Consider the following 57,076-nt stretch of genomic DNA (forward strand, 5'->3'; position numbering starts at 1 on the left):
GCAGACCGATTTCACCGGCGCGTCGCAGGCCGCGAAGACCGCGCAGGCCGAGACGGTCAAGCCCGATCCCGATCAGGTCAAGCAGGCGATCAAGGACGCCGACGCCGCCCAGCAACGGCTCAGCGCGGCGCAGGGGCAGGTCAACGGCGCGCAGCAGGAGCTCGACCTGGCCAAGCAGCTGGCCGAGCAGGCCAAGCAGATGCGCGACGGCGCGGCCCGGACCTGCGTACGGCAGATCGAGGACGCCTCCGACGCGGGCATCCAGCCCCGTAACTTCTGGCAGAAGCTCGGTGACGCCCTCAAGGAACTGTGGAACATCATCTGCGAGGTCGCCAAGTGGGTCGCCCTCGTGGCCGGCATCCTGGCGATGATCTTCGGTGGCCCGCTGGCGTGGATCGCGCTCGCCGCCGGGGCGGTGCTGCTCATCAAGGCGATAGTCGACTTCTCCCAGGGCAAGGGATCCGTCATGGACCTGGTCTTCGGGATCCTGGGCATCATCCCGGGCGTCAAGGGGCTGACCTCGCTCTCCAAGCTGTCGCAGCTCTACAAGGCGGGCGGGCTCAAGGAGATCGGCAAGGCCGCGCTCAACGGCATGAAGGAGATGGCCAAGGGCATGGTCGGCGCCCTCAAGGGCCTCGGCGCCGGGCTGACCACGATCACCAAGAACCTCGGCGGGAACCTGAAGGGCGGCATCGGCAAGATCGGTGACCTGCTCCGCAACCTGGGCAACCGGCCGGTCGACGTCAAGTTCACCGCGACCGAGCTGAAGATCCGCGACTGCGTCACCGACCCGGTGGACGTGGCGACGGGCGAGGTCGTGTCCACCGCTCGCGACCTGGGACTGCTCCAGCGTACGCACGTGTCGTCCTACCGCGCGGGCCGCTGGTTCGGGCCGCTGTGGACGTCGGTGCTGGACCAGCGGCTCGAGCTGGACGACGAGGGCAGCTGCTACTTCGCCCCGGACGGCATGATCCTCGCCTATCCGCACGCCGAGCCGGGCGAGCCCGTGCTCCCGCTGGAGGGGCCGCGCCGCCCGCTGACCTGGTACTCCGACGGCAGCGCCGAGATGCACGACCCGGAGACCGGGGCGACGCTGCAGTTCCGCCCGGCCGGCCCGGTGTCGGCGCTGACGTCGATCATCGACGCGTCCGGGCGCACGGAGATCAGCTGGGCCGGCGACACCCCGGTCAGCATCACCTTCCCGGGCGGGGAGGCGCTGGCCGTCACGGTCACCGACGGCCTGGTCACGGCCGCGGGTGACATTACTTATACGTACGATGACCAGCGTCAGCTCGTCGAGGTGGTGACCGGCGGCGGCACCGAGCGCCTGGAGTACACCGACGGCCGGATGACCGCCTGGCACGACTGGAGCGGTTCGTACTCCTACGTGTACGACGAGCGCGGCCGGTGCGTGCAGACGATCAGCAGCAACGGCTACCTGGACGGGCACATCGCGTACGACGACGAGCAGCGGACGACGACGTTCACCGATGCGCTGGGCAATGCGACCGTGTATCGGATCGGGGCGGGGCTGCGGACGCAGAGCCGGATCGATCCGCTCGGGCGGGTGACGTCGTACGACTGGGATCGGTGGGGGCGGATGCTCTCCGCCACGGATGAGCTGGGTAACGATGCGAACCCCGCGCGCGGCGCGGGCAGCGCGGACAGCGGTCCGGATGCGGACGGGCGCGTCTTCGGCTGGATCGACGGCGAGAGCGGGACGATCGAGCCCGGGCCCTTCGGCACGGTCGCGGCGTGGACCGATGCGACTGGCGCAAGGACGACCTTTGCGTACGATGCCGAGCTGCGCCTGGTCGCGGTGACCGACCCGCGCGGGCTCGTGTGGCGTTATGAGTACGACGCGGCCGGGCAGCTGATCGCCGAGACCGACTTCGACGGGCGGCGACGTACTTACGAATACGACACCGCCGGTCGCGTGGTGCGGCAGGTGAACGGCACGGCGACCGACTACGCGTACGACGTCCACGGCCGGATCATCGAGCGGCGGACGGGTGACGACGTCGCCACGTTTACTTACGACGACGCGGGACGGTTGGTGTCGGCGCGGAACAGCGACACGTTCGTGCTGCTCGAGCGGGACGAGCTCGGGCGCCTGGTGCGGCAGACGACCAACGGGCGGGCGACGACTTATACGTACGACGACGTGCTCATGACACGGCACCGGCGGACGCCGTCCGGGGGCGCGAGCGCGTGGAGCTTCGAGCGGATCCTCGGCGAGGCGACGTGGCTCGATGTCGCCGGCCGGCAGGTGACGCTGGACTACGAGGGCGACGGGCGTGAGGTGCGCCGCCGGGTCGACGGGAAGGTCGCGCTGGAGCAGATCTACGACGGCGACCGCCTCGCCACCCAGCGGATCGGTCCGGCTGACGTACTTAAGTACGACGGCGGCGGCGCCCGGGTCGAGACCGCTGCGCTGGGTGACGTGCGTACCTACTCCTATGACGTAAAGGAGCGGCTTGCGTCAGTCGGGGGAACGGTGTTCACGCATGACGCGGCCGGGCGGGTCATCGGGGTGCGGGGCGACGGGCGGGACGAGTCCTATCGGTACGGGCCCGGGGGCGTGCTGACGGCGGCCGGCGGCGGGGATTTCCGTTACGCCGGGACGATGCTGGTCGAGGGCAACGGCGTCGCCTATGAGTATGACGACCGGGGGCGCGTCGTCGCGCGTACCGTCGATGGTCTGACCTGGCGTTTCGCCTGGAACGAGCTGAACCAGCCGGCGTGGGCGCTCACCCCGGCCGGCGACTGCTGGCGCTACCTCTACGACCCGCTGCTGCGCCGCGTGGCCAAGCAGCGCGTCGACGTGGCAAACGCTGCCGTGATCTATGAGCAGACCGAGTTCGTGTGGGACGGCGGCACGCTCGTCGAGGAGACCCGGACCGGCGCGGACGGCAGCGTGCGCACGGTGACGTGGGAGCACCACCCCGAGGCCGGCTACGTCGTCGCCGAGGTGCGCGACGGGGTGCTGGAGGTGCTGGTCACCGATGCGATCGGGACGCCGGTCGGCGACTTCGATCTGTGGGGGCGGGCGCGGGGCACTGGCCCGGCGACGCCGCTGCGCTTCCCGGGGCAGTACTTCGACGCGGAGACCGGGCTGCACTACAACGTCAACCGCTACTACGACCCGGCGACCGCGCGTTACTTAAGTCAGGATCCGCTCGGGCTGAAGCCCGCGCCCGACCCGGCGTCGTACGTCAGTAATCCGCTCACCGGCGCTGACCCGCTCGGCCTGATGCCGGCCTGCACGATCACGCGCAAGGACTTCGAGAACCTCTCCTTCGAGAAGCAGTACGCCGACATCATGACCGGCTCGAAGGCCAACGCCATCCTGAAGAACCTCGTCTTCCGGGGCGACGACAAGGTCGTCAACTTGGCGGACTGGAAGTTCCCGACGCCCAAGCGCGGCTGGGACGGCAAGGTCAACCTGATCTCGGAGCACCGGGTGGTCAAGGTGGAGGGCGCCACCGACGACCTCGCCGTGCACCTGAACGTGATGCTCAAGCAGACCGAGTTCTCCAAGGACGCCCGGGTCACGTTCGACGTCACCGACTTCCACCTGACCGCCCGGCCGCTCAAGGACCAGCTGCGCATCACCGCCAACGACGCCGCGAGCTCGATCGACGCGGGCCGGTCGTCCCACTGGAACGCGAACGTCGGCAAGGACATCACCAACCGTGACGTCAACTTCGACACGATGGTCCAGGCGATCGGCAGCAACAAGGCCGATGTGCTGGCCGCGCTAGAGAAGAGCGCGCTGACGCCGGAGGACGCGATCGACACGCTGGCGAAGTTCAACAAGGACTTCTCGGCGAAGATCATCAACGGCCTGACCGGCGCCGAGAACGTCACCGTCAAGCTCAACCCCGACACCACCGCCGACCTCGCGGCCCTGCAGGAGAAGCTCAGGAAGGCGGGCCTGTAGCACCTTGGACCCATGAGACGGGTCAACACGAGCCTGCTCGCCCCGCTGGAGCGGCCTCTTCTCGCCGCGCTCGCCCGGGTCGTCGCACCCCGGGCGAGCGCGGACGTCTGCACGATTGCCGGGCTGGGCGGGGCGGTGCTCTGCTGCGCCGGCTACGCCTTGAGCCATGTCACTCAGTGGTATGCCCTGCTCGCCACGGCTGGTGTCGTCGTCCACTGGCTCGGCGACAGCCTCGACGGCACGGTGGCCCGGCTGCGCGGTGCCGCCCGCGAACGGTACGGCTTCTACGTCGACCACTTCACCGACACGGTCTGCCAGGTTCTCATCTTCGTGGGGCTCGGGCTGTCGCCTTACGTCGACTTCCGCGTCGCCCTGGCGAGTCTGGTGGCGTACCAGGGGCTGGTGATCCTGGTCTTTCTGCGCACGGCGGTGCTGGGCGAGTTCCGGTTGTCGTTCGGCGGGATCGGGCCCACCGAGGGGCACGCGCTGCTCGTGCTCCAAGGCCTCGTGATCACGACGGCGGGCCCGATACCACTCGGTGGCATCAGCGCGTACGACCTGCCCGTCGCGGGTTTCGGCGCGCTCGCGGCCTTCCACTTCCTGCGGGTCGGGCTGCGTGAGGTGGCCGAGCTGCGCGCCCGCCCGGAGTGAGCCCGTGCCGCGCGGGTCGGGCTGCGTGAGGTCGCCGAAGCTGCGCGTTCGTCGGGAATGAGCCCGTGACACGACGGGTCGATGGATCGGGGGAATCTTGTGCCGGAGGCGGGATCGGTATCTCCGCGATGCACGCGGAACTGAGGATCCCGCACTGTGTAAGGTGGCGGGGAGCCCCGGATGGGCCGAGACGAAGGAGACAGTCGCTTCAGCCGCCGTTGCGGCGGGACGCGCGCAGGCGTGTGCCCGTTCATCGGTCGAGCCCATCCGGAGTCCGGTGCTCTCTCGTGCTGTCGTGCCTGTCGTCCCCGAAAGACGACGAAAGGGCACCATGAGCAGCGATCCCGACATCACCGCCTACCCCGCGCACGAGCGCATCCCCCACCCCCGGCCCGCCGTGCTGGTGCTGCCGGGCGGCGGATACCGGTTCCACGCCGAGCACGAAGGCGAGGGGTACGCCCGCTGGCTGAGCGGCATCGGCCTCGACGCCTACGTGCTGCGCTATCCGCTGCCGGGCGAGCATCCGTTTCCGGCGCCGCTCGTGGCGGGGCGGGCGGCGCTGGACCAGCTCCGGGAGCGGGGGCATGAGAAAGTCGGTGTCATCGGGTCGAGTGCGGGCGGGCATCTGGCCGGGTTGCTGGCGACCGGGACCGTGCTGCCCGGCGAGGACGTGACGCCGCCGCGGCCGGACTTCGCCGTTCTCGCGTACGCGCCGGCGGATCTGCGCCTGCTGCCGGATGCGCCGGTCTCGTTCATCCTGGGCGGGCGGATGGAACTGCGGGAAGCGTTGTCACCGGCGTTGCACGTCGACGCGGCGACCTGTCCGACGTTCCTGTGGGCAACGGCCGAGGATCCGCCCGGCTTCCCGAACGCGCTCGCCATGGCGTCGGCGCTCTTCTCGGCCGGGGTGCCGGTGGAGTTGCACATCTATCCGCACGGGCGGCACGGGCTCGGGCTGGCCGACGGGGTGCGGTACGGCGACCACGGCGACCTCCACGTCCCGCACACCGCGCGGTGGGCGGAGGCCTGCGCGGCCTGGATCGCTCAGCTGGGCGGCTGAGCCCAGGGGTCGGCCGCCGGGATGCTGCCGGTGTGCGGGTCCAGGTGGCGCTGGACCGGCACGTCCGTGGTGGCGGGCGGCTGCGGCACCGGCACGGGCACGTAGACGTACTGCGGGCGCTGCCGTTCCTCGATGTAACGGGTCGTGGACGGCAGCGTGAGCAGGATGAGGGCGGCGAGCACGGCCAGCAGGGTCACCGCGTGGAGCAAGCTGGTGCCCAGGCCGTACGCGGCGGGTGTGATCCTGTCGATGACGCTGGTGCCGGCGGAGGACGACGGCCCGTGGAAGCTGTTGGGCAGCGAGCCCAGGCCGCCGCAGAGAAGGAACAGACCACCCAGGATGTACGTCGTCATGCGCGCGTTCCGGCGACCGTGACCGTTGAGGACGGCCAGCACGGCGGCGAAGCCGGCGAGGAGGATGTCGAGGGTCGCGATGACGAGGCTGCCGAAGCCCGACCCGGTGTCGCCGTTGTAGGCGTCGCGATAGACGCTGAGCCCGGTGTTGGTGAAGATCAGCTCGACGACGGCGTGCAGCAGGGCGAGCCCGGCGACGCCGTAGAGCAGCGCTCCCGAGACGCGCAGCCCGGCCGGCGACGGCACGGTCATCGGTGCTGCTGGATGCATGGGAGACAACCTAGACCAACCGGCGGCCGTCATGCCCCGCGAAACACCGCCTAGGGTGGCGGGGGAGCGGAAGGGCACGATGCGGACACTGATCGTCGACAACTACGACTCGTTCACCTGGAACCTGGTGCACCACCTGGCCGAGGTCAACGGCACCGAGCCGGTGGTCGTGCGCAACGACGACCCGGGCTGGCACGACGGGCTGCTCGACGGCTTCGACAACGTCGTGATCTCGCCGGGGCCGGGGCGGCCGGGCCGGCGCCGGGACTTCGGCCTCAGCCGGGAGATCATCCTCGGCGGCCGGCTGCCGACGCTCGGGGTCTGCCTCGGGCACCAGGGCATCGCCGAGTTGCTCGGGGGAGTGGTCGACCTCGCGCCCGAGCCGCGGCACGGGCGGCGGTCGCCGGTACGCCACGACGGGCGGGAGCTGTTCGCGGGGATCCCGTCGCCGTTCGAGGCGGTGCGCTATCACTCGCTCGCGGTGAGCGAGCTGCCGGCGGAGCTGATCCCGGTCGCGTGGGCGGACGACGGGGTGCTGATGGGCGTCCGGCATCGGGACCGGCCGCTGTGGGGCGTGCAGTTCCACCCCGAGTCCATCCGGACCGAGTACGGGCACCAGCTGCTCGCCAACTTCCGTGATCTGACCCTGGAGCGGTCACCCCGCCCGGTGATCAGCGTCTCAAGTGCCCCGGAAGCAGGCGCCTCGGAAGCAGGCGCCTCGGAAGCAGGCGCCTCGGAAACGGGCGCCTCGGAAGCGGATGCCCCGGGATCAGGCGCCCCGAGAACAACCATCCGCACCGAGCGGCTCCCCGTCAACGTCGACCCGGAAGTGGTGTTCGACACGCTGTTCCGCTCCGGCGATCACCCCTTCTGGCTCGACACCAGCACCGGCACCGGCGTCTCGATCATGGGCAACGCCGAAGGGCCCCTGAGCCGCGTAGCCCGCGCCGATGTGACAGCCGGAACGGTCACCATCACCGGCGCCGGGAGATCTGAAACGGTCACGATTGGCTTCTTCGACTGGCTCGACGCCGACCTGCGCGCGCATCGGGCCGAGCCGGACACCCCGCTGCCCTTCGACTTCGCGCTGGGCTGGGTCGGCTACCTCGGCTACGAACTCAAGGAGCAGGCCGGTCACCGCTCGCCCGACCCCGACGCCGTCCTGGTCTTCGCCGACCGCGCGGTGGTCATGGACCACGCGACCGCCACCGTCCACCTGCTGACGCTCGATCACCCCGGCGCCGGGGAATGGCTCGCCGCCACGAGCGCCCGCATCCGGGCCCTGGCCGGCACGACAGCCGCCCCGGCCGGACCGCCGGTGCCCCGGCGCGACATCACGCTGCGGCACGACCGGGAGGCGTACCTGCGGCTGATCAAGGAGTGCCAGGCGGCGATCCACGAGGGCGAGACGTACGAGATCTGCCTCACCAACATGCTCACCGTCACCGGGCCGGTGCCGCCGTGGCCCGCGTACCAGGCGCTGCGCCGGGCGAATCCCGCGCCCTTCGCCGCGTACCTCGGCTTCGACGACGTCGCCGTGCTGAGCGCCTCGCCGGAGCGCTTCCTGCGGGTCGACGCCGCCGGTCACGCCGAGAGCAAGCCGATCAAGGGCACCCGGCCGCGCGGCGCCACCCCGGAGGCGGACGCCGCCCTCCGCCACGACCTCGCCACCAGCGAGAAGGACCGGGCCGAGAACCTGATGATCGTCGACCTGGTCCGGAACGACCTGGGCAAAGTCGGACAACCCGGTACGGTACGCGTGCCCCGCCTCTTCGACGTGGAGAGCTTCGCCACCGTCCACCAGCTCGTCAGCACCGTGGTGGCCGACCTGCGCCCCGGGGCGAGCGCCGTCGACTGTGTCCGCGCCGCGTTTCCCGGCGGCTCGATGACGGGCGCCCCGAAGCTCCGCACCATGGAGATCATCGACCGGCTCGAGGGCGGCCCGCGCGGCGTCTACTCGGGGGCGCTCGGCTATTTCTCGCTCACCGGGGCGGCCGACCTCGGCATGGTCATCCGCACGCTGGTCGTGACGGGCGACCGGGCGACGTACGGCGTCGGGGGCGCGATCATCGCCCTCAGTGACCCGGACGCCGAGCTGGAGGAGACCGCCGTCAAGGCCGCCGGGCTGCTGCGCCTGGTCGATGCCGAATTCCCGGGCCGCGTCAGAGCACTTCCGGCGCAAGGCGGAGGTACGCCGCCGCCAGCGCCGTGATGCTGGGATGGCCCACGTCGTAAGTCACGTCGTCAACAGCCGCAACGGCCCGGACGCCGGTCGCAGCATTCGTGGCAAAGGCGGCATCGAACTGACTTAAGTCATCACGCCGCACTGCTATGGACTCGCCGGGCAACAGCTGCATGGTGACCCCACGGAGATACGCCGCGGCCGGCCACACCACCCGATCCGACCGGATGAATCCGACGTTCCACGTGCCACCCTCGCTGATCAACCCGTCCCGATCCACGAACAGCGCATCGTCGTACCCGTCGATCTGCGCCGCCCGCCGCAGCCGCAGCACCGGAAACAGCCCCACGCTCTTGATCTCGGGCGCGTCCCGCTCGAAGGCCACCGTCCGTACCCGCAAAGGACCCGGCGCCGGCCCGGCCGCGCGCCGCGTGACCAGCACCCGCGGCTGCCCGGCCCGCACCGGTCGCCCGATGTCGAGCGCGGGATCAAAAACCGTCACCCGTACGGTGACCGGCGCCGCCCCCGCGACCTCGCGCCGCACCTGAGCCCGTACGGCGTCCAGGTCGAGCGTGGTCCCGAACAGCGCCCGGCAGTCCCGCGCCAGCCGCTCGAGGTGCAGCGACAGCCCCCGCACGCCCCCGTCCTCGACGCGGAACGTGGTGAAGTGCCCGTAGTTGGTGAGCGCGAGCGCCCGCAGCTCCGCCTCGGTGACCGTCATCTCGCCATTCTCGCGAAGCCCGGCGCGAGCCACCGGCGACCCGCCCGCCCGGCCGGATCGAGCAGCCCGAGCCCCGCCCCGGCGAGCGCGATCCCCCGGCGGCGATCGCGGCCAGCAGATCGATGTCGTCCACAACGTTTCCCCCTCGGAACGTTCTGAACTGTCTGTCCGCCGCCGGCCGCGATCGGTTCACGGTCCGCCCGCCCGGCCTGCCGGGCGCCCCCGGCCGGGTCAGGCGGGAACGGCGGTGATCACGCTGGAGGGCGGGGGCAGGGGCGTGTGGTCGGTGCTGCGCCAGCCGGACTCGGTCAGCCAGGCGGTCACCTCGTCCACCTGGTAGAGGTCGCCGCCGCTGATGACGAGGAACTCGCCGGCGCCGAAGCGGGCCGACGGGTGCGGGAGCTGCCCGGTGCGCCACCAGTCGACCAGCAGCAGGGTCGTGTCCGGGGCGGCGGCCACGCGCAGCCGCCGGAACAGCTCGGTGATGCGCTCCGGCGGCAGCAGGTGCACGAAGTTGGCGACCAGGATCACGTCGTGGCCCTCCGGCAGCGGCTGCTCGAACACGTCGGCGCCGACCGCGGTGAGCCGGGGGACGGCCTGCCCGGCCACGGTCGCCGCCACCTCGGGCAGGTCGACCAGGGTGGCTTCCACCTTCTCGTACGCGGCCAGGATCGCCCGGGAGAACGTGCCGTACCCGCCGCCCACGTCGAGGAGCCGCCGGTGCCGCCCGAAGTCGTACGCCCGGGCCAGGTCGCCGGCCGTCTCGGCGGTGACCAGTGCGACCGCCGACTCGTACGCCTCGGTCTGGGCCTTGTCGAGGGTCGGCCGGCTGCCCTGCCGGGTGCGGAACACCTCGGTGGCGTTGTCCCAGGCCGCATAGCTGACCGTGTCCCAGTAGCGGGCCAGCGGGCGCAGGTCGGCGGGCCCGCGCCCGGTGAGGAAGGCCTCGGTGTCCGGCGCGGTCCGGAAGGCGAGGCCCTCGCGGATCAGCAGGCCGGCCTCGGCCAGCAGGTCGGCCATGGCGCGGGCGCTGCGTTCCGGGATGCCGCAGCGCTCGGCCAGCTCGGCCGGGGTGGCCGGATCGGGCCCGGCGGCGGCGAAGAGGCCGAACTCGACGGCCGCGAACATGGTCTTGGAGAGCATGTATCCGCAGTAGAGATCGATGATGCGCGCCGGTCCGGGCGGGCCTTCCGGCGACTCGAAGACACGGGCCATGGCCCTCAGTGTCCTATTCGGATGCCCTTGTGTACCGCTCCGTCGCGTACCCGACAGCCGGACTTGATCGATGCGGGCATGATCCTTGTTGATTGAGCAAGCAACTAGTCACGAGGAGCACTTCCTTGAAGATCGGCATCGGCATTCCGAACCAGATCGCCAACGTGGACCCGGCCGTCATCCCCGAGTGGGCGCGCCGGGCCGAGGCGGCGGGCTTCTCCACCCTCGGCACCGTGGGCCGCGTGGCCTTCCCGGGCGTGATGGACACCGTGGCGCTGGCCGCGGCGGCCGGGGCGACCTCGACCATCGGGCTGTTCTCCAACGTGCTGCTCGCCCCGGTGTGGCCGCCCGTCCTGCTGGCCAAGGAGCTGGCCGGCATCGACGGCGTCTCCGGCGGCCGGCTCACGCTGGGCCTGGGCATCGGCGGGCGGCCCGACGACTTCGTGGTGGACGGGCTGCCGATGAAGGGCCTCGGCAAGCGGTTCGACGCCGACCTGGCGACCTACTTCGACGTGTGGGACGGCAAGCTGCTCCAGGACAGCCCCAACCCGGCCGTCCCGGCGGGCACGCGGCGCATTCCGCTGATCTTCGGCGGCTTCTCCCCGGCCACGTTCGCCCGGGCGGCGCGGCTGGGCGAGGGCTACGTCGGTGCCTCGGTGCCGGCGCCCTACGTGGCCCCGGCCTTCGACGGCATGCGCGCCGCCTGGAAGGAGGCCGGCCGCGACGGTGACCCGCACTTCAAGGCGATCGGCTACTTCGCCTTCGGTGACCTCGAGGCGGGCAAGAAGAACGTCTACGAGTACTACAAGATCACCCCGGACTTCGTGGACGCCGTCCTGGCCGGCGTCGCCCACGGCCCGCAGGGCGTCAAGGACATGCTCAAGTCCTTCGAGGACCTGGGCACCGACGAGTTCATCTTCAACCCGACGACCTTCGACCTCGACGAGATCGACCGCCTGGCCGAAGCCGTCCTCTGAGGCACCGGCGACGAGCCCGGCCGGTCAGCCGGGCTCGTCAGGCCGCCATCCGGAACCGCTCGGTGTGGATCTGGGCCGTGGGCACGCGCAGCTCCCGCAGCGCCGCGAGCACGGCGGCGGTCATGCGCTCGGGCCCGCAGACGTAGACGTCACGGCCGGCGACGTCGGGGACCAGGGCGGCCAGGTTCGCGGCGGCGAGCGGCTGGTTCACCTCGCTGGTGGGGCCGTCGAGGACGTGCACCCGGGCGCCCCGGAGCCGGGCCAGCTCCTCGATCTCCTCCAGGAGGACGGCGTCGCGCGCGGACCGGACGCGATAGAGCACGGTGACCGGCCCGGTGAGCTCCTCGAGCAGGGCCCGGATCGGGGTGACGCCGATGCCGCCGGCGACGAGGAGCGCCGCCGGCCTGGTGCGACGCGCGGCGGTCAGGGCACCGTACGGGCCCTCGGCGAACACCCGCGTGCCGACCGGCAGGTGCCGCAGGCCCGCGCTGGTGGTCCCGACGGCCTTGGCGGTGAGCCGCAGCGACGTGCCCCGCGGCGCGGCCGACAGCGACCACGGGTTGACCTGCCACCAGGGGTTGTGCCCGGGAAAGCGCCACAGCATGAACTGCCCGGCCCGCGCCGGCAACCGGTCCAGATGCCGCCCGGTGACGTGCACCGACACCACGTCGCCGGACTCGGGCACCACGGCGGCGACGCGGAACCGGTGCCGGGCGTTGCGTACCAGCGGGAGCACTATCCGGCCGGCGACCAGGGCCACGAGGGCCAAGGTCCACAGCAGCCACCAGTACGCCCGTGACCACGACGACACGGTGAACGTCGTCAGCTCGGTCATCTGGTGCAGCAGCGCCAGCACGACGACCGCGTAGAGCAAGAAGTGCACCGCGTGCCAGGCCTCGTACGACAGGCGCCGCCGCGCGTACCGGGCGGAGGTGAACGCCGCCACCGTGAGCAGCACGAACGCGATCATCCCGAACAGCACCGGCGTCGACCCCGCGAGGCTGCGCACCTGCGCCGGGATCGACAGCCGGTAGAGCTGCGCGTAGCCGGTGACGATGAAGGACACGTGCAGCACCAGCAGCCAGGAGAGCGTGAAGCCGCCCCAGCGGTGCACCGTGGTCAGCCCGTCCAGGCCGAGCCGCCGATCCAGCCAGGGCAGCCGGGCGACCAGCACCAGCTGGAAGATCATCGTCAGCGCCACGTGCAGGCCGAGGAAGCGGCCGACGGTGATCAGCGGGTGCTTCCCCGGAACGCCGGACAGGGCGAACGACACCCAGACGAAGACCAGGTTGAGCCCGAGCGCCCCGAAGAGCACCAGCCGGGCCCGGGTCGCGGCAGACATGCCCGGAGCATCCCACCGCCGGGTGGCCGCCGGCATCAGCCGCGACGGGCGACCACGTTCAGCACTTCAGCCAGGTCCGGGCCGTCCTACGTATACGTAGGCCGCTCTGAGCAGCGAAGATAGGTAGGAGCGACGCATGTGCCGGGCTTCTCGCCGACCGAGGATGGACTCATCGACGGCGACGAGGAGAGACCGATGTTCCTGCACCCCGACCACCTGATGACCCTGGCGAACCAGCACCACCGGGAGCTGATCGAGGAGGCCGACCGGCACCGGCTGCTGAGCGTGGCGCGCCGGGCGCGGAGGGCCCGCAAAGCCCCCGCCGCGCGCGGCAAGCCCGCCGGTACCCTGGCGGCGTGCGACCCTTCCGTGGCGGTGCCGGCCCGGTGATGATCGGGCGGGAGAGCGAGCTGCGCCGGCTGGTGCGGCTCGCTTCGTCGCGCGCGCCCGCGGTGGCGATCGTCGCCGGGGAGCCCGGCATCGGCAAGACGCGGCTGGTGCGGGAGCTGCTGGCCACGGTGCCGCCGGAGACGGTGGTGCTGGTCGGGCAGGCCGAGCCCGGGTCGCTGGCCCGGCCGTACGAGGTGCTGCTCGACGCCCTGGACGGCCACCCGGAGGAGCAACTCGCCGCGCTCGCCGACGCCGGTCGCAGCCCGGTCGAGCGGCTGCACGCGGGGCTGGCGATCGTCTCCGAGCTGATCGGCGACGCACCGGCGGTGATCGTCTTCGAGGATCTGCACTGGGCCGACTCGGAGAGCGCCGCGCTGTTCGAGCGGATCGCCGACCAGCACGGGCCGCGGCTGCTCATCGGCACCTACCGCCCCGACGAGGTGTCCGGCCGGCGGCCCGTCGCCGGGCTGCTGGCCCGCATGGAGCGCCGGCACACCGTCACCCACGTCCGGCTCGACCGGTTCACGCCGTCGCAGACGGCGGCGTTCCTGGCGGCGGCCACGGGGGCCCCGGCGCCGATGCGGGCGGCGACCGCGCTGCACAACCGGACGGGCGGCAACCCGTTCTTCCTGGAGGAGCTGCTGCGCGCGCTGCCCGGCTACGACGTCGAGGCGCTGGTCGAGCAGCCGCTGCCGTGGAGCCTGGCCGAGGTGCTGCGGCGGCAGATCGACGAGCTCGACCCGGTCGCCCACCGGATCGCCGAGGCGGCCACCGTGCTCGGCCAGCGGATCCCCTTCGACCTGCTGGCCGAGGTCACTCAGACGGCCGAGGACGAGCTGATCGGCGTCCTGCGCGACCTGGTCACCCGGGGCGTGCTGACCGAGTCGGGCGAGGACGAGTTCGCCTTCCGGCACGCGCTGGTCCGCGAGGCGCTGGCCGGGCAGCTGCTCGGCCGGCAGCGGCGCCGGCTGCACGAAGCGGCCCTGGAGGCGCTGCTGGCCGGGGGCCACTCGGACCCGGCGATGGTCGCCCACCACGCCCGGGGCGCCGGCCGGTACGACGACATGGTCGCCGCCGCCCGCCGGGGCGCCGCCCTCTACCAGTCCATCGGCTCGGCCTACCAGGCGCTGCAGCTGGCCGAGCTCGGCCTCGACGAGGTGCCCGACGACCCGGAGCTGCTCGGCGCGGCGGCCCGGTCGGCCTGGCTGGCCGGCCTGCTGGAGGACGCCCTGCGCTACGGCCGGCGCTGGCACGATCTCGCCGGCTCCACCACCGACCGGGCCGAGGCGCTCTATCTGCTGGTCCGCATCGCCTGGGAGTCGCGCGACCCCGGCGCCATGCGCGCGTTGACCGAGGAGATCGAGACGCTCATCGCCGAGCTGCCCCGCGGCGCCGACCAGGCCCGGGCGATGACCGCGATCGCCCAGTCGGCCTATCTGCGCGACGACTTCGACGCCGCGCTGCGCTGGTCCGGGCAGGCGCTGGCGCTGGCCGAGGAGCTCGACCTGCCGTCCGTCCGGCTGGCCGCGCGGCTGGAGCGGGGCTCGACCCTCGCCGAGAGCCCGCGGACGCTGGACGAGGGCCGGGAGATCCTGTCCGCCGTGGTCGACGAGGCGGAGAAGACGGGCGAGTGGGTGCTGGCCGCCCGGGCCCTCGAGATCCTGGTGCAGGGCGTGCCGCCCACGACGCCGGCCGAGCACGCCGAGACCCTGGAGCGGATGCGGGTCGACGCCGAGCGCGCCGGGTTCGAGGCGCTCGCCGTGGCCACGTACTTCCAGGGCCGGGCCCGGCTGGCCTGGCGCACCGGCGACCTGCCCGCCGCGATCGCCGCGCTCGAGGAGGGCCGCGAGCTGGACCGGGCCTACCGGCGCTGGGGCCGCTGGGCCGACCACCACGGGCACTTCCTGGCCGGGCTGCTGCTGGAGGCGGGCGAGCTGGACCGGGTCGAGGCGATCGTCGCCGACCTGACCGCGCTGCCCTCGAACGTGCCCGCGTCCATCCCGGGCCTGGTCTTCCATCTCGCGGCCCGCCGCCACGACCGGCCCCGGGCCGAGGCGGCGCTGGAGGAGCTGCTGCCGGCGGTGGCGAAGCAGACGTGGCGCAGCGGTCAGCAGGCGCACGACCTGGTCTCCGCCGCGCTGGAGCTGGGCCTGCCGCACGAGCGGATCGACGCGATGCTCGCCGTGCTGCTCGACGGCGAGGTGTGGGCCGCCTACCGGACGCTGGTGGAGGCGCAGATCGCGGAGGCGCACGGGCGGCACGACGAGGCACTCGCCGGCCTCCTGTCCGTCCGGGAGGCCCACATTCTCGGCCCGGCCACCCGCGGCACCGTCCGGGTCGCGGCGGCCCGATGCCTGCTCGCCGCCGACCGGCGGGCCGAGGCCACCGAGCTGGTGCAGGCGGCGGAGCCGTTGCTCTCCTCCTGGCGCGGCTGGCGGGTGACGCAGCTCGAGCAGGTCCGCGCGCGGCTGGGCCTGGCCCCCGCCGACGCGCCGCCGGCCGTGACCGGGCCGGCGGCGCTGACGCCCCGCGAACGGGAGGTGGCGGTGCTGATCAGCGACGGGCTGACCAACACGGAGCTGGCCCGGAGGCTCTACATCTCCCCGCGCACCGCCGCCGTCCACGTCTCCAACATCCTGCGGAAACTCGGGGTGTCGTCCCGGACGGAGGTGTCGTGGGTCATCGGAACGCCTTCCGGCTGACGTCCACGAGCTGCCCGGCCTTCGGGATCCGCAGGAACGACGCGATGCTCCACGACGTCGCGTAGAGGTGCCCGTTGACGTAGCGCAGACCGGTCGGCATGGTCACCGCCGCGTGCGTGACCCGGCCGTGGTCGAGCCGGGTGAGCCGGCCCACGGTGGACGGGTCGAAGCCGGGCGGCGGTTCCTCGCCCGGCGGCGCGTTGAAGAGCACCTCGGACGTGTAGATCGTCCCGTGCGGCGCCACGGCGATGCCGGTCAGCGAGGTGAAGCCCTTCCACTTGTGCACCACCCGGCCCGTATGCCCGTCGAGCTGATAGATGACCGCCGCACCGGGCTGCTCGGCGCCCAGGGTGGACACGTAGACGTACCTGCCGCGCACGGCGACGCCGGTCGGGACGGAGTCACAGCCCACGGTGCCTGGGTTGGCCTGCGCGCCCGCGGCGAGACATTCCTTGGTCCGCGGGTTCGGCGGCACGAAGAACGTCGACACCTTGCCCGTACGCGGATTCACGCGCAGCACGTCGTTCGCGCCACCGTCGGCGACCAGCAGGCCCCACTTCGTCCACGTGATGCTGAACGGGTTCGACAGCGCGTCGTACGGCTGCTGCTTGTCGTCGAACTGCTTCTGGCCGTCCGGGTTGTGCTTCAGCTCGTACGCCATGAGGTCGGCCAGCACCCGGACGTGCTTGCCGGTGCGGTCCGCGACCAGCAGCGCGCCGGCCGGATACTTGGCGCCCGGCACCGGTTCCCCGCCCAGCTGCACGTAGATCCGGCCGTTGTGCGTGGCCACGCCGGACGGTCCGGCGAGCCCGGAGATGATGGTCCTCTGCTTGCCGGTCTTCAGGTCCACGGTGGTGACCTCGCCGGTGTCGCCCTCCGCGACGACCGCGGTGCGTGGCGACAGGAAGTCCAGCCCGTACGGGCCGTCCAGTCCCTTGGTGATGGTGCGGACGGGTGCCGTCGCGGATCCGGCCGACGCCTGCGCCGGGAAGCCGGGGAGCATCACGAGCACGCTCGCGCCCACCGCCACGGTGGCCCTTGCTCTCGATCTCATTCCCCCCCACCTGCCATTTCGTCGACTGCCGCCAACGTAGGAAGGGCCGGGTGGGGGGAGCAACCGGTCGATCGGACCCTGATTACCGGCCTGTTGCGTTCCCGTTACCGCCCCACTACGTTGAGTGCATCGATCATCGTCGTTGAAAGCACCGGCTGACCGGGGGTTTTCGCATGGCAATGTCCGTAAGTCGCCGCAGTCTGCTGGCCGCCGGGGCGGGCGCCGCCGCGGGTCTGGCCCTGCCCGGTGCCGCTTTCGCGCAGCGGGGCACGAGCGTGGATTTCGTTCTGAACGCCGAAACACTCGACGGGGGCGAACAGGTCACGTCGGTCACTCTCGACACGTCCCGGCTCGGCCCGATCGACCCCGCTTCGCTCGGTACGGGCACCTTCCGCGTGCACGCCACGGCCACGAGCCCGATCCCGCTCGCGCCGGGGGACCAGATCTTCGGGACGTACGACGTCGACCGCACCGTGACGGCCGTCCGGCTCGACCGCCACGGCGACATCGTCGTCGAGCTCAGCTACGGCGAGGGGCAGGTCGGCGGGGCGACCCTCGGCTACGTGGCGAGCCGGGGCCGCAACGTGCGGATGACCCTGGTCTACACGATCACGCAGCTCCAGCCGATCGCGCGGCGCCACGGCGGCCCGCTGACGATCACGCGCTTCGAGCAGGGCCGGCTGGCCAATCCCGAGGTGGACGCGTTCAGCTACCACCGGACCGCCGACCTGAAGTACCGGCTGTACTCCTCCGGGCGTACGGGGAAAAGGCCGTTGATCGTGTGGTTGCACGGCGGTGGGGAAGGTGCGTCGCTGCCGGACAACTACTACGACAACGAGACCGTGCTGCGCGCCAACCGGGGCGCCCTCGGGTTCGCCACGCGCGAGGCGCAGCGGATCTTCGCGGGCGCGCACGTGGTCGCGCCGCAGAGCACGTCGTTCTGGCTCGAGGACGGCGACCGCTTCGCCCCGCAGATCCGCGAGGTCATCCGCGACGTCGTGCGCAGGCGGGCCGTCGACACCGACCGGATCCACGTGGTCGGCGCCAGCAACGGCGGCTTCATGAGCCTCAAGATGACCACGGCCTACCCGCGGCTCTTCGCCTCGTCGGTGCCCATCTGCGGCGTCGTCGCGGGCGACCCGCCGCGCATCCCGGACGCGGACCTGGCCCGGATCACCACCCCGACCTGGCTGGTCGCCTCGCGCGACGACGACACCGTCGACCCGATCGCCAACACCGTCCACGCCCACGACCTGATCCCGCGGTCGATCCTGTCGCTCTACGACACCGTGACGTGGAACGGCTACCAGTTCCCGGGCCACTGGTCGTGGATCTATGTCGCCCGCAACGACCCCAGTCACCGCGGCGAGCACATCTGGCAGTGGATGGCCCGGCACCGCCGCTGATCACTCGCGGTCGACGGTCACCGTACGGACGGGCGGCTCCCCGCCGCGGGCCAGCTGGGGGAACGGCATGACGACCACGTCGTACCGGTCCACGGGACGCCCGTCCTTCGTCGCGTACGAGAGCTGCGGGCTCAGCGCCTGGTTGACCCGCTCGCCGCAACTGGCGCCGGGCTGTGACCCGCCGAGAAAGCTCACGTAGTTGCCGCCGTCCCGGGGCTCGATCTCGGCGTGCGCGTCCGGGTCCGTGACGCCGCAGCCGGCGCTCGCCCACAGCCGGGTCCCGGCCGGCACGACGAAGGTCACGCTCTCGTTCCGTTGCGACGTGTAGCGCCAAGGGAGTGGCGTCTCCGGCAGGGCCTTGTCCCAGGCGGCGAGGTCCGGCGCGGCGATGGTCAGCGCGGCTCCCGCCTCTCGCGGCTCGCGCCCGTCCGCGGTGAGCAGCAGCCGCTCGGCGTCGACGTCGATCCCGGTGTCGGCGCCGTCCACGCCCAGCACCAGCCGGGGATCCTCCGACGAGCCGAGGGGATGCCCGATGCCCCGGCGGCACAGCTCGTCGGTCGCCTCGTGGAGCGGCTCGCGCCCGGGCATCCGGCCGTAGACCCGGGCCGGCGTGCCGCCCAGCGCCGCGACCAGCGCCCGGCACCCCTGCACCCACGCGCCGGTCGTCGTGCCCGGCGCCGCCTCGACGGACAGGCCGATGGCCCGGTCCCCGGTGACGTCGATGCCCGAGGCCCCGTTGTTGTGCAGCCGCACGTCGCCCAGGCGCAGCGCCCGGCCCACGTCGTCGGGCACGGCGCCCAGCGTCTCGCGTACGTGATCCTTCTGTTCCGGATCCGCGACCCACGCGCACGACGCCGTGGCCGCACCCACCGCAACCGCACTGACCAGGCCCGCGACCCGTCGCCCCACTCCCCGCACCCGCAGGATTGTGCCATCGTGCAACCCGGGGACGGGCCGCGGAGGTCAGGGGAACGTGAGACGACAAAGAAGCTCGGGCGGACCCGAGCGCGACGCCCAGTTCCACGACTTCGTGGCCGCGCGGCGGGGGCCGATGCTCTACACCGCGCGGCTGCTCACGGCCGGTGACGCGCATCTCGCCGAAGACCTGGTGCAGACGGCGCTGACCAAGCTCTACATCTCGTGGGCGGCCTTCCGGCGGGCGGACAACCCCGACGGGTACGTCCGCCGCACGCTCGTCAACGCGCTGATGGACGAGCGGAAGCGCGCCGGGCGCTTCGGCCGGCCGATCGCCGACGTCCCGGAGCGGGCCGCGGGCGCCGAGCCGGACGGCGACGACCCCGAGCTGTCCCGGGCCCTGCGCGCGCTGCCGCCCCGGATGCGGGCGGCCGTGGTCTTCCGCTTCGTGCACGAGCTCGACGTCGCGCAGACGGCCGAGGCGCTCGGCTGCTCCGAGGGGACGGTCAAGAGCCAGACCGCCCGCGCCCTCGAGAAGCTGCGCGCCACCCTCGATGTTCCCCACTTCCAGCAGCAAGGAGCAGGACGATGAACGACCTCTTCACCCGGATGGAACGCCTCGGCGGCACGATCGAGCCGGCCTCCGAGGACGCGATCGCGGCCGACATCGCACGCGCCCGCAGCGCGGTGCGCAAGCGCCGGACCGTGCAGGCGATGGCGGGCTCGGCCTTCGGGGTCGCCGCCCTCGTCGCGACGTTCTCCTTCACCGGCGTCATGACCAACGACGACTCCGGCACGCCACCGGTGGCCGCCGTCGCCCCCTCGGCCGCCGGAAACCTGCGTCTCGTCGACTACACGGGCAAGCAGCCGCAGGACTTCACCGTCGACATGGTGCCCGAGGGCTTCTTCATCCAGAACGCCGACTGGACCGGCCTCACCATCGCGCCGGACTCCGCCAAGAACCCGGGACCGGACGTCGACCCGTCGACGTCGCCGATGTACGACCCGCGCGACTACACCGGCAAGATCGCCGTCTTCCTGGAGATGCGGGAGTTCCGGGGCGAGCTGTCCGGCGACAAGCTGACGGTCGGCGGCAAGGAGGCGATCCTGCGCACCAACGTCGACGGGGTGCGGCAGCTGGTCATCGCGGTCGACCCCGAGGTGTACGCGACCGTGCAGTTCGACGTGCCGCTGAGCCGTGCGCAGATGCTCGAGGTGGGCGCCGGTCTGCACGTACACCAGGGTCTGATCGACCGCATGGCGGCGGCCGCGGGTCAGCCGAACGAGAAGGTCGAGAAGGAGCTCAAGAAGCAGGCCGAGACGGGCTACATGGGCAACTAGACCGGCGTACGGGAGCGGGCGTCGACGTGGTCCAGGACCAGTCGGCGCCCGCAGTCGTCCTCCGCGCCCGTCCGGGCCCGCGCGTCTCCCTTTCCCGTTCGCTCAAACCTGCTCTTTGTCATGTCTTCATGGCCCTTATGTACCGCGGACGCCTGACGGGCAACACTTCAGCCGCGACTCCGGAGCGGGCAGTCTGGTGGCACACGGAGAGCGACGCGGAAGGGAGCGGACATGGACAAGCGCTACGACTCGTTCTGCGCGGTCGACCCGCTGTTCTACGACTCCCTGAGCAGCGCGCCGGCCCAGGAGTTCCCTGCTGGTGACCGGCCGGACGGCTGGCGGCGGCAGGCCTCGGAGGACTGGACGATCTGGGCCCCCGCGGCGGGCGAGTCCCGGCCGCAGGGCTGGAAGGTCCACGTGTCCGCCACGCTCGGTAACGCCGAGCGGGTGCTGGCCACGGTCCGCGACTACTGCGTGCCCCGCGGGCTCGCCTTCAAGCACCTGCGCGGCCCGAAGCTGCTGCTCATGCGCAACAGCAAGTATGCCGCCCGGGGCGCCAGCGGGAAGTTCGTCACGATCTACCCGCGCGACGACGCCGAGCTGGCCACGATCTGCGCCGAGCTGGCGGAGCTCCTGGCCGGCGAGCCCGGGCCGTACATCCTGTCGGACCTGCGCTACGGCGACGGGCCGGTCTATGTCCGCTACGGGTCGTTCAGCAAGCGCTACTGTCTCCGCGACGGCCAGGTCGTCCCCGCGATCGCCGACGCCTCCGGGGCGCTCGTGCCCGACCGGCGCGACCCCGTGTTCCACGTGCCGGAGTGGGTGACCCTGCCGGCCTTCCTCGAGCCGCACCTGGCCGCGCGGGAGGCCGTCAGCACGACCCAGGTTCCGTACAAGATCGAGCGGGCCCTGCACTTCTCCAACGGCGGCGGTCTCTATGTGGGGCGTGACCTGCGCACCGACGAGGTCGTCGTGCTCAAGGAGGCCCGCCCGGGCGCCGGGCTCGACGCCACCGGCACCGACGCGGTGACCCGGCTGCGCCGTGAGCGCGACATGTTGCTGCGCCTGGCCGGCGTGCCCGGGATCGTCCGGGTGCACGACAGCTTCACGCTGGGCGAGCACGAGTTCCTCGCGCTGTCCTACGTGACCGGCGAGCCCCTCAACAAGCTGCTCGTCCAGCGGCACCCGCTGGTCGAGGCGCCCACCCGGCGCGCCGACTACACCCGCTGGGCGCTCGGCGTCCACGCCCAGGTCGCGCGGATCATCGGTGACATCCACCGGGCCGGCGTCGTCTACGGCGACCTGCACCTGTTCAACGTGCTCGTGGACGACGAGGACCGGGTCACGCTGCTCGACTTCGAGGTGGCCCGTCCGGTGGCCGAGCCCGGCCCGCCCGCGCTGCGCAACCAGGCCTTCGCCGCGCCCCGCGACCGCACCGGCTTCGCCGTCGACGACTACGCGCTCGCCTGCCTGCGGCTCGCCCTGTTCCTGCCGCTGACCTCGATGCTCCGGCTCGCCCCGGCCAAGGTCACGCATCTGGCCGACATCATCGCCGAGCACTTCCCGGTGCCCCGGGCCGAGCTCGACGAGTCCGTGCGCGTGATCCTCGGGCCGCGCCCGGCGCCGCCGTTCGAGACCACGGACACGCGCCGCCGGCTTGCCGATGGGATCACGGCCAGTGCTTCTCCCGTACGCACGGATCGCCTGTTCCCCGGCGACATCGAGCAGTTCCGCAGCGGCGGCGTCAACCTCGCCCACGGCGCGGCGGGCGTGCTCTGGGCCCTCGCCGAGACGCAGATGCCCGTCGACCCGGCCCACGAGCAGTGGCTCGCCGACCGGGCGCACGCCCCGGAGTCCGGCTCGCGGCTCGGCTTCCACGACGGGCTGCACGGGGTGGCGTGGGCGCTGCACCGGCTCGGCCGCAAGGACGAGGCCGTCGCCCTGCTCGACCGCTGCCTCGCCGAGCCGTGGCGCGACCTCGGCTCCGACCTCGGCGGCGGGCTGGCCGGCATCGGGCTCAACCTGGCCTGGTTCGCGGGCGCCACCGGCGATCATCGCTATGCCGACGCGGCCGCCCAGGTCACCGATCTGGTCGCCGCCCGGCTGCGGGCCGCGCCGCCCGCCGCGACGACCAGCGGGGGTGCCCACCCCTGGGCCGGCCTGCACCGCGGCGCCGCCGGTCCCGCCCTGCTCTTCCTGCACCGCTACGAGCAGACCGGCGACGAGGCGATGCTCGACCTGGCCGCCCGGGCGCTGCGCCGCGACCTGTGCGCCTGCGTGATCCGTGAGAACGGCGCGATGAGCGTGGACGAGGGCTGGCGCACCATGCCCTACCTCGCCGACGGCAGTGTCGGCATCGGCCTGGTGATCGACCGCTACCTGAGCCACCGGGCCGACGAGCAGTTCACGACCGCCTCGGCCGCGATCCGCCGGGCCGCCTGTTTTCCCTTCTATGTCCAGCCCGGCCTCTTCGCCGGCCGCGCCGGGATCGTCGCCTACCTGGCCGCCCGGGTCGCCGCCGGCCTCGACGAGCCCGGCGAGCTGCGCCGGCAGTCCGGCCTGCTCTCGTGGCACCTGCTGCCCTTCGGCCGCCACCTCGCCGTGCCGGGCAACCAGCTCCTGCGGCTCTCGATGGACCTGGCCACCGGATCGGCCGGCGTGCTGCTCGCCCGGGCCATGGCCGACGATCCCGCCCTGGCCCTGCCCTTCCTCGGCCCGATCCCGGGCCGCACGGCAGCCCGGGCCGCGCGAAGCCCGGTCCTGGGCCGCACGGCAGCCCGGGCCGCGCAAAGCCCGGTCCTGGGCCGCACGGCAGCCCCGGCCGCACCAAGCCCCGCGGACGCGCCGGACGCGTCCCCGGGCCCCACAGACTTCCGGCGCGCGGAAGAAACACCATCGGTTCACTCTCACCAGATCGGAGAAACGCCATGAACCTCCTCGACCTGCAGGGCCTGCAGCTCCCGACCGACGACGAGAACGGCGGCGGTGGCGGCGGTGGCGGCAGCCAGGCCAGCCTGCTCCTCTGCGGCGACAGCTCGCTGAGCGTCACGACGTGTGACTGACCAGCCCGCGCGCCTGCCCCGCCCCGGACATCCCGGGGTGGGGCAGGCGCCGCTGCCGAGCCCCGCCGGGCGGTCGCTGCTGCTGCGCTGCGTGCGGGCGGCCGGGGGATCCGCGGTCGTGCTGGCCCTGGTCTGCGTGACCGGCGCCGCCGCGCAGCTGGCCCTGCCCGCCGCCCTCGGCCGCACGGTCGACACGCTGCTGGGATCCGGCTCCCCGGCCCGGTGGCTGCTCGTCACCGGCCTGCTGATCGCCACGGCCGCCGCCGCGGAGGTCCTGTCCCCGCTGGTCACCGGCGCCGGCAACGCCCGGGCCACCGCCTGGCTGCGCCGCACGCTGGCCGGGCACCTGATCGCCCTGCCCGTGCCCGTGGTCCGCGCCCACCCGGTCGGCGACCTCGTCGCCCGGCTCACCGGCCAGGCCACCGCCGCGGGCACCGCCGCGAGCGCCGTCGTCCTGGGCGTCACCTCGATCGTCCCGCCGATCGGCAGCCTCGTCGCCCTGCTGCTGATCGACGTCCGGCTCGGGCTGGCCTGCGCCGCCGGCCTGCTCGTCCTCTCGCTGCTGCTGCGCCGCTTCGTCACCGACGCCTCGGCGGCCGCCCGCGACTACCAGGTCGTCCAGGGCCGGCTCGCCGCCGCTCTCGCCGAGGCCCTCGGCGGCAGCCGGACCATCGCCGCCGCCGGCACCGCCGGCCGCGAGATCGACCGCATCCTCCGCCCGCTGCCGGAGCTGAGCCGGCACGGCCGGGGCACCTGGGACGCGCTCGCCACGGCGGCCGGCCGCACGTCGCTGCTCGGCCCGCTCACCCAGATCGTGGTGCTGGCCACGGGCGGTCTCCTGCTCGGCGCGGGCCGCATCACTCCCGGCGACCTGCTCGCGGCGACCCAGTACGCCGCCCTCGGTGCCGGGCTGGGCGCGATCCTGGCGACCCTCAACCGCCTGATCCGGGTCCGCACCGCCGCCGCCCGTGCCGACGAGCTTCTGACCGTCCCCGCCACCGCCCACGGCTGCCGCACCCTCCGGCCGGGGCCGGGTGAGCTGCGGTTCCTGCGCGTGTCCGTGCGCGCCGGCGACCGCCCGGTGCTGGACGGCGTCGATCTCGTGGTGCCCGCCGGGCGTACCGTCGCGGTGGTCGGCTCCTCCGGCGCCGGCAAGTCGACCCTGGCCGCGGTGGCCGGCCGCCTCCTCGATCCGGACGAGGGCTGCGTGCTGCTCGACGGCACACCGCTGCCGGCGCTCACGAGCGAGTCGCTGCGCCGGGCGATCGGCTACGGCTTCGAGCGCCCGTCGCTCTTCGGCCGCACCGTGCGCGAGGCCGTCGGGCTGGGACGCCCGGAGGCGCTGGTCCGCGCCACGACCCGCACGGCGGCCATCGACGACTATCTGGACCGGCTCCCGCACGGGCTCGACACGCCGCTGCGGGCCCTGCCCCGGTCGGGCGGGGAGAACCAGCGCCTCGGCCTGGCTCGCGCCCTGACCGCCGAGCGCCTCCTGATCCTCGACGACGCGTCGTCCAGCCTGGACACCGTCACCGAGGCGCGGATCATGGACGTGCTGCTGGCGCCGGACTCCGGCCGGACCCGGCTGATCGTCACCCACCGGCCCGCCGTCGCCGCCCGCGCCGACCTGGTGGCCTGGCTGTCCCACGGCCGCCTCGTCCGCGTGGACTCGCACGACAGGCTGTGGGCCGTCCCGGACTACCGGGCCGTGTTCGGAGGTCCGGCATGACCGTCGCCGGGTCGTACACGCGGGCCGAGCTGTGGCGGCTGCGGCGGCCGCTGGCCGGGCTGGGGGGATGGTCGCTCGCCGAGGCGATCCCCGCGCTGCTTTCCGGGTACGCGACCGCGCGCGCCGTGGACGGCGGCTTCCTCGCGGGCCGGCCGGTGACCGGGCTGGCCTGGCTCGGCGTGTTCGCGCTGGCGGTGGCGGCCGGGGCGGCCGGCTCCCGGAGCGCGTACCGGCGTCTCGGCGGCGTCGTCGAGCCGTTCCGCGACCGCCTGGTGACCCGCGTCGTCACCGGCGCCGTGCGGCGCAGCGTCGCGGCGGGACGCCCGGACGACGGTGCGCTCGCCCGGCTGACGTACCAGGTCGAGCTGGTCCGCGACGCGCTCGCCGGCCTCCTCACCGTGCTCCGCGGCGTGGCCGTCGGCCTCGCCGCCGCCGTGGCCGGCCTCCTCGGCCTGGCCCCCCTGCTCGGCGCCGCGGTCGGCGTGCCCCTGCTGCTGGGCCTCGGCCTGTTCTTCGCCCTCCTCCCGAGCCTTGCCGCCCGCCAGCGCGCCGCCGTGACCGCCGCCGAGCACCTCGCCGACGCGGCCGAGTCGGTTCTGACCAGCCATCGCGACGTGACCGCCACCGGTGCCCGGGCCCTGGCCGACGATCTGGTCGCCGGGCCCGTCGCCGAGCAGGCCCGCGCGGACCTCGCCGTGGCCCGGGGCGGGGCGCTGCGCGGACTCGCCCTCGCCGTCGGCGGCTGGGTCCCGCTGCTGGCCGTGCTCGTCGTCGCGCCGTGGCTGGTCCGCCGGGGCGACATCGGCCCCGGCGCGGTGCTGGGCGCCTTGGTCTACGTGCGCCAGGGTCTCCATCCGGCGCTGCACCTGCTGGTCGAGGGGCTAGCCGCCGGCGGCCTCCGCTATGCGGTCACGCTGAGCCATCTCCTGACCGCCTCGACCCTCCCTTCTCCCGCTGTGGCCGACCCCACGCCGGCGGCCGGGCCGTTGCTGCGGCTGCGTGACGTCACCTTCCGCTACGGGCCCGCCGCCGCCCCGGTGCTGGACCGCTTCAGCCTGGACGTCAGGGCGGGGGACCACCTCGTGATCGCCGGCGCCAGCGGAATCGGCAAGTCGACGCTCGCCGCGCTGATGGCGGGCCTGCTGCGACCGGACGAGGGCACCGTCGCCCGGTCCGGCCCGTGCGTGCTGCTGCCCCAGGAGGCGTACGTCTTCAGCGGCACCCTCGCCGAGAACCTGTCCTACCTCCACGCCTCCACCGACGCCGGCCTCCTCGAGGCGGTCGGCATTTTCGGTCTCGGCCCGGTGCTCGAGCGGCTCGGTGGCCTGCACGCCCCGGTCGACCCGGCGGCGCTGTCGGCCGGCGAACGTCAGCTGATCGCGCTCGCGCGGTCCTGGCTCGCCCCGGCCGGGCTGACGCTGCTCGACGAGGCCACCTGCCACCTGGACCCGGCCGCCGAGGAACGGGCCGAGCGCGCCTTCGCCGCCCGTCCCGGCGCCCTCGTGGTCATCGCGCACCGGATGACCTCGGTGCGGCGGGCGACCCGGATCCTGCTGTTCGACGGGTCGCGGCCCGAGCTGGGCACCCACGCCGAGCTGCGGGCCCGGTCGGTCACCTGTCGGCGGCTGTCAGATCCAGCCGGACGTCCGCGCGATGTGGATGGCCTCGATCCTGTTCTGCGCGCCGGTCTTGGCGAGGATCCGCGTCAGGTGGTTGCGCACAGTGCCGGGGGAGAGGGACAGGTTCGCCGCGATGTCCTTGACGGAGAGGCCCTGCGCCGCGACCTTGAGGACGCGTAGCTCGCCCGTCGTCAGCGGAACCGTGCTGGTCATGGCGGCCGCGAGCAGGTCCGCGTCGACGACCCGCTCGCCGCGGACCAGGCGCCGGATGGCGTCGACGACCCGGTCGGGCGGGGCGGACTGGGCCAGGAAGCCGATGGTCGGCGGGGTCGAGGCGATCTGCGTGCCGAAACGGGGCCGCCGCGGGTCGACCAGCACCAGGACCTTCGTGTCGGGCAGCTCGGCGTGCGCCTCCTGCGCGGCCCGGCGGGCGTCGAGCCCGGCGTCGCCGTCGTTGAGCAGGTCCAGCTCGAGGACCGTCACGTCCGGCTCACCGCCGCGGACCCGGTCGATGGCGTTGGTGACTGCGTCGCACTCGGCCACGACATCGATGTCGGGCTCGGCCGACAACACGTACCGCAGGGCTCCTCGGAGCAGCCCCCCGCGCATTGCCAGGAGTATGCGCACCACGTCCCGGCCTCCCGACGAACAATATCCGCGGCAAAAACCCCAGACATTTAAACATGTAAATTGCATGATCAGCCGGGCGAACGGTGTCCAATGTCAGTCAGTGGGACCCGCGGGTCACAACCAGCCGGAGTCCATCGACCGGGCGGCGGCCTGCAACCTGTTCGTGCAGCCGAGCTTGCGGACCGCCCCGGACAGATAGTTGCGGACGGTGCCGGAGCTCAGGTGCAGCTGCCGGGCGATGAGCCGGGTCGAGAGGCCGACCAGGGTCAGCCGCAGCACGTCCTGCTCCCGCTCGGTCAGCGGATTGTCCACCGTGTGCAGGGCGGCGACGGCGGTGTCGGGGTCGATGACCCGCTCCCCGGCCGCGACCCGCCGGATGAGCTCGGCCAGCTCGCCGGGAGCCTGGTCCCGGGTGGCGAACCCGCGCACGCCCGCGAGCATCGCCTCGCGCAGGCGGCCGGGCGTACGCTGCGCCGTCAGGGTGACCACCTCGGTGCCGGCGGCCTCGCGCGTCAGCAGCTCGGCGGCGCGCAGGCCCGAGCCGGGCGGGCCGGCGCCCCCGGGCTCGTCGATGTCCACCAGCGCCACCCGCGGCCGCACCTCCCGCACGACCCGGAGCAGCTCGTCGCCGGAGCTGTCGGTGAGCAGCGGCTCCACCCCGCCCGTGCCGCCGAGGACCGCTTGCAGGCTCTCCCGGAGCAACCGTAACTGCGAGACGATCAAGACCCTGATCAAGGCGCTCTCCCTCTTTCCCGGACCTTGAAATCTTTCCCGGACCTGGAAATTTCCTGGACCTTGAAACGAACGTAACAAGTTCATTTCGTGATCGCATTCCGGAGAGAATTTGCGCGATTGGGCCAGGATGCTCGTTGACGGGCTCGAGCGGCCCTCGCGGGGTTCTTCTCGACGGCGCGCGGAGTTCTCCCTGAGGGGCGCGGTGGCTCGCGTGGAGTTTCCCTCGATCGGCGCGGGGAATGCGCTGATGAGCGGTTTGATGGACGTGGGTGACTTGTTTGATGGGCGGGGTTGATTCCTTGACGGGTGCAGCTGACGACGGACCGACGCCGAATGCCTCGGCCGTCCCGCAGACCCTGCGCCGGCAGCTGGAGAGCGAGCTGGCCACCGCCCGTCGCCTCGCCGCCACCGACCCGGAAATCGCCCGTGCGCGTGTCCACGACGCCGAGGTGGCCCTGAGCGGGGTGGCCTCGGGTGAGGCGGCCTCGGGTGAGGCGGCCGTGGGTGAGGCGGCCGTGGGTGAGGCGGCCGTGGGTGAGGCGGCCTTGGGTGAGGCGGCCTTGGGTGGGGTGGCCGCCGACCGCGAGGCGCGACTGGCCGCGACGATGCGCGCCTTGCTGCGGCACCGCCGGCCCGAAGCCACCATCTGCCCCAGCGACGCGGCCCGGGTCGTCGGCGGCGACGGGTGGCGCGGCCTGATGGACACAGCCCGCGAGGTGGCCGCCGAACTGGCCCGCGAAGGCACCCTCACCGTCCGCCAGCGTGGCGCCGTCGTCGACATCGCCACCGCGGTCGGCCCGGTCCGCCTTGCCCGCGGGCCCCGCTGGTAAGAGCGCGGCCCGCGAGCCGGCGCACGACGACCGGCGGGTCAGTGCGCGGCGAGGGGCGGGTCAGCGCACCGCGCCCATGTACGTCACGGCAGGCTCCTGGTAGCGCCCGGCGGGTCTGCGCACCTAACCCGGCGGGTCAGTGCACTTCGACCGGCGGGTCAGCGCACGAAGGTCGTCCGGCGGCGGCGCAGGGCCACGAGCGTTCCCGCGCCGGCGAGGACGAAGCCCAGCCCGATGCCCGCGACGACCGTCGTGTTCTGGCCGGTGACCGGCAGACCCTCGTCGCCGCCGCCGGAGCCGCCCTCGTCATCCGGCTGACCTGCGCCCGGCTCGCCGTCACCCGGGTCTCCGTCGCCCGGATCCCCTGCACCCGGGTCTCCTGCGCCCGGCTCGCCGCCTCCGGGCTCGCCGCCTCCGGGCTCGCCGGCGCCCGGTGAGCCGGCGGTCACGGTAACGGTGTTGCCCTTCGGGAAGGTTCCGGCCGTCACCCACTGCAGATTCCGCAGCTGGACGGTCACCTTGTAGGTGCCCGGCTTCGCGTACTTGTGCGGCCCCGGCTGGCCGAAGTGCGACCACTCCTGAGTCGTCCCGTCGCCCCAGTCGACGGTGCGGAAGATGAAGACCGGCGCGGCGTCGTCGCCGATGATCTCATCCTCGGTCAGCGTCACCCCTTCGTTCACGCGAACGCGGGTGGGCTTCAGGCTGTACTTGCCGGAGAGCACCTCCGGCGGCACCGAGTCGACGATCGTGATCGTGTCGCCGTTCGGGAACGTGCCGGAAACGGTTTCAGTGCCACTCACCAGCTGCACGCTCATGCGGTAGGTGCCCGCCTTGTCGTACACGTGCTCGTAGTAGCCGCCCTTGGTCTTCTCCTCGATCGGCGACCCGTCGCCCCAGTCGATGCGCCGCGTGACGGCGGCGTCCTCCGGAGTCAGCGCGTACTCGTGCAGAAGGATCGTCTGCCCGGCCAGCTCCTCGTCGTAGCTGAAACCGTAGCTACCGGCGAGCACCGCAGCGGACGAAGCCGACGCGGAAGCCGCGGCCGACGGCCCCGCCGAAGGATCAACCGGCGCCGACGGCCCCGCCGAAGGATCAACCGATACCGACGGCCCCGCCAAGGAAACGGCCGGCGCCCCCGCTGAAGGGCCGGCCGATGCCGCACCGCCGAAGGATCCGGACATTCCGGCAGCCATGACAACGACAAGGGCGGGCCGGACGGCTTTGAACACAATGGACATTCGGAATTCCCCCGCGAGAAGACGACCAGCGGAGGCTATGAATCACCGTCGCCCGTGTCCACCCGCCCACGAGGCCTTCACCATCCCGCCCGTCGCGTGTCACCCGAAGTTGGCCGTCAGTTGTCAGAGCCGCCGTTCGCAGCGCGGGACCGGCCGGGCGCCGGCACGATCGTTACGCTCGCCGCCCGTCATCCGGCGCTCGCCGTCAACCCCTAAGACCATCGTCGGTGGCGCGGGCGAGCAGGGCGAAGGAGTTCGGCAGCCGGCCCTGGAACGCGGTGGAATCGATTCCACCCATGCGCCAGAACGGCTCCGGGTACTCCTCGAGGTGCCGGATCTCCAGACCCGCGCGAACCACCGCGGTGACTGTGCGACCCAGCGTCCATTGCCACATGACGGCGCCGTGGGCGGGGAAGCTGTCGTCGTCGCAGACGAAGGAACGGCCGAAATAGCTGCGGTCGGGCCGGATCCGCACCCGGTCGGGCTCCCGGGTCCACAGTTCGGTCGCCGGATGACTCTCGTACACGAACAGATGGCCGCCCGGTCGCACGAGGCGGGCCATCTCCCGGGCCCAGGCGTCGATGTCGGGCATCCAGATCAGCGCGCCCTTGCCGGTGTAGACGAGATCGGCGCAGCTGTCGGCCAAGGGAACGCCGGGAACCGTACCCAGGAGATAGCAGCAGGCGGCACCGGCCGCGACGGCGCGGCGCCGGGTCTCCCGAACGGTGACCGCGCTGTAGTCGATGCCGATCACCGTGCGAGCGCCCGCACGCGCCAGGGCGATGTCGTCCTGCCCGTTGCCGCTCTGCGGGTGAACCACCATGGGTCGCGTCGCCAGAATGTCGCGCAACAGATCGTGTTCGGCGGCGAGGAGTGCCGGCTCTCCCGTCGGAGCGACATAGGAATGCTGATAAGCGTTGTCCCAGGCGGTGCGATTGGCTCGGGTCACCTCGTCCATGCGGGAGACACTAAGCTGCGTCCATGGCGTCGGTCAGGCAGATTCAGGTCAGTTTCGACTGCGCGGAGCCGCCGCGGGTCGCCCGCTTCTGGTGCGAGGTGCTGGGCTACATCCCGGCAGCCGACGCCGACGAGGAATGGGCCGCCTGCCACGATCCGACCGGCGCCGGCCCGCGCTTGTTCTTCCAGCGAGTGCCCGAGGGCAAGACCGTCAAGAACAGGGTGCACCTCGACGTCCGGGTCGGCACCGGCCTCAAGGGCGCCGAGCGCCTGGCCGCGCTGGAGGCCGAGGGCACCCGGCTGGAGGCCCTCGGCGCGTCCCGCGTGCGACTCCTGCCCGCCGATGAGGAGAACGAGTCCTGCCTGGTCATGCGGGACGTCGAGGGCAACGAGTTCTGCCTCGACTGAGCGGCCCGCTATCCGGCTCCAGCCGGCCCGCGACCTGTTTCGGACAGCGCGAAACCTTTCCCGGCCGGCGCATCAGCCGTTCCGGTCAGCTCGCCTTCCGCTCCGGGTCGAGCGGCTCATGCTGTAAAGGTCGAGCGGATCAGCCGATGCGCTGGGAGAGCTCGAACATGTTCCCCACGGATCGCGGAAGAAGGCCAGCCGGGCGCTGATGTCCTCGATCTCGAAGGGCTCGTTGACGACGTCGACGCCCCGGCGGCGCAGTTCGTCGAGGATCTTGTCCACGATTCCCGTCCACGTCAACACCTTGCGCTACCGCCTGCGCCGCTTCGCAGAATTGACCGGCCGCTCCCTCGACGCCACCGACACCCTCATCGAAGCAAGCTTCGCGCTGACGGCGTCAACCGGAACGATGAAACCGGTTCCCGCACCGGACGCCCGACCCTGAAAACGGCCAGCGGCGTAGCCCCCACCCGCTCGGCGAGCCGGGCGGCGGTCGCCGGGCAGTCGAGCAACTGGCTCAGCGGATGCACGGCCAGCCCGTGCCGGGCCAGCGTCAGCCAGACACGCAACAGTCGGCGCCCGTCCTGCCGCAGGTCGCGCTCGCGATCGATCCCGCGCCCCATTTCGCTGTTGCTTCCGCGGGCGGTGAGCACCCACACGCTGCCGTCGTAGCGCAGCAGACCCCGGCCGGACGCCGCCAGCAGAGCGGGGCCACCGAGCCGCGACATCATCGGGTACGCCCGGAGCGCCATGCCCAGCACCCGCGCCTCGAAGCGGTTCAGCTCGAGCGCGCGGTCGGTCAGCCCATCCTGGTGATACCGCGGGTCGGCCGGGTCGAGCCGCAACCATTCGCGCAGCTCACGAGCGGACGCCGGCGTTCCGAACAGCCACCGGTCGGCCACCTCGAGATCCGCGGCCAGGGCCCGGCTGGGCAGATGCACGAGCCCCGCGTCCAGCCCGGGCACGCTCTCCGGCAGAACCACCCCCGGCGTGTACGCACCCCGCGCCACTCGCCGCGCGGCAACCTCCGCCGCTGTGAACGTCGTGGCGTAGCGAGCCGGCGCCGCAACGAGCCGGATGCGGTGCGGGTCGCCGAGATCGCAGGCGACGGACAATCCCACATCTGCGGCGACAATCAAGCACGCCTCAGTGAACGCGCCCAGACCCAGCGCCAGATCCCGGCCGGTCGGGTCCGATCCCGGCAGCGCCCGAGCCGGATCCGTGCCGATGACGACCTCGTCGGCGCGGTAGTCGAGCGTCCACGGCTGCGTGTTGTGCGCGCTGGGCGCCCGCCGGAAATCGGTTTCACGCGCGCGCAGCACGTCAACCCAACTCATGCCGCACCTCTCTCGTAGAAGGTGTAGCCGTGCAAGGGCCGCCCTCCGGCGCGCCGGTAGGACGCGGCCGATGCCCCGTTGTCCCGCTCCACGAAGGTGCTGCGCAGGAACCGGTACCCACTCGTTTCCAGATGACGGTGCACGTTCCGGGCGAGCAAAGTGGCGTACCCCCGGCCTTGCTCCTCCGGCACCGTGCCCTTGACGACGAGCACCGCGTCCCGCCGATGCCGCGCCCGGGTGACGAGCAGCCGCAGCTGCGACACGAGCCCGAGCCGGCCGCCCGTCCGCATGAAGAACTCAGAAACGTCGGGAACCGCTATCACGAACGCCACCGGGCGGCCCGCCTTCTCAAGCCACAGCAACAGACCCTCGTCCAGCAGGTACGCCAGCCCGTCGGTCTGCTCCGCCAGTTGCCCGGCCGAGATGTCCGTGTAGTAGCCGAGCTGCGCGAAACTGGCGTTGAGCATCTCTCGCAGGATCGGCAGCTGCGCCCGGAATCCGCGCCGGCTGCCGTGCCGGATCACCAGCCCTTCGGCGGCCATTCGTGCATCGTCGAAGTGGAAATCGCTCGCCGAGCCCGGCACATCGACGATCCACGTGTCGCCCTCGAAGCGCCGCGTGAAGCCGTGCCGTTCGTAGAAAGCCGGGTAGTACGCCGGATTCCAGGCCGAGTCGACGAAACCGCGGTGCTCGAAGCCCGAGGTGATGACCCCGCCGGTCTGGTTCGGCAGCAAGGCGACCGGGCCGAAGAGGGCGCGCCCGTCCGCCGCGGCGAGCACCGGCTGGAGCAGTGCGGCGAACACCTCGTCGTCCTCGATGAACTCGGCGTGCCCGAAGAGCTGGCGCGGCCCGGCCTTGGCGTCGAAGGCGGCGTCCCGATGGGTGCTGATGCGCCCGACAGTCCGGCCCCGGGCGTCGCGGACGAGGAAGAGCCGGGCGGCCCGGCGCTGGCGGGCGACGACCGGGGCGGGCATCGGCACGTACCGGTCGCGCGGGTGCAGCCGCAGCGGCAGGTCGAGGAAGTCCCGGAAGTCCGCGCTGGAACGGACGGGAATCGCTTTCACGACCGGTGCACCGCCGGTCCGGAGCTCTCCGTGGACAGCGGGGTCCACGCCGGGATGTGCGACATGCTGCCGTCCTCGGCGCGCCAGATGCCGTTGCTGTAGCCGTGCGGCTCGGCGGTGAAGAGGCGGATGAAGCCGGCCGTCGCGTTGCGGGCGTCGTCGTCGGTGAGCCAGCACATCAGGTCGCGGTGGTGCTTGCTGCGGGCGAACTTGAGCATCGCGTCCCGGTCGCTGAAGAAGGCGATCGTGCCGAGGGTGAACGGGAACCGGTAGTAGACGGTGTGCCAGCGGTAGCCCGGCATGCGTTTCATCCGCCGGATCATGGGACCCCACGTGCGGATCGTCCGGAGCATGGCGCGCGGCCCGGTGTAACGGGTGGCCCCGATGAACATGGCGCCCGCCTGCCCCTGCGGCGGAGCGGCGGAGAAGTCGGTCGTCCTCATGCGCTGATCCCCCGTACGAGATAGGTGTTCTTGATCTTCGAAGAGGCCCCGGCGAAGGGGCCGGTGCCGTGCCCGTGCACCTCGACCCGCAGGTCCGCGGCGTCCTCCTCCAGCGACTGGGCGAAGTCGCGGCTCGCCGTCGCCAGGTGGCGCAGCACCCCGTCGCGGCAGAGAGCGGCCAGCTCATCCCCGTCGACGACAGCGTCCGGCAGCAGCTGCAGGTGCACGATCGGCCGGCTCTCCAGGTCGGCCTGCTCACGCAGCTCGAGGCAGAAACCTTCGAGCAGATGGGCGTACGGGTTGCCGGCGTAGAGCCCGTACTCGACGTCCTGCGGGTAGATGTTCGCGCCCATGTACGAGACGGTGCTGTCCTTGCGCCCGAACAGAAACAGCAGCGGCAACCGCATCCCGTCCACGGCGAGCGCCGCCTCCGCCTCGGCCCGGGCCCCGGGATCGGTGATGGCGGCGAGCACCTCGGGCAGCGTCGCCAGCCGGCCCTCGTCGCCGATGTTGTAGCGCACCCGCGGGTTGACGACGGCCATCGAGTTGATCGTGCACAGGACCTCGCCGGCCGCCGTGGTCTCCAGGTACGTCTCGAGCGGGTTGTACTGGAACACCATCGGCAACCGGTCCTCACCCTCACCCAGCAGGGCAGCGCGCAGGCCCTCGTCCGTACGCAACCGGCGGCGCAGCCACACACTGAAATCGGTTTCACCTGCCATGCCGATGGTCAGATCGCTGGCCCCGTAACCCGATCGCACCTTGGCGAACCGCTCCTCGAGATAGTCGCGCAGCGCCTCGGTCATCGCCTCGCCGCCGACGAGCCCGGAGATCTGGAACCGGTCCCAGGGGAAGTCAGCGGCGTCCAGCGCGTCGCGCAGCCGCTTCAGGAACGGCGGGTAAGCGGCGATCACGTACTCGAAGCCGGGGCCGAAGTAGCGCAACGTGTCGATGATCTTCGCCAGATCGGGGCCGGTGTTCTTCACCATGGCGATCCGGGCCATCGCGATGCCGGTGTTCGTGCCGGTCGCCCAGGCGCCCATCGAATAGGCGTTGATGACGAACCGCCTCCGGCCCGGGAAGATCATCGTGGCGTAGGCGGCCAGATTCTTGTGCACCGACCGCAGCTCGCGCCGGCTGCGCACCCAGTTGTACGGCTGCCCGGACGACCCGGACGACTCGTCGACCACGCTGCCGGCGATGCTCAGCTCGCCGTGGCGGCACCGCTCGTGCTCCGGGTACGCCTTGACGTACGACTCCTTGTCCGTGGGCGGGTAGCTGCTCAACCGGAACCACTGGAACCGCCACCCGTGGCGTTCCAGGAAGTCGCGGTAGGCCGGCACGTCCAATGCCGCGAACTGACAGGTCATCCACGCGTTGAACCGGGCGAAGCGCCCGAGACCCGGCCGGTAGTGCCGGGCCGTGAACCGCCACACCGCCGGATGCACCCGATGGAGGGCGTAGAGCCCGCTCACCGCGTGACTGCCGAGCCGCAGCGTCCACTGCCGTACGAAGCTTCCGATCACGCGCTTCACGCTAGGAAAGTCTCTGGTCAGGCACACCCGCGCGGGTACTCAGACGGGCCTGAGTACCCCGCGTGCTCTACCCTCGGTCACATGCTGACAGCTGAGAAGACGAGCATGTGGGCCCGCCGCTACCAGCTGACCGCCGACGGGCAGCCCGTGGCGACGTGGGACCCGTCGTGGTGGCGTACCGGCGGGGGCTTCGAGGTCGACGGCCGGCGCTATCAGGTGCGGGCCAACGCCTGGGGCAGCCGGTTCACGATGCGCGACGAGACGGACAACGAGGTCGCCCGGGTGGAGCGGGCCGGGCGCAAGCACTGGACCGTGGTCTCCGGCGGCCGCACGTACGAGTTCCGCCGCGCCTCGCTGTGGGGCAACCGCCAGGAGCTCCTCGTCGGCGGCGTGGCGGCGGGGTCGATGCGCCGGACGAGCGCGTGGTCCGGATCCATCGAGGCCGACCTGCCCGGGGTGCCGCTGCCGGTGCAGATCTTCGTGGTGGGCGTGCAGATCGCCCTCTGGCAGGCCTCCCAGTCAGCCGCCGCGGGCAGCAACGGCGGCGGCTGACGCAGCCGGCCGCCGCGAGAGCCGGGTGATCCTCTCCCGGGTTCGTGCCACGACGCCGGGCGATTCGCCCGGGAGGGCCGGAAGCCCACCATCGTTGACCAGGTCAGCGCAATTCCGACCTGGAGGTAGTTCCCGTGAAGAAGCTCGTGCTCGGCGTCCTGGCCGGCGGCCTGGTCCTGTCTCAGGCCGCCTGGACGTCCCCCGCCACAGCAGCTCCCGCCTCCGCCTCCGCGGCAACGGACGGCGACATTCTCGCCGGCAAGCGGCAGGTCGTCATCAAGCCGGTCGAGGAGTTCGAGTCGATTCTCGCCGTCGACGCCCGCGGCCGTCTCAACCTGACCGACGGCGAGTCCGACAAGAGCCTGTTCGTGCTCGTTCCGAACGGCGCCAAGTGGCTGATCAAAACGGCCAAGGCCGACCCCAGCGGCGAGCCCGCCTGCATGGGTCTCAAGAACAACGGCAGCAATCCCCTCACCGTGGTCGCCGCCCTGTGCGACGCCGGGCGCACCGGCCAGAACTTCACCATCACCAAGCTCGACGCCACCGACTCCGCGGGCCGGCCGACCTACGCCATCAGCAGCCGCGACGCCTTCCTGCAGTACTTCGGCCGCTCCGGCCTCATCGCCGAGGAGCTGGGCGACGCCCCGCTGAAGACCACCTTCTCCTTCGTCGACAACGGCCCGAGCACCCTGCCGATCCTCGACTGACGACGATGCGCCGCACCCCGGTCCCAGGGCCGGGGTGCCGCTGGTGTCGGATCGAGGTCAGGCAATGCGTAAATCCGGTGTTGCCGTCCGGCGCCGGGGTCTATGAACCATTTATGACCGAAGAGACTCTGCCGGGCGGCAACACCGTCGGCGCCGTCCGGATCGGTGACGTCGTCCACAAGGCCGCCTCGCCCTGGACCCCGACCGTGCACGCATTGCTGCGTCATCTGGAGGCGGCGGGCTTCGACGGTGCTCCCCGGGCCCTCGGCTTCGACGACCAGGGCCGCGAAATGCTGACGTTTCTGCCGGGCGAGACGGCTGCGGGCCGCTTTCCGTGGCCGGCGTGGGCGTTCACGGACGGGATCCTCATTCAGGTGGGCCAATGGCTGCGGCGCGTGCACGACGTGACGGCCGGTTTCGTGCCACCGGCGGACGAGCGGTGGTTCACCGGCGGCAGGTTGCAACCGGGACAGGTCATCGGGCATCAGGACGCGGCCCCGTACAACGCGGCGGTGGTGAACGGCGAGCGGCTGGCCGGCTTCTTCGACTGGGACACGGCGGGCCCGTCGACGCGTGACTTCGACCTGGCTTTCGCGGCGCTCTGGTGGGTGCCGTTGTGCCCGCCTGACGTGGCGGCGGGAATCGGTTTCCACCACAGTCAGGACCGCTCACGCCGGCTGCACCTGCTGCTCGACGCCTACGGGTACGAGGGCGACCGGCACGCCTTCGGTGGCGCGATCGTCCGGCGCGCCCGGCGCCAGGCCGCCGCGATGCGCAGGATGGCAGCAGCGGGGGACCGGGCCGCGACCGCGCTGCTGCCGGTGGCGGGTTACATCGAGCGATCCGCCACCGACGTGGAATCGCTTCCGGACTATTTCTGGACCCGCCGACCCGGCCCCGACGGGTAAGCTCGCGCTCCGTGACCGAAGACGTGCGCACTGCCTTCCGTACGCTGCATCAGACCGGCACTTTCGTGCTGCCGAACCCGTGGGACGTGGCGTCGGCGCGGCTGCTCGAGGAGCTCGGCTTCCCGGCCCTGGCCACGACCAGCTCCGGCTTCGCCGCCGCGCTGGGCCGCGCGGATCAGCATGTCACGCGCGACGAGCTGGTTGCCCACGTCGCTGCCCTGACCGCAGCCGTACGCATCCCGCTCTCCGTGGACGCCGAAAGCGGCTACGCCGACAGTCCCCGCGGGGTGGCCGACACCGTACTGATGCTCGCTGAAACCGGTGCCAGTGGTGTGTCGATCGAGGACTACGACCCCGCGACGGAACGCATCCTGCCCGTCGCCGTGGCCACCGAACGGATCGCCGCCGCGGCCGAGGAAGCCGCCCGCCACGGCATCGTGCTGACCGGGCGGGCGGAGAACCACCTCTACGGCATCGACGACCTCGACGACACGATCGCGCGCCTGATCGCCTACCGCGACGCCGGGGCGGCCTGCGTGTACGCGCCCGGGCTGACCGACCTCGGCGACATCGCCCGCGTGGTCACCGAGACCGGCGTGGCCGTCAACGTCCTGGCGTTCCGGAACGGTCCCAGCGTGCCGCAGCTCGCCGAGATCGGCGTCCGCCGAGTGTCCAGCGGCGGCAGCCTGGCCTGGGCGGCCTACGGCGCCCTCGTCACCGCCGCCCGGGAGCTGCAGGAGAGCGGGACCAGCACCTATCTCGACCAGGCACTGACCCGCCCCCTGCGCGACGCGGCCTTCTAGCGGACCGGCTCGATCCAGACGTTGCGGTACTGGACCTTGTTGCCGTGGTCCTGCAGGCGGATGGCGCCGGTCGACGGGCCCTCCGGGATGTTGCCGCCGGTGCCGTTCGGGATCTCGATGTTGTCGTGGACCTTGCGGCCGTTCCAGATCACCGTGATCCGCGCGTTCGCGGTCTTCGCGCCGGCGGCGTCGTAGCGGGCGGCCCGGTACGTGACGTCGTACGTCTGCCACGTTTCCGGCGGCTTGGCCATGTTCACGTCCGGCGCCTTCACCGTGTAAATGGCGCCGGCCTCGTTGTTGGCGAGCGTCGTGTCCCCGTACGAGTCGAGGACCTGCAGCTCGTACCGTTCCTGCTGGTAGACGCCGCTGTTCCCGCGGTCCTGACCGGTCACCTCCGGCGGCAGCAGCGGAACCTTGAACTCGACGTGCAGCTTGTAGTCGCCGAACGCTTCCTTCGTGCGCAGGTCACCGCAGCAGACCTCGGTGGCGCCGCCGTCCACCGCGGGCCACTGCGGGCGCCGGCCGTCGGTGTGCTGCCAGTTGTCCAGGCCGTGGCCGTCGAAGAGCGTGATGCGCCGGCCCGGCGTGCGGACGCTGATCAGGTCCAGGTTGACGTGCCCGGTGTCGAGCGCGTCCACCCGGTACGTGATCTTGTTGACGCCCTTGGTCAGGCGCAGCGTCGTGTACGCCGTCGCCCAGTCCTCCCACGTGATCGTGGTCGGCAGGGACACCTGCTGGATCTTGCGGTCGTTGACGTGGACGCTGACCGTCTTCGTCCCGCTGAACGGGTCGGGACCGTTGGAGTAGCGCAGCCCCACCGAGTAGTCGCCGGCCTTGTCGACGGTGACGAACGTGGTGTTCGAGGCGTTCAGGTTGCCGAAACCGGCCACGAAACCGATTCCCGAGAAACCACGGTGGTCGGTCGCCAGCGTCGCGCCGCCCTCCCGGTTGCCTTCCTCGGCCTCGTAGAAGACCTGCTGAGCCTGCGCGCCCGGGATCTCGTTGAGCGTGTACCACGCCTCGGTGCTCCACAGCGTCTCGCCGTCACGTGCGGCGAACGGGCGGGGGGAACGCAGGTGTACCACCCGGTCGCGGCGCAGGCCGGCCACCGTGAGCGTCACGGTCTTGCGGTCGCTGGAAACCTTGGACCTGGTCACCTGCAACGTCTCCTGGTCGACCTCCGGCCCGCCGTACTGCGCGGTCGGCACGTAGCGCCACTGCGACACCTGGTAGGCCGTGGGCAGCTTGGCCACCGTCTCGTCCGACAACGGCTTCGTGTACTCGATGGTGAAGCCCGTGGCGGTCGCCTTCATCGTCTTCATGTCGAACACGTTCGTACCGTTGGGAGTCAGCTTCTGCAGCCCGAAGCGCAGCTTGCCCTCCTGACCCCAGTTGCCGTCCGCGCCGAGCCCGCCGACGTAGACAGCGCCGTCCGGGCCGATCGACACCTCGTTGATGCCGGCCTCGAGCCCCTGCGTGTGCCGGAAGACCGCGCCCTGCTCGACGCCGTGCACCGTTTCCAGCGCCGCGCGCTGCAGGCCGCCGTAGGTGACATCACCGATCAACATCTGCCCCTTGTACGGGCCGGAGCTCAGCAGGACCGGCGTGCTCGGGGAGTTGGCGATCTGGTTCTGGGGCAGCCACAGGACGGGACGCGTGACGGGCTGGGAGTCGTACGGGCCGTCGGGGTTGGTGTAGTGGTTGTAGAACGCGCCCTCCTCGATCCGGAGCAGCTTGTTCGACGGCAGCCACCCGCCCTGGTTGTCGGTCACGTAAAGCTTGCCGCCCGGCCCCCAGCCGATGCCGTTCGGGGTGCGCAGGCCGCCCGCGACCGTGGTCACCTTGCCGGTCTTGCGATTGACGACGATGCTCGTGCCGCGCCCGGAAACCGGTTGCGGATCGGTCGTCGCGCCGCCGAGGTTGATGGCGACCGACAGGTTCAGATAGAAGTTGCCGTTCTTGTAGAGCAGCCCGAACGCGAACTCGTGGAAGTTCCCGCCGAAGGGCCACACCGCCACGGTCCGCTGGGCGTCGAGCACCTCGTCGCCGTTGGTGTCGCGGAACTCGGTGAGTTCGTGCTTCTGCGACACGTAGACCATGCCGTCGACCACGGCCACGCCCATGGGCTCCTTCAACCCACCGGCGATCTTCTTGTACGTGACACTGCCCGGCCCGGTCTTCCCGGTCACGTTCTTGACCAGGTAGACCTCGCCCTCGAGCTTGTCCGAACCGCCCCACGTGCTGATGACCAGCGTGCCGTCCGGCTTCCACGCCATGCCGGAGACCTGCGGCTCGAAGCCCGGCGGGCGCAGGTTCGTCAGGTCGTAGCCCGGATGCACGGCGGTGAGCGGCAGCCCGTCGCCCGGGGTGTCCGTGCCGGCGGCGCACTCCTTGCGTCCGGGGGCGGTCACCCGCACGACGCCGGCGTCGGTGCTCAGCGCGCTGGTCGGCACCACCGCGAAGTCGTCCGCGCCCGGCGGCCGCCACGCGAGGGTGAGCTGCTGGCCGCCGCCGTTCTCGAAGAACTCGACGCGCAACGGGTGCAGCCCGGCCGTCAGATTGACCGTGCCGTCCTTGGGCTCCGCGCCGTGCAACCCGTCGTGGTCGATCACGAGAGCGTCGTCGACGAAGAGCTTCGAGCCGTCGTCGCTCGTCAGCCGGAACGTGTAGGAACCGGTTCCAGGAACGGTCAGATTCGCCAGCGCGTGCGTGACGAAGTTGTCCTCCTGCCCGAACTGGTCCGCCGTCGTCCAGTCGATCGTCGGCATCAGCTTGTCGACGTTGGGCGTCTGCCCCGGCTTCAGCTCGCAGACCTTGCTCGCGGGCACCCCGATGTCGTACGTCCGGAGCGTCACACCCGGCTCCTGAGCGGGCGGGTCGGCGGCGTAGGCCGGGGCCGCGATGAACGTCGCCGCGAAGACGGCCGCTACGACGAGGCGCTTCACCGGCCCAGCCCCGCGTCACCGGCGGCGACAGCCTCGGAGACCGCGGCCGCGCGACGCTGGTCGGCGCGCTGCTCGCCCTTCTCCTCGCGGTCGGCCACCGCCAGTCGTGCGGACTTCGATGCCGCGGCCGAGTCCCCGATGACGCCGCCGCGGATGCGGTTCGACGCGGCGACCGTCGCGGCGGGCGTGTTCCGCTGCACGGTCAGCGATCCGTTGATGATCGTGTCGGCCACCGACGTCGCCCCGGTGGTGTTGGTGATACTCACGTCCGCGTTGAAGTAGCCGCCGGACGCGCAGCTGTCGAGCGTACCGCCGGGTCCGACCTGCACCCCGCCGAGATTGCCGGAGAACGTCGCCCGGCCCCGCACCGCGCTGCCGCACACCACGCTGCCGGTGGCGCTGTTGAGCACCGAGAGGGCGCCGTCGACGAACGAGTCGTGCAGGTCCGTGTAGTAGGTGCCCGTGGTCGACAGCGAGCCGGTCACCTGCGTCCCGTCGTCGAGGTAGACCTCGCCGGCCTGGGCGTTGACGCTGCCGTCGACGCTCGCCTTCTCGGCGAAGAGGAAGCTGTCGACGGTGGCGGACCCCTTCGGCCGCACGGCGAGGGAACCGGTGTCACTGTCGTTCAGATAGACGCCGTAGCCGCCGGACGCGAGGGTCACCTCGCCGCGCACGGTGCTCTGCTTGAGGTCGAGATAGCCGTCGGCGGCCACGCTGACCTGACCGTCGACCCGCCCGCCCGAGACGACGAGGTTGCCGCCCGCGGCCACGCTGACGTTGCCCGTGACGATCGTGCCGGTGAGCGCGCACGACTCGCCGGCCGGGACGTAGAGGTCGTTCGGCACGGTGACGGCTCCGCCGGTCCCGATGCAGTAGGTGACGAGGTCGGCATTCGCGGCCGGGGCGTTGACGAGCACCCCGGCGGTGAGGGCCGCGGCGGTCACCGCGGCCAGTTTCCCGGTACGACGCATGGTGCGACTCCTACGACTGGAAGTACTCGAACGGAAGAAACCGGTTCCCGCCTGTTCCCGGACGGTCGGCTGCGTGGCTCGGTCGCCGGTGGCGCGACGATGTGGGTTCATGAGCGGGCTGCCGCGCGGACGAGGGTGCCGGCCTGGCGGGCGGTGAGCGTGCCGGCCGCGACGAGGCCGTTCGTGACGGACTCGACGTGGCGGACGAAGGCGGCGTGGGTGGGGTAGCCGGCGTCCTCGTCGATGAGGTCGCTGACGGTGCAGCCGTTGCCGGTGTCGGCGTTGGGCACCCCGGTGTCGGCGCCGCCCAGGAACACCGTGGCCCGCGTGTCGCCGCCCGGGCACTCGTCGCCGCCCGGGCCACTCGCGACCACGGTGAGGTGGGCCATCTGCTCGGCCGACGTGTTCCCGGCGTTGTCGGTGGCCCGGTAGTGGACCATGTGCATGCCCACCGTGGTGAGGACGACCGGTTGCGTATAGGCGGTCCAGGCGCCGCCGTCGATCTGCACCTCGACGCGGGCGACTCCGGAGTCGTCGTCGGTCGCGGTGACGGTGACGGTGGCTGATCCGACGTAGTTGCCGTCGTCGTCGCGGGCGCCGGTGACCTGAGCCGTCACCGTGGGCGCTGTCTCGTCGTCGTCCGGCTCCGGTTCCGCGATGGTGAAACTGCTGGAAGCGGTTGCGGACGTGTTCCCGGCGTTGTCGGTGGCGCGGTAGCCCACGACATGCGCGCCGGGCGTGGAAATGACCACCGGCTGCGTGTAGGCGGTCCAGGCGCCGCCGTCGATCTGCACCTCGACGCGGGCGACTCCGGAGTCGTCGTCGGTCGCGGTGACGGTGACGATGGCTGATCCGACGTAGTTGCCGTCGTCGTTCCGGGTGCCGCTGACCTGAGCCGTCACCGTCGGCGCCGTCTCGTCGTCCGGGTCGGGCTCGGCGACGGTGAAACTGACGGAAACCGGTTCCGACGTGTTCCCGGCGTTGTCCGTGGCCCGGGAGCGGACCACGTGCGAGCCGGCCGCGGTCACGACGACCGGCGCGGTGTAAGGCGTCCAGGCGCCGTCGTCCAGCTGGTACTCGATGGAACCGACTCCCGACGCGTCAGTCGCGCTCACGGTGACCGTGGCCGACGTCGTGTTGTCGCCGGCCACCGTGGCGGACACGGTCGGCGCCATGGTGTCCGGCTCCTGGGAACCGCCCACCACGAGCTCGCCGACCATCGAGCTGTGGCCGGGAATCGTGCAGTAGAACCGGTACCGGCCCTCGGTCAGGGTGACGGTCGCCGTGTGCCGGCCGTTGTTCGTGTCGAACGGGTTGGCCAGGATGCTGAGCGAGACGTCGTGGTTGTAGCCGGGCGTGCTGGTGTCGAAGGTCAGCGTGTGCGGCATCCCGGTCGTGTTGCCGGTGGCCGTGCTGTTCTCGAAGATGACGGTGGTCTCGCCCGCCACCGCCGAGGTGGGCACGGACTTGTACTGCGTCACGCTGTCATCCGCGGTCCAGGTAAGCGTCTGAACGGCGGCGGCGGAGGAACCCGCGGCGGCAGAGCCGGGGGAACCCGCGGCGGCAGAGCCGGGGGAACCCGCAGCGGCGGACAATGGAAGGGCCGCAGCGACGGCCCCCGCCGGGACCGTGCCGGCCAGAGCCAGCACGATCACGGCGGCGATGCGACGGAACATCACAACCCCCGGACCCGGATGTTGCGGAACTCGATCAGATCGGTGTCGCTGTGGTTCTGCAGACCGATGAACCCGCGCAGGAACTGCCGCAGATCGGTCGGCGGATCCCCGGCCCGCGACGACTGCTTGCCGGGCGTGTTGTCGAACTCGTTGATGACCACCCCGTTGCGGATGATCGTGTAGTGCTGGCCCACGGCGCGGATCTCGTAGTCGTTCCACACGTTCTTCGCCGTGACCCCGGCCGCGGAGAGCGGCTGCGGGTCGAAGTTGTAGACGGAACCGGTCTTCTGCACCTCCCCGGTCTCGCCGTCGTAGATCTGGATCTCGTGCCCGCAGTAGATGGCCACCCAGGCCTGGGACGTTGCCGCGGAACCGGTTCGGCCGCATTCCGGCCGCTGGGCGACCGGCGTCCGCGGATCGGGGAAGCGGATGAACACACCGCTGTTGGCCCGCGCGGTCCCCGGGGCGATGTCCCGGAACTGCAGCCGCAGCGAGAAGTCCCCGAGCTCCTTGGTGTGCCAGAGCATCCCGAGCCCGCCGGCCGACCGCAGCGACCCGTCCGGCTGGATGCTGAACGACCCCGACGGTGCCTGCTGCCAGCCGTGCAGCGATGCGGCCGTGCCGTCGAAGAGCGGCTCGTACGCCGTCCGCCCGGGCCGCCCGATCTCCGAGGCGGCCGCCGCGCGGGTCAGCACACCCGCCTGGCGCGCGGTCAGCGGGAACTGCCCGGCCACCGTGGTGACGTGCCGGACGAACGTGTCGTGGTCGGCCCACGCGCCCTCGTCGCCGATGACGTCGTTGAGCGTGCACCCGCCGGCCCCGGCGAGGTTCGGCACCCCGGTGTCCCGGCCGTCGATGACGACGTTCTTGCGGGCGTCGGGCACCGCGCAACCGGCGTTCACGGTCGTGGTGACCGTGGCGGTCTCCCCGTCGGCGTACGTGACGGTCAGCGTGGCCTTGTAGGTGCCGGCCGAGGCGTAGACGTGCATGGGGTCGGCGTCACTGGAAACGGTTCCGTCGCCGAAGTCCCACCGGTACGAGACACCGCCGGACCGCGAGCCCGTGAACGCGTACGTCAGCAATTTGTTCTGCACCGCGACCGCGCTCGCCGCCGGGGCCGGGGTGGCCGGACCGCCGGTGTAGCTCACCTTGAGCAGCTTTTGCGCCGGGCTGAGGCTGAAGAAGCCGCCGCCGTAGTCGAGCAGATAGAGAGCGCCGTCCGCACCGAACTTCGCGTCCATCCAGGACTGCAACTGGGTGGAACCGCCACCGGCGGGCAGGATCGCGCGCAGCGACTCGGCGAAGGGCGGCGGCGACTGGGCCGGAACGCCGGCCGGATCGACGGTGACGGCCACCCGGTTGTTCGCGTTCGACTGGTCGCCCAGGAACCACTTGTCGTCCCAGTAGCGGGGCCACGCGACGCCGCTCGACGTGTCGGCCTTGTCGTAGTGATAGGTCGGGCCGGACATGACCGCCTGGCCGCCACCCCGCAGATAGGGCTGGGTGTACGTGGCGTCGGCCGCGTTGTAGGTCGGGATGCCGCTGCCGTCGGCGCGCGGCGGGAACACGGGCCCACCGCCACCGGGCGAGTACCAGATCATGTTGTCGCGCGCGGGCGGGATGTCCACGAGCCCGGTGTTGCGCGGTGACTCGTTCTTCAGCGCGTTGCATTTGTACCAGCCGGTGAGCACCGTGGCGTCGGTGTTGCTGCGGTCCCGGTACGGCTGCCGGTTGCCCATGCAGTACGGCCAGCCCTGGTTGCCCGCCGACGTGATGATGGTGGCGGTTTCGTACTTCGCCGGGCCGAGCTCCGGCGACGGGTTCGTGGCGTCGGGGCCGACCCAGCCCGCGGTCAGCCACTGCCGTTCCTCATCGATCTGCAGCCGCGCGATGTTCCGCACGCCCATCACGTAGATCTCCGGACGGGTCTTGGCCGTGCCGGGCGGGAACAGGTTGCCGGCCGGGATCGTGTACGTCCCGTCCGCCTCCGGGTGGATCCGGATGATCTTGCCGGCCAGGTCGTTCGTGTTGCCCGACGTCCGGCGCGCGTCCTGGAACGAGATGCCCGCGTACTCGGCGGTCCAGTTGTTGCCGGAGTAGCCCTGCGAGCCCTCGGACGAGTTGTTGTCACCCGAGCCGACGTAGAGGTTGCCGTCCTTGTCGAACGCCATGCCGCCGCCGGCGTGGCAGCAGCTGTGGATCTGTACCGGGAACTTCAGCAGATCCTTGCGGGAGGCGACGTCGATACCGCCGTCCTTGTACGTGAACCGGCTGATCGTGCGTTCGCCGGTGCGCGCGGTCCGGTCGATCGACTCGTGCGGCATCCAGTAGACGTAGATCCAGCCGTTGGACTGGAACGCGGGGTCGGCGACGATGCCGAGCAGCCCCTCCTCGTTCTTGACCAGCTCGGTCCCGCTGCCCCGGTTGCCCATGACGGCCAGCGTGGTCAGCAGTTTCACCTGCTTGGTCCTGGGATCGTACGAGTGGATCGTCCCGCAGCCGAGGCCCACCTTGGGGTCGGCCCAGTCGACGATCGGGCCGCTCGGGCAGGCCGCCTTGCCGACGTAGAAGATCGTGCCGCCGGGCGCGACGGTCAGCCCGTGCGGCTCGCCGATCTGGTCGAGCTGGCCGGTCTGGTTGGCCGCGGTGAGCCGCTCGGTCTTGTAGTTCGCGGCGATCGTGGCCTGGCAGTCACCCCGGACCAGGCCGGCGGCCCAGCCGAGCGCGCCGGACAGGTGCTTGCGGAAGGCGTCTTCCCCGTACGAGTCGGCGGTGTGGCCCATGCCGGTGTAGAAGGAGCGCCCGCCGTCGTAGTCACGGCACCAGGAAACGGGGTGGAACGGCCCGTTGGCGCCGAGCCCGGCGTCGTAGTGCCGCTCCTCGACCTGCGCGACGGTGTGGACCACGCCGATCGGGTTCGGATCCCAGTTGTACCAGCGGTCCGACCGGCTGACGGTCAGCGGCAGGTCCTTGGTCGCGGGGTGCTGCCGGTCGAGCACGTCGACGACGGCCCGGTTCACCGCGGGCGGCGGGGGAGTGGTGGTCGCGCCGGTGAAGAGCCGCAGATCCGCCAGCTGGGTGAGCGGCTCGCCGCTGTTGGCGGTGATGTTCAGCCGGAAGAACTTGTACGTCGCCGGGGCGGCCAGGTCGAACCGGCGCGTCTGGAACCGTTCCTGGAACGTCTGACCCGTCCGGGAATCGATGTCAGTCCAGCTGGAACCGTCGGCGGAACCCTGCAGTCTCCAGTCCTTCGGGTCGCGGCCGGCCGAGTCGTTGGCGGACGTGAGCGCGTACGCGGTGACTGCCTTGGCGGCCGCCAGTTCGAACGTCGCCCAGCCGGTCGGCGTACGGACGAGCCATTTGGTGTTGGGATCGTTGTCGATGAGCTTGGCCGCCGTCTCGTTCGGCGGGTTCTCGCCGCTGGCGGTCACCTTGGCGATCGGCTCGGCGTTCGGGATGGCGCCGGCCGGACGCGTGCCGATCAGGCCGGTGAACCAGGCCGAGTCGAGCTGCGCCTTGGCCGCGTCGCCGATGCCGACGAAACCGTTGCCCGCCTTGACGTACGCCTGCAGCGCGCTCTCCTGCGCACCGGTCAGCGCCGCGCCCGTGGCGGACAGGAAGACCACCGCGCGGTACTTCGCGAGGGACTCGGCGCTGAAAACGGTGGGGTCACTGCTGACGTCGACGGTGACGTTCTGCGCGGCGGCCAGCGAGGTGACCGTCTCGGTGGCGCGAGCGACCGGATCCTCTTGCTGCGCCGCGGGACCGTGGAAGACGAGGACCTGGGACGCCGCGGCGGCGGCCGGGGCCGGGGGATCGGTGGCGGCGTGGGCGGGCGTCTGGAGGACGCCTATGACCAGAGCGAGCGTGGCGAGGGATGCGGTGAGCCTCATCCGGTGTGCCCTTCGTGAGCAGCGCTGTGCACGTGGTTGTGGAAGCGGTCGATGGCCTCCTGCGCGCCCGGCGGCATGGTGCCGTCGGCGTTGCGCACCAGGAAGATGCCGCTCATGCCGCTGTCGGAGTGCGTCTGCACGTGGCAGTGGTACATCCACGCGCCGGGGCCGCCCCCGTCGCCGGCCAGGACCTGGAAGCCGAACGAGCTGCCCGGGTTGAGGTCCTTGTTGTCGATCGTGATGCTCGGGTCGGACGGGCCCTCGAGCATGCCGGTGCGGTTGTCCGCCCAGCGGTGCGAGTGCAGGTGGAACGTGTGGAACAGGTTGCCGTGCCCGATGGCGATCCACTCGATCCGCTCGCCGAGGTTCGCCTGGAACATCGGGGTGTCCGGCGCGGACCGGTTGTTGATCTGCGAGTCGTGGAAGACGACGACGACCTGCTTGTCGGGCAGGATGTCGCCGCGGCGCCGCACGATCAGGGCGCCGTAGAGGCCGCGGGCCACGCCCATCGTGCCGTGCTCGGTGCCCATCGCGTGGTCGTGGTAGTGCCAGTAGCCCGCGCTGCCCGGCATGAACCGCCGGCCCGCGGACGCGGTGGTCATCTCGTGACTGCGCCACACGTACGTGCGGGTCTCGCCGGGCGCGTTGAACGAGGCGTTGAACGGCGACCCGTCCGAGTCGGTGCTGTAGTCCACGCCGTGCGGGTGGATCGACAGCCGCTGGTCGGTGGTGTTGACCAGGGTGATTTCGAGCGTGTCGCCCTCGTACATCTCCAGCGTCGGGCCGGGCACGGTGGCCTTGCCCCGCTCGAAGCCGTAGCCGTAGAGGTTGCCGGGCAGCGCCTCGGCGTAGACGGTGACCTTCCGGACCGTGCCGGCGGCCCGCGCGGGATGGCTCGGCGCCAGCGCGGAGGCGGCGCCCACGGCGGGCACCGTGAGGCCCAGCGCCCCGGTCGCGAGCAGCGAGCGCCGGGAGAAGCGCCAGCGGGACTTGCCAACGTTGTCAGAGTGCATGCGGCTCCGATCGGGCAGCACGACAGTCGCGGAGCGTCACCGCCCCACGTCCCAGGACTTTTGTCGATGGAGAGCAATCTATGTACGGTATCGACAAAAGTAAAGGTCCCCAGTGGACGGCAAGATCGCTTCGACCAGGCGTTCCAGCGGAAAGAGACCCTGTGTAGGCAACCGTGGAAGCGCTCCCGGCGCGGCGACCAGGTAGCCGTCCCGTTACACGGAGGCAACAATCCTCACGCTGCGTACGCGTTGAACTTTTCGCCGGGCGTGGCCCGTAAGGCTGGACATCCCCGTGGAAGGAGCACGATCGTGACCGTCACCGGCGAGCAGCGCGACTCGGCCCGGCTGATCTGGGACTACCACCAGCTGCGGCACCCGCTGGAGAAGTGCGAGGCCGCCGTCGGGCTCGGCGCCCCCGAGTACGCCGCCGAGCTCTGGCACGCCGGCTGGTTCCCCACGCTGGTCCTCACCGCCGACCAGCGGGAGCGGGCGCTCTCCCGGGGCGTGCCCGGCGACGCGGTGCTGGTGGAGCCGCGAGCCACGCACACCGGGCTGACGCTGACGCTCTCGCGCGAGGTGCTCGGGGCGGCGGGCATCCGGCCCCGTACGGTCATGATCGTCGCCGAGCCTGCCCTGCAGCGCCGCGCGTATGCGACGTGCCGCAAGGTCTGGCCGGAGGTCACGGCCGTCTGCGCCACCGGGCCGTCGACCTTCGAGGAGTACGTGACCTCCGCCGCCGGCGAGCGACAGGCGATCGAGCGGCTCGTCGGCGCCCTCCAGCGCGTGATCGAGTACCCGTGGCGGGGCTACGCCGTGCGGCAGGAAGTACCCTCCGCGGTCCACGTCGCGTACCGCCACCTGCTCAACGAGGGCTACACGGGCGACCTGATAGCGCACTCATTCCGGTGAGACGGTGGCCAGATACTTGGCGAGCGCGGCGACCGCCTCCCGCCCGGCCCGGTTGGCGCCGACGGTGGACTGGGACGGACCGAAACCGATCAGGTGGACGCGCGGCTCGCCGCTCACCTGGGTGCCGGTCATCGTGATGCCGCCGCGGTCGTTGCGCAGGTGCAGAGGGTCGAGATGGGCGAGGGCGGCCTTGAAGCCGGTCGCCCACAGGATCGCGTCCACCGCGGTGAAGCTGCCGTCGGCCTCGCGGACGCCGAGAGGCTCGATCGCCGTGAACATCGGGCGGCGTTCGAGCGCGCCGCGCTGCTTGGCCGCCAGGGCGTACGGGGTCCAGATCAGCCCGGTGTAGGAGACGACACTGCCCGTGGGGTTGCCCGCCTCGACGTCCGCGACGACCTTGGCGATGGTCTCGCGGCCGGCGCCCTCCGGGGTGAAGTCGTCGCGGAAGACGGGCTCGCGGCGGGTGTACCAGTACGTGGTGGCGACGCGCGAGATCTCCTCGAGCTGCTGCACCGCCGAGATGCCCCCGCCCACCACGGCGACGCGCCGGCCGGTGAACTCGTCCGCCGACACGTACTCGAAGGTGTGCAGTTGCCTGCCGGTGAAAGTCTCCTGCCCGGGGTACCGCGGCACGACGGGGTTGGTCCACGTGCCCGTGGCGTTGATGATCGCGTCGGCGAGCCACTCGCCGTGGTCGGTCTCGACGAGCAGCTTGCGGCCTTTGTCGCGTACGGCCGAGACCGTGACCGGCCGGAGCACGTTCAGCTCCGCCGCCCGCTCGAAGTCGGCGAAGTAGCGGGGGACCGCCGTGCGGCTGGGCTCCTCCGGGTCGAGCGGGGGCTTCGGGAACCGCGGCAGGTCGAAGATGCCGTTGACGGTCGCCATCCGCAGCGACTTCCAGCGGTGCTGCCACGCGCCGCCCGGGGCGGGCTCCGAGTCGAGGATCACATGGTCGATGCCGCGCCGCTTGAGGTGGTAGCCGGCCGAGAGCCCGGACTGCCCGGCGCCGATGACCACGACAGTCGCCTCTCTCACAGCCGCAGACTACCCGCCGGTAGGGGCGGGAGGTCTTAAGGTGTGTGACGGTCCATGATCGGGGCCGGGAGGAAGGGGCCGCACATGGCGGACGACGAGTTGATCCAGCTGCTGACGCCGGAAGGCGAGCACGCCGGGAGCGTGACGACGGCGGACGGCGTCACGTACTCGGCCGACTTCACCGACGAGGAGTACCGCGACCTCTACCGGGACCTGGTCATCGTGCGCCGGCTGGACGCCGAGGGCCTCGCGCTGCAGCGCCAGGGGGAGCTGGGCCTGTGGGCCAGCCTGCTCGGGCAGGAGGCGGCCCAGGTCGGCTCGGGCCGGGCGCTGCGCCCGCAGGACATGGTCTTCCCGACCTACCGCGAGCACGGCGTGCTCTACACCCGCGGGATCGACCCGATCATGCCGTTCGGCCTGTTCCGGGGGGTCGACCAGGGCGGCTGGGACCCCAACGAGCACAAGTTCAACCAGTACACCCTGATCATCGGTGCCCAGACGCTGCACGCCACCGGCTACGCGATGGGCGTGACCATGGACGGCGCGACCGGCACGCCCGACGGGGAGGCGGTCATCGCGTACTTCGGCGACGGCGCCACCAGCCAGGGCGAGGTCAGCGAGGCGTTCGTGTGGGCCAGCGTCTACAACGCGCCGCTCGTGTTCTTCTGCCAGAACAACCAGTGGGCCATCTCCGAGCCCACCGAGCGCCAGACCAAGATCCCGCTGCACCGGCGGGCCGACGGCTTCGGCTTCCCCGGCCTGCGGGTGGACGGCAACGACGTGCTGGCCACGTACGCGGTGACGCGCGCGGCCCTCGACCACGCGCGCCAGGGCCAGGGGCCGACGCTGATCGAGGCGTACACGTACCGGATGGGCGCGCACACGAGCAGCGACGACCCCTCCCGCTACCGCGCCGCCGGCGAGGTCGAGGAGTGGCAGGCCAAGGACCCGATCAGCCGGGTCAAAGCCTTCCTGACCAAGCAGAGGATCGCCGACGACGGCTTCTTCGGCCAGGTCGAGGAGGACGCCCGCAAGCTCGCCCTCGACCTGCGCGAACGCGTCATGGCCCTGCCCGACCCGCAGCCGGTCTCGATGTTCGACCACGTCTACCCGGGCGGCTCGCCCGAGCTCGACGCCCAGCGCCGCGAGTTCCTCGGCTACCACTCCACCTTCACCGACTAGGGACGCAGGCGCCGGCGGAGGAAGTCACGCCAGGTCAGCTCGAAGGAGCGGGCCAGGGCCGGCGTGGCTGCTGCGCGTGGCCAGGGCGGCGATCGCCCTCCGCAGGTCGGCGACGAGATCGGGGGCGAGGCGGCCGGTCGCCGGGTCCACCTTGGCGCGGGCGGCGCCGACCGTCAGGCCCGCCTCGGGCACGACGTCCACGCCCATCGTGGTGAGCACCTCGGTGAGCCCGGCGTGGGCCCAGCGCCCCGCGGTCAGGGAGGTGGAGACCGTGATCACGGCGGCCGGCTTGCCGGTGAGTTCGCCCGTGCCGACCTGCCAGTCGAGCAGGTTCTTGAGCCCGCCCGGGAAGCCGTGCGCGTATTCCGGACTGCAGATCAGCACGCCGTCGGCCGCCTCGAAGCAGTCCCGGATCGGCTCGAGCGCCGCCGGGAGCGGCCCGGACCCGGCGACGTCGGCGTCGAAGAGCGGCAGCTCCCGGAACGACGGCGCCTCGGTGATCGTCACCCCGGCGGGCGCGAGGCGCACGGCCGCGCGGAGCACGGCGGCGTTCAACGACTGGCTCCGCAGGCTTCCGCACACCGCAGCGATCCTCATGCCGCGAGCCTAGACGGCGGGCGGGTACGCGATCAGGCGTGCTGCAAGCGGTGGACGCCGGCGTCGCTGAGGCCGAGGACGACGTCGGCGCCGACCATGCGGAGGACGTCGCGGACCAGGGGCTGCGGGTTGCGTACGGTCAGGGCCGTCGCCTGGTTCGTCGCCTCGGCGTGGCACTGCAGCAGGCCGCGGGTGCCGGCGGCGTCGATGAAGGTGACCTGGCCGAGGTCGAGCACCACGCGGCCGGGCCGCCGGTCGGCCAGCAGCTCGCCGACGGCCTTGCGCAGCGCGCCGACGGTGTCGTGGTCGAGCTCACCGGCCACCGCGAGCCGGGCCTCGGGGCCGGTCCCGAGGGGGGACAGCTCGATGGTCAGGGCTTGCCGGTCGGGAAAATCCATGACTCGTCCCAGGCTGGGTGCGGCCGGGTGCCTCTCTCTGCCGAAAGTCACCGGCTCCGCCCCCGAGACTACCCCCGCCGGCGTGCGCCCGGCGGACAGATCGGGCTTGCGCTTGCCTGGAACCATCGCCGGGATGGACGTACGGGCTCTGGCCGGCGCCACCCTCGGCGGCCTCGTCACCGCCGGGGCGATCGCGGCCGTGCTCGGGTCGCTCGACGAGTACCAGGTGCACGACTTCGCCGATCAGGACTTCACGATCGGCGTGGCCTACGGCCTCGTGGCGACGGTGGCGGCGGTCGGTGTCATCGCCCTGATCCACTTCCTGATCGGCGGCCCGCGGCGCCACGTCGTCGTGCCGCTGCTCCTCGTCCCGCTGGCCGTGGTGCCGCTCGTCGCCGGGGCGGAGCGCAACCGGGTCGAGGCAGCCCTGCTCTGGGGCGCCGCCGCGATCGCCGTGCACGCGCTGATCGCGTACGGGAAAAAGGGCAGTGCGGTTGTCGTCGTGCTCGCGGTCCTGCTGACGTGGGCCGCCCAGGAGCGGTGGCGGGCGCAGAAGTTCGAGGCAGTGGGGCTGCCGCTGGTCGTGCCGGACATCGCCGGCTATCGGCTGACCGGCACCTGGGCCGGCCGCTACTCCGTCAGCATGACTCTGCGTGACCCGTCCGGTCGCCGCGTGCACGCCGTCGTCGAGGGTCCGGGCAGCTCACGGGGCGGCTGCGGCTCGTCCCCGGACCGCCGCCGGCTGGTGCCCGCCGCACCCCCGGCCCGCGAGTACGCCATCTTCTGCCTGCGGGACGACGCCACCCTGACGCTCGTGCCGGGCGGTGACGAGCCCCTGGCCGATCTGGTGCCGCTGGTGACCCCGCGCGAGACGGACGCCGCCGAGTTCGCGGACCACCCCGACGACAACACTATGGCCGAGCCGGATTGACGAGCGTGTCGTAGAGCTCGGCGAAGCGGGCGCGCCGGTCCGCGTAGTACGCGGCGTGGGCCGGGCGCGGCTCGTACGTCGCCCCGGTGGTCCGGGGCTCCCGCGCGACGCCGGGCGCCAGCGTGTCCAGGGCGAGCAGCGCGGTGCCGTGCTGGGTGGAGCGGCGCCGCGTCACGTGGGTCACCGGCCGGCCGAGCACGTCGGCCAGGATCTGCAGCCAGGCCGGCTGGTCGTTGCTGACCCGGCCCGCCGCGGCGACCTCGGCGACCTGAGGGGCGGCCGGGTGCAGCTCGTCGGCCACCCGGGCGTACGTGACGGCGACGCCCTCGATGATGCCGCGGAACAGGGCATCGGCGTCCGTGGCGGCCGACACCCCGCCGAAGGCGGCCCGGGCGCTGCCGGCCCAGCCCGGGGCGCGTTCCCCCGTGAGGTACGGCAGCACGAGCGGCGTGGCGGCGTCCGGCGGCGCGGTCAGGACGGCGTCGAGCGTGGGACTGAGCCGCAAGGTGCTCTGGGCCCAGCTGACGGCGCGGCCGACGTCGTTGATCGCCCCGCCCAGCAGCGTACGGCCGGCGTCCACCCGGTAGTTCCACAAGCCGGACGGCAGCGGGTCGGCCGGGCCGTCGAGCAGCACCCGCAGCGCGCCGCTCGTGGCCGTCGCCGCGGTGAGCACCGTCGCGTCGAGCGCCCCGGACCCGATGTTGCTGGCGTAGCCGTCGGTGATCGGCGGGAACCACACCGCCCGGGCCAGCGCGGGCCTGCTCGCGGCCGGCACCGGCTCGTCCGACGGCGGGGTGAGCCGGGCCGGGTCGAGATCGGCGGCGGCGAGCAGCTCCGCGTCGAACGTCCCGGTGCGGCGGTCGAGCAGCCCGGTCCACGCGACAGTGGACGTGCCGGCGAGCGGCTGCCCGATCAGGCGGTGCCAGATGTACTCGCCCAGCGACCACCAGTGGGCGGCCGCCGCGACGACATCGGGCTGGGACGTGGCGAGCCAGCGCAGGCGCGGCGCGTGGTAGCTGGTGTGCAGGCGGGTGCCGGTGCGCTGCTGGACCGCGTACTCGTCAAGGCTTTCGCGCAGCGCCGCGACCGCGCCCGCGCTGCGCGAGTCGGCATAGGTGATGCACGGGGTGAGCGCGCGCCCGGCCGCGTCGACCGCGATCAGCGAGGCGGCGAAGGTGTCCAGCGCGACGCCGGCGATGCGGGTGCCCAGCCGCGGGTCGCCGGTCACCGCGTCGATGACCTGCCCGACCTCGGCGGTCACCTGGTCGGGATCAATGACCGAGGTCCCGTCGGGCGCGACCGTGAACGCGTGGGGCACCTTGTGCTGCCGGCCGTGGACCCGCCGGCCCGCCGCGTCGTGGAGGCCGCCGCGCGTCGCCGTCGACCCGATGTCCAGGGCGAGCACGAGCGGATCCAGGGCGTCGGCGAGGGAGACATCGGTCATCCGGCCACCCTATCCGGCCTCCGAAAGTTTCGGACCGTTGACACCGTTTCTTCCGGAACTCTAGGGTCCCCTCATGACCTTGCTGCACGTGGCCACCAGCGGATCCGACGACGCCGAGGGCACGGCCGAAGCGCCGTTCCGGACGATCAACCGTGCCGCCGCCGAGGCGCGCCCGGGCGACACCGTCGTCGTGCACGCGGGGGAGTACAGGGAGTGGGTCACGCCCCGGCGCGGCGGGCTCAGCGACACGCGCCGGATCACCTACACGGCGGCCGAGGGCGAGCACGTGGTGATCAAGGGCTCCGAGCGGGTCACGAGCTGGGAGCCTGACGGCGGCACGGTCTGGCGCGCGGTGCTGCCCAACGCGCTCTTCGGCGACTTCAATCCGTACGCCCTCGAGGTGACCGGCGACTGGATCGTCTACGACGAGGGGGCGCCGCACAAGCACCTCGGCGACGTCTATCTCAACGGGCGCAGTTTCTACGAGGCCGCCACGCGGGCCGAGCTCGACGATCCGCCGCTGCGCACCGAGGTCCTCGACAACTGGACCGGTGTGCTGACGCCGGTGCCGGACCAGGAGCAGACCCAGTTCCTCTGGTACGCCGAAGTGGGTCCCGAGACGACGACGATCTGGGCCGATTTCCGGGGCGCCGATCCGAACGTGGAATTGACCGAGGTGAACGTACGCCGGTCGGTGTTCTATCCGCTCGTCCCGCATTTGGACTACATCACCGTCCGGGGCTTCGAGCTCGCGCAGGCCGCCTGCCCGTGGACGCCCCCGACCGCCGACCAGCCCGGGCTCGTCGGCCCGAACTGGGCCAAGGGCTGGATCATCGAGGACAACGTCATCCACGACGCGAAATGCTCGGGCGTCTCGCTCGGCAAGGAGGCGTCGACCGGGCACAACTACGCGTCCGAGCGCGGCGACAAGCCCGGCTACCAGTACCAGCTGGAGTCGGTCTTCTCCGCCCGTCAGATCGGCTGGGACAAGGAGCACATCGGC

48 protein-coding genes and 3 pseudogenes (2 of these 51 only partly in view) are annotated in these 57,076 nt (G+C 71.9%); 26 read left to right on the top strand and 25 right to left on the bottom strand.

Features of this window, described 5'->3' with window-relative positions:
• The 3 genes from RAN62_RS24290 to RAN62_RS24300 form a co-directional block, all read left to right on the top strand.
• Positions 1–3,943 carry the 3' portion of an RHS repeat-associated core domain-containing protein gene (locus tag RAN62_RS24290; RefSeq protein WP_305787049.1) on the top strand. The gene continues 383 nt to the left of window position 1, outside the view, so the window shows 3,943 of its 4,326 coding nt (coding positions 384–4,326); the start codon falls outside the window, past its left edge; its stop codon occupies positions 3,941–3,943.
• A 12-nt stretch (positions 3,944–3,955) separates the two neighbouring features.
• A complete protein-coding gene (locus tag RAN62_RS24295) occupies positions 3,956–4,594 on the top strand; it encodes a CDP-alcohol phosphatidyltransferase family protein (RefSeq protein WP_305787050.1) in 639 nt (212 codons plus the stop codon).
• Between the two features lie 331 nt (positions 4,595–4,925).
• The gene (locus RAN62_RS24300; RefSeq protein ID WP_305787051.1) at positions 4,926–5,654 is read left to right on the top strand and encodes an alpha/beta hydrolase; all 729 of its coding nucleotides are present in this window, start codon (positions 4,926–4,928) and stop codon (positions 5,652–5,654) included.
• Here the strand turns inward: RAN62_RS24300 and RAN62_RS24305 are convergent.
• Entirely contained in the window at positions 5,639–6,277 is a 639-nt protein-coding gene (locus RAN62_RS24305; protein WP_305787052.1) for a hypothetical protein, read from the bottom strand. The two genes, RAN62_RS24300 and RAN62_RS24305, sit on opposite strands and share 16 nt — an antisense overlap.
• A gap of 79 nt (positions 6,278–6,356) precedes the next feature.
• On the opposite strand from RAN62_RS24305, the gene pabB reads away from it, so the two are divergent.
• Positions 6,357–8,489, top strand: a complete 2,133-nt coding sequence (gene pabB, locus RAN62_RS41410) for an aminodeoxychorismate synthase component I (protein ID WP_305787053.1) — start codon at positions 6,357–6,359, stop codon at positions 8,487–8,489.
• Here pabB and RAN62_RS24315 read toward each other — a convergent pair.
• Together RAN62_RS24315 and RAN62_RS24320 are read right to left on the bottom strand one after the other, a co-directional pair.
• Positions 8,440–9,180 carry an aminotransferase class IV gene (locus tag RAN62_RS24315; protein ID WP_305787054.1) on the bottom strand — a complete coding sequence of 247 codons (741 nt, stop codon included), beginning with the start codon at positions 9,178–9,180 and terminating at the stop codon, positions 8,440–8,442. The genes pabB and RAN62_RS24315 overlap by 50 nt on opposite strands.
• A gap of 231 nt (positions 9,181–9,411) precedes the next feature.
• Positions 9,412–10,395 (bottom strand): methyltransferase, encoded by a 984-nt coding sequence (locus RAN62_RS24320; protein WP_305787055.1) that lies wholly within the window; start codon positions 10,393–10,395, stop codon positions 9,412–9,414.
• A gap of 125 nt (positions 10,396–10,520) precedes the next feature.
• Between RAN62_RS24320 and RAN62_RS24325 the strand changes: the two genes are divergently transcribed.
• The gene (locus RAN62_RS24325; RefSeq protein ID WP_305787056.1) at positions 10,521–11,372 is read left to right on the top strand and encodes an LLM class flavin-dependent oxidoreductase; all 852 of its coding nucleotides are present in this window, start codon (positions 10,521–10,523) and stop codon (positions 11,370–11,372) included.
• Between the two features lie 37 nt (positions 11,373–11,409).
• Here the strand turns inward: RAN62_RS24325 and RAN62_RS24330 are convergent, their stop codons facing one another.
• Positions 11,410–12,714 (bottom strand): ferredoxin reductase family protein, encoded by a 1,305-nt coding sequence (locus RAN62_RS24330; protein ID WP_305787057.1) that lies wholly within the window; start codon positions 12,712–12,714, stop codon positions 11,410–11,412.
• Positions 12,715–12,909: 195 nt separating this feature from the next.
• Between RAN62_RS24330 and RAN62_RS24335 the strand changes: the two genes are divergently transcribed.
• Together RAN62_RS24335 and RAN62_RS24340 are read left to right on the top strand one after the other, a co-directional pair.
• The gene (locus RAN62_RS24335; RefSeq protein WP_305787058.1) at positions 12,910–13,104 is read left to right on the top strand and encodes a hypothetical protein; all 195 of its coding nucleotides are present in this window, start codon (positions 12,910–12,912) and stop codon (positions 13,102–13,104) included.
• A complete protein-coding gene (locus tag RAN62_RS24340) occupies positions 13,071–15,806 on the top strand; it encodes an ATP-binding protein (protein ID WP_305787059.1) in 2,736 nt (911 codons plus the stop codon). The genes RAN62_RS24335 and RAN62_RS24340 overlap by 34 nt, the downstream gene beginning before the upstream one ends.
• Here the strand turns inward: RAN62_RS24340 and RAN62_RS24345 are convergent.
• Positions 15,784–16,860, bottom strand: coding sequence for a ScyD/ScyE family protein (locus RAN62_RS24345; RefSeq protein ID WP_305787060.1), 1,077 nt, complete (start codon positions 16,858–16,860; stop codon positions 15,784–15,786). The genes RAN62_RS24340 and RAN62_RS24345 overlap by 23 nt on opposite strands.
• 173 nt (positions 16,861–17,033) lie before the next feature.
• Between RAN62_RS24345 and RAN62_RS24350 the strand changes: the two genes are divergently transcribed.
• Positions 17,034–18,266 carry a prolyl oligopeptidase family serine peptidase gene (locus tag RAN62_RS24350; RefSeq protein WP_305787061.1) on the top strand — a complete coding sequence of 411 codons (1,233 nt, stop codon included), beginning with the start codon at positions 17,034–17,036 and terminating at the stop codon, positions 18,264–18,266.
• On the opposite strand, the gene RAN62_RS24355 is transcribed toward RAN62_RS24350, so the two are convergent.
• A complete protein-coding gene (locus RAN62_RS24355) occupies positions 18,267–19,184 on the bottom strand; it encodes a hypothetical protein (RefSeq protein ID WP_305787062.1) in 918 nt (305 codons plus the stop codon). It abuts the gene before it with no gap.
• A gap of 55 nt (positions 19,185–19,239) precedes the next feature.
• Here RAN62_RS24355 and RAN62_RS24360 point away from each other — a divergent pair, with 55 nt between their 5' ends.
• From RAN62_RS24360 to RAN62_RS24385, 6 genes are all read left to right on the top strand, one after another.
• Complete coding sequence (locus RAN62_RS24360; protein WP_305787063.1) at positions 19,240–19,773, top strand: SigE family RNA polymerase sigma factor; 534 nt, start codon at positions 19,240–19,242, stop codon at positions 19,771–19,773.
• Positions 19,770–20,522 (top strand): hypothetical protein, encoded by a 753-nt coding sequence (locus RAN62_RS24365; RefSeq protein ID WP_305787064.1) that lies wholly within the window; start codon positions 19,770–19,772, stop codon positions 20,520–20,522. The genes RAN62_RS24360 and RAN62_RS24365 overlap by 4 nt, the downstream gene beginning before the upstream one ends.
• 231 nt (positions 20,523–20,753) lie before the next feature.
• A complete protein-coding gene (gene lanKC, locus RAN62_RS24370; RefSeq protein WP_305787065.1) occupies positions 20,754–23,453 on the top strand; it encodes a class III lanthionine synthetase LanKC in 2,700 nt (899 codons plus the stop codon).
• Positions 23,450–23,584: a SapB/AmfS family lanthipeptide gene (locus RAN62_RS24375; RefSeq protein WP_305787066.1), complete on the top strand. Its 135-nt coding sequence runs from the start codon at positions 23,450–23,452 to the stop codon at positions 23,582–23,584. Before lanKC ends, RAN62_RS24375 begins: the two co-directional genes overlap by 4 nt.
• Positions 23,577–25,313, top strand: a complete 1,737-nt coding sequence (locus RAN62_RS24380) for an ABC transporter ATP-binding protein (RefSeq protein WP_305787067.1) — start codon at positions 23,577–23,579, stop codon at positions 25,311–25,313. Before RAN62_RS24375 ends, RAN62_RS24380 begins: the two co-directional genes overlap by 8 nt.
• Entirely contained in the window at positions 25,310–27,112 is a 1,803-nt protein-coding gene (locus RAN62_RS24385; protein WP_369077195.1) for an ATP-binding cassette domain-containing protein, read from the top strand. Before RAN62_RS24380 ends, RAN62_RS24385 begins: the two co-directional genes overlap by 4 nt.
• Here RAN62_RS24385 and RAN62_RS24390 read toward each other — a convergent pair.
• Both RAN62_RS24390 and RAN62_RS24395 read right to left on the bottom strand, forming a co-directional pair.
• Positions 27,023–27,628, bottom strand: a pseudogene (locus tag RAN62_RS24390) (response regulator transcription factor); the annotation flags it as partial. The gene RAN62_RS24385 and the pseudogene RAN62_RS24390 sit on opposite strands and share 90 nt — an antisense overlap.
• 48 nt (positions 27,629–27,676) lie before the next feature.
• Positions 27,677–28,297: a response regulator transcription factor gene (locus RAN62_RS24395; RefSeq protein ID WP_305787069.1), complete on the bottom strand. Its 621-nt coding sequence runs from the start codon at positions 28,295–28,297 to the stop codon at positions 27,677–27,679.
• 299 nt (positions 28,298–28,596) lie between these two features.
• Between RAN62_RS24395 and RAN62_RS24400 the strand changes: the two genes are divergently transcribed.
• Positions 28,597–29,127: a DUF3253 domain-containing protein gene (locus RAN62_RS24400; RefSeq protein ID WP_305787070.1), complete on the top strand. Its 531-nt coding sequence runs from the start codon at positions 28,597–28,599 to the stop codon at positions 29,125–29,127.
• Positions 29,128–29,285: 158 nt separating this feature from the next.
• On the opposite strand, the gene RAN62_RS24405 is transcribed toward RAN62_RS24400, so the two are convergent.
• The gene (locus tag RAN62_RS24405) at positions 29,286–30,137 is read right to left on the bottom strand and encodes an LPXTG cell wall anchor domain-containing protein (RefSeq protein ID WP_305787071.1); all 852 of its coding nucleotides are present in this window, start codon (positions 30,135–30,137) and stop codon (positions 29,286–29,288) included.
• 433 nt (positions 30,138–30,570) lie between these two features.
• Positions 30,571–31,323 (bottom strand): class I SAM-dependent methyltransferase, encoded by a 753-nt coding sequence (locus tag RAN62_RS24410; protein WP_305787072.1) that lies wholly within the window; start codon positions 31,321–31,323, stop codon positions 30,571–30,573.
• A 23-nt stretch (positions 31,324–31,346) separates the two neighbouring features.
• Between RAN62_RS24410 and RAN62_RS41415 the strand changes: the two are divergent.
• Positions 31,347–31,434, top strand: a pseudogene (locus tag RAN62_RS41415) (VOC family protein); the annotation flags it as partial.
• Entirely contained in the window at positions 31,422–31,730 is a 309-nt protein-coding gene (locus tag RAN62_RS24415) for a VOC family protein (RefSeq protein WP_438874541.1), read from the top strand. The pseudogene RAN62_RS41415 and the gene RAN62_RS24415, both read left to right, overlap by 13 nt.
• A 72-nt stretch (positions 31,731–31,802) precedes the next feature.
• On the opposite strand, the gene RAN62_RS24420 is transcribed toward RAN62_RS24415, so the two are convergent.
• Positions 31,803–32,012, bottom strand: a complete 210-nt coding sequence (locus tag RAN62_RS24420; RefSeq protein WP_305787074.1) for a VOC family protein — start codon at positions 32,010–32,012, stop codon at positions 31,803–31,805.
• Between RAN62_RS24420 and RAN62_RS41235 the strand changes: the two genes are divergently transcribed.
• Positions 31,939–32,175: a helix-turn-helix domain-containing protein gene (locus RAN62_RS41235; protein ID WP_369077196.1), complete on the top strand. Its 237-nt coding sequence runs from the start codon at positions 31,939–31,941 to the stop codon at positions 32,173–32,175. The genes RAN62_RS24420 and RAN62_RS41235 overlap by 74 nt on opposite strands.
• Here RAN62_RS41235 and RAN62_RS24425 read toward each other — a convergent pair.
• The 4 genes from RAN62_RS24425 to RAN62_RS24440 are packed head-to-tail and all read right to left on the bottom strand — an operon-like array spanning position 32,099 to position 36,100.
• Complete coding sequence (locus RAN62_RS24425; RefSeq protein ID WP_305787075.1) at positions 32,099–33,052, bottom strand: nitroreductase family protein; 954 nt, start codon at positions 33,050–33,052, stop codon at positions 32,099–32,101. The genes RAN62_RS41235 and RAN62_RS24425 overlap by 77 nt on opposite strands.
• An 11-nt stretch (positions 33,053–33,063) precedes the next feature.
• Positions 33,064–34,131, bottom strand: coding sequence for a GNAT family N-acetyltransferase (locus RAN62_RS24430; RefSeq protein WP_305787076.1), 1,068 nt, complete (start codon positions 34,129–34,131; stop codon positions 33,064–33,066).
• Positions 34,128–34,574: a DUF4188 domain-containing protein gene (locus RAN62_RS24435; protein ID WP_305787077.1), complete on the bottom strand. Its 447-nt coding sequence runs from the start codon at positions 34,572–34,574 to the stop codon at positions 34,128–34,130. The genes RAN62_RS24430 and RAN62_RS24435 overlap by 4 nt, the downstream gene beginning before the upstream one ends.
• Positions 34,571–36,100, bottom strand: a complete 1,530-nt coding sequence (locus RAN62_RS24440) for a phenylacetate--CoA ligase family protein (RefSeq protein WP_305787078.1) — start codon at positions 36,098–36,100, stop codon at positions 34,571–34,573. Before RAN62_RS24440 ends, RAN62_RS24435 begins: the two co-directional genes overlap by 4 nt.
• Positions 36,101–36,190: 90 nt before the next feature.
• Here RAN62_RS24440 and RAN62_RS24445 point away from each other — a divergent pair, with 90 nt between their 5' ends.
• The 4 genes from RAN62_RS24445 (at position 36,191) to RAN62_RS24460 (ending at position 39,079) form a co-directional block, all read left to right on the top strand.
• Positions 36,191–36,661, top strand: coding sequence for an LURP-one-related/scramblase family protein (locus tag RAN62_RS24445; RefSeq protein ID WP_305787079.1), 471 nt, complete (start codon positions 36,191–36,193; stop codon positions 36,659–36,661).
• A 134-nt stretch (positions 36,662–36,795) separates the two neighbouring features.
• Entirely contained in the window at positions 36,796–37,368 is a 573-nt protein-coding gene (locus RAN62_RS24450) for a hypothetical protein (protein WP_305787080.1), read from the top strand.
• A 113-nt stretch (positions 37,369–37,481) separates the two neighbouring features.
• Entirely contained in the window at positions 37,482–38,276 is a 795-nt protein-coding gene (locus tag RAN62_RS24455) for a phosphotransferase (protein WP_305787081.1), read from the top strand.
• An 11-nt stretch (positions 38,277–38,287) separates the two neighbouring features.
• Entirely contained in the window at positions 38,288–39,079 is a 792-nt protein-coding gene (locus RAN62_RS24460) for an isocitrate lyase/PEP mutase family protein (RefSeq protein WP_305787082.1), read from the top strand.
• Here RAN62_RS24460 and RAN62_RS24465 read toward each other — a convergent pair.
• From RAN62_RS24465 to RAN62_RS24485, 6 genes and pseudogenes are all read right to left on the bottom strand, one after another.
• Entirely contained in the window at positions 39,076–42,024 is a 2,949-nt protein-coding gene (locus tag RAN62_RS24465) for a 3-keto-alpha-glucoside-1,2-lyase-like domain-containing protein (RefSeq protein WP_305787083.1), read from the bottom strand. The two genes, RAN62_RS24460 and RAN62_RS24465, sit on opposite strands and share 4 nt — an antisense overlap.
• On the bottom strand, positions 42,021–42,995 hold the full coding sequence (locus RAN62_RS24470; RefSeq protein WP_305787084.1) for a hypothetical protein: 975 nt from the start codon (positions 42,993–42,995) through the stop codon (positions 42,021–42,023). Before RAN62_RS24470 ends, RAN62_RS24465 begins: the two co-directional genes overlap by 4 nt.
• Before the next feature lie 107 nt (positions 42,996–43,102).
• The gene (locus RAN62_RS41420) at positions 43,103–43,612 is read right to left on the bottom strand and encodes an OmpL47-type beta-barrel domain-containing protein (RefSeq protein WP_438874542.1); all 510 of its coding nucleotides are present in this window, start codon (positions 43,610–43,612) and stop codon (positions 43,103–43,105) included.
• A 51-nt stretch (positions 43,613–43,663) separates the two neighbouring features.
• Positions 43,664–44,467, bottom strand: a pseudogene (locus tag RAN62_RS41425) (OmpL47-type beta-barrel domain-containing protein); the annotation flags it as partial.
• Positions 44,468–44,670: 203 nt separating this feature from the next.
• Complete coding sequence (locus RAN62_RS24480) at positions 44,671–48,564, bottom strand: ThuA domain-containing protein (RefSeq protein WP_305787086.1); 3,894 nt, start codon at positions 48,562–48,564, stop codon at positions 44,671–44,673.
• Positions 48,561–49,577, bottom strand: coding sequence for a multicopper oxidase domain-containing protein (locus RAN62_RS24485; RefSeq protein WP_305787087.1), 1,017 nt, complete (start codon positions 49,575–49,577; stop codon positions 48,561–48,563). The genes RAN62_RS24480 and RAN62_RS24485 overlap by 4 nt, the downstream gene beginning before the upstream one ends.
• Positions 49,578–49,886: 309 nt before the next feature.
• Between RAN62_RS24485 and RAN62_RS24490 the strand changes: the two genes are divergently transcribed.
• The gene (locus RAN62_RS24490) at positions 49,887–50,486 is read left to right on the top strand and encodes a YdcF family protein (protein WP_305787088.1); all 600 of its coding nucleotides are present in this window, start codon (positions 49,887–49,889) and stop codon (positions 50,484–50,486) included.
• Here RAN62_RS24490 and RAN62_RS24495 read toward each other — a convergent pair.
• Complete coding sequence (locus tag RAN62_RS24495) at positions 50,475–51,521, bottom strand: FAD-dependent oxidoreductase (RefSeq protein ID WP_305787089.1); 1,047 nt, start codon at positions 51,519–51,521, stop codon at positions 50,475–50,477. The genes RAN62_RS24490 and RAN62_RS24495 overlap by 12 nt on opposite strands.
• An 84-nt stretch (positions 51,522–51,605) precedes the next feature.
• On the opposite strand from RAN62_RS24495, the gene pdhA reads away from it, so the two are divergent.
• Positions 51,606–52,703 carry a pyruvate dehydrogenase (acetyl-transferring) E1 component subunit alpha gene (gene pdhA, locus RAN62_RS24500; protein WP_305787090.1) on the top strand — a complete coding sequence of 366 codons (1,098 nt, stop codon included), beginning with the start codon at positions 51,606–51,608 and terminating at the stop codon, positions 52,701–52,703.
• A 24-nt stretch (positions 52,704–52,727) separates the two neighbouring features.
• Here the strand turns inward: pdhA and RAN62_RS24505 are convergent, their stop codons facing one another.
• Positions 52,728–53,300, bottom strand: coding sequence for an NADPH-dependent FMN reductase (locus RAN62_RS24505; RefSeq protein ID WP_305787091.1), 573 nt, complete (start codon positions 53,298–53,300; stop codon positions 52,728–52,730).
• A gap of 32 nt (positions 53,301–53,332) precedes the next feature.
• Positions 53,333–53,698, bottom strand: a complete 366-nt coding sequence (locus tag RAN62_RS24510; protein ID WP_305787092.1) for an STAS domain-containing protein — start codon at positions 53,696–53,698, stop codon at positions 53,333–53,335.
• 133 nt (positions 53,699–53,831) lie between these two features.
• On the opposite strand from RAN62_RS24510, the gene RAN62_RS24515 reads away from it, so the two are divergent.
• The gene (locus RAN62_RS24515; protein WP_305787093.1) at positions 53,832–54,629 is read left to right on the top strand and encodes a hypothetical protein; all 798 of its coding nucleotides are present in this window, start codon (positions 53,832–53,834) and stop codon (positions 54,627–54,629) included.
• On the opposite strand, the gene RAN62_RS24520 is transcribed toward RAN62_RS24515, so the two are convergent.
• Positions 54,610–56,073, bottom strand: a complete 1,464-nt coding sequence (locus RAN62_RS24520) for a gluconokinase (protein WP_305787094.1) — start codon at positions 56,071–56,073, stop codon at positions 54,610–54,612. The genes RAN62_RS24515 and RAN62_RS24520 overlap by 20 nt on opposite strands.
• Before the next feature lie 73 nt (positions 56,074–56,146).
• Between RAN62_RS24520 and RAN62_RS24525 the strand changes: the two genes are divergently transcribed.
• A protein-coding gene (locus RAN62_RS24525) for a right-handed parallel beta-helix repeat-containing protein (RefSeq protein WP_305787095.1) crosses the window boundary here: on the top strand, positions 56,147–57,076 show its beginning. It continues 1,041 nt past the right edge of the window; 930 of the gene's 1,971 nt are visible here — the first part of the coding sequence; it begins with the start codon at positions 56,147–56,149; the stop codon falls past the right edge of the window.

Origin of the sequence: Symbioplanes lichenis (assembly GCF_030709675.1) — a bacterium.
GTDB lineage: Bacteria > Actinomycetota > Actinomycetes > Mycobacteriales > Micromonosporaceae > Actinoplanes > Actinoplanes lichenis.

Bases quoted from the DNA above. Each gene is read 5' to 3' on its own strand.
- RAN62_RS24315 (WP_305787054.1), bottom strand. From the start codon at position 9,180: ATGACGGTCACCGAGGCGGAGCTGCGGGCGCTCGCGCTCACCAACTAC.
- RAN62_RS24330 (WP_305787057.1), bottom strand. From the start codon at position 12,714: ATGTCTGCCGCGACCCGGGCCCGGCTGGTGCTCTTCGGGGCGCTCGGG.
- lanKC (WP_305787065.1), top strand. From the start codon at position 20,754: ATGGACAAGCGCTACGACTCGTTCTGCGCGGTCGACCCGCTGTTCTAC.
- RAN62_RS24520 (WP_305787094.1), bottom strand. From the start codon at position 56,073: ATGACCGATGTCTCCCTCGCCGACGCCCTGGATCCGCTCGTGCTCGCC.
- RAN62_RS24295 (WP_305787050.1), top strand. From the start codon at position 3,956: ATGAGACGGGTCAACACGAGCCTGCTCGCCCCGCTGGAGCGGCCTCTT.
- RAN62_RS24515 (WP_305787093.1), top strand. From the start codon at position 53,832: ATGGACGTACGGGCTCTGGCCGGCGCCACCCTCGGCGGCCTCGTCACC.
- RAN62_RS24435 (WP_305787077.1), bottom strand. From the start codon at position 34,574: ATGAGGACGACCGACTTCTCCGCCGCTCCGCCGCAGGGGCAGGCGGGC.
- RAN62_RS41235 (WP_369077196.1), top strand. From the start codon at position 31,939: ATGTCCTCGATCTCGAAGGGCTCGTTGACGACGTCGACGCCCCGGCGG.
- RAN62_RS24455 (WP_305787081.1), top strand. From the start codon at position 37,482: ATGACCGAAGAGACTCTGCCGGGCGGCAACACCGTCGGCGCCGTCCGG.
- RAN62_RS24345 (WP_305787060.1), bottom strand. From the start codon at position 16,860: ATGAGATCGAGAGCAAGGGCCACCGTGGCGGTGGGCGCGAGCGTGCTC.
- pabB (WP_305787053.1), top strand. From the start codon at position 6,357: ATGCGGACACTGATCGTCGACAACTACGACTCGTTCACCTGGAACCTG.
- RAN62_RS24365 (WP_305787064.1), top strand. From the start codon at position 19,770: ATGAACGACCTCTTCACCCGGATGGAACGCCTCGGCGGCACGATCGAG.
- RAN62_RS24485 (WP_305787087.1), bottom strand. From the start codon at position 49,577: ATGCACTCTGACAACGTTGGCAAGTCCCGCTGGCGCTTCTCCCGGCGC.
- RAN62_RS24375 (WP_305787066.1), top strand. From the start codon at position 23,450: ATGAACCTCCTCGACCTGCAGGGCCTGCAGCTCCCGACCGACGACGAG.
- RAN62_RS24470 (WP_305787084.1), bottom strand. From the start codon at position 42,995: ATGCGTCGTACCGGGAAACTGGCCGCGGTGACCGCCGCGGCCCTCACC.
- RAN62_RS24505 (WP_305787091.1), bottom strand. From the start codon at position 53,300: ATGAGGATCGCTGCGGTGTGCGGAAGCCTGCGGAGCCAGTCGTTGAAC.
- RAN62_RS24300 (WP_305787051.1), top strand. From the start codon at position 4,926: ATGAGCAGCGATCCCGACATCACCGCCTACCCCGCGCACGAGCGCATC.
- RAN62_RS24510 (WP_305787092.1), bottom strand. From the start codon at position 53,698: ATGGATTTTCCCGACCGGCAAGCCCTGACCATCGAGCTGTCCCCCCTC.
- RAN62_RS24305 (WP_305787052.1), bottom strand. From the start codon at position 6,277: ATGCATCCAGCAGCACCGATGACCGTGCCGTCGCCGGCCGGGCTGCGC.
- RAN62_RS24385 (WP_369077195.1), top strand. From the start codon at position 25,310: ATGACCGTCGCCGGGTCGTACACGCGGGCCGAGCTGTGGCGGCTGCGG.
- RAN62_RS24410 (WP_305787072.1), bottom strand. From the start codon at position 31,323: ATGGACGAGGTGACCCGAGCCAATCGCACCGCCTGGGACAACGCTTAT.
- RAN62_RS24320 (WP_305787055.1), bottom strand. From the start codon at position 10,395: ATGGCCCGTGTCTTCGAGTCGCCGGAAGGCCCGCCCGGACCGGCGCGC.
- pdhA (WP_305787090.1), top strand. From the start codon at position 51,606: ATGGCGGACGACGAGTTGATCCAGCTGCTGACGCCGGAAGGCGAGCAC.
- RAN62_RS24350 (WP_305787061.1), top strand. From the start codon at position 17,034: ATGGCAATGTCCGTAAGTCGCCGCAGTCTGCTGGCCGCCGGGGCGGGC.
- RAN62_RS24480 (WP_305787086.1), bottom strand. From the start codon at position 48,564: ATGAGGCTCACCGCATCCCTCGCCACGCTCGCTCTGGTCATAGGCGTC.
- RAN62_RS24335 (WP_305787058.1), top strand. From the start codon at position 12,910: ATGTTCCTGCACCCCGACCACCTGATGACCCTGGCGAACCAGCACCAC.
- RAN62_RS24445 (WP_305787079.1), top strand. From the start codon at position 36,191: ATGCTGACAGCTGAGAAGACGAGCATGTGGGCCCGCCGCTACCAGCTG.